The 53,580-nt window shown below is 43.2% G+C and carries 41 protein-coding genes; 27 read left to right on the top strand and 14 right to left on the bottom strand.

The features are described 5' to 3' along the window. Nucleotides 1-439: 439 nt before the first annotated feature. On the top strand, nucleotides 440-1,885 hold the full coding sequence (gene panF, locus ACVBIU_RS17640) for a sodium/pantothenate symporter (RefSeq protein ID WP_447164435.1): 1,446 nt from the start codon (nucleotides 440-442) through the stop codon (nucleotides 1,883-1,885). 135 nt (nucleotides 1,886-2,020) lie between these two features. Further along, nucleotides 2,021-3,601 (top strand): putative basic amino acid antiporter YfcC, encoded by a 1,581-nt coding sequence (gene yfcC / locus ACVBIU_RS17645; protein WP_447161712.1) that lies wholly within the window; start codon nucleotides 2,021-2,023, stop codon nucleotides 3,599-3,601. A gap of 104 nt (nucleotides 3,602-3,705) precedes the next feature. Here the strand turns inward: yfcC and ACVBIU_RS17650 are convergent, their stop codons facing one another. From ACVBIU_RS17650 to ACVBIU_RS17660, 3 genes are all read right to left on the bottom strand, one after another. Then, nucleotides 3,706-6,417, bottom strand: a complete 2,712-nt coding sequence (locus ACVBIU_RS17650; protein ID WP_447164436.1) for a TonB-dependent receptor plug domain-containing protein — start codon at nucleotides 6,415-6,417, stop codon at nucleotides 3,706-3,708. Between the two features lie 507 nt (nucleotides 6,418-6,924). Further along, nucleotides 6,925-7,911, bottom strand: a complete 987-nt coding sequence (locus ACVBIU_RS17655) for a TDT family transporter (RefSeq protein WP_447161710.1) — start codon at nucleotides 7,909-7,911, stop codon at nucleotides 6,925-6,927. Between the two features lie 150 nt (nucleotides 7,912-8,061). Then, the gene (locus ACVBIU_RS17660; protein WP_447161709.1) at nucleotides 8,062-9,135 is read right to left on the bottom strand and encodes a methyltransferase; all 1,074 of its coding nucleotides are present in this window, start codon (nucleotides 9,133-9,135) and stop codon (nucleotides 8,062-8,064) included. A 171-nt stretch (nucleotides 9,136-9,306) separates the two neighbouring features. On the opposite strand from ACVBIU_RS17660, the gene ACVBIU_RS17665 reads away from it, so the two are divergent. Further along, complete coding sequence (locus ACVBIU_RS17665) at nucleotides 9,307-9,999, top strand: TetR/AcrR family transcriptional regulator (protein WP_447161708.1); 693 nt, start codon at nucleotides 9,307-9,309, stop codon at nucleotides 9,997-9,999. Nucleotides 10,000-10,029: 30 nt separating this feature from the next. On the opposite strand, the gene cysK is transcribed toward ACVBIU_RS17665, so the two are convergent. After that, a complete protein-coding gene (gene cysK / locus ACVBIU_RS17670; RefSeq protein ID WP_447161707.1) occupies nucleotides 10,030-10,998 on the bottom strand; it encodes a cysteine synthase A in 969 nt (322 codons plus the stop codon). A gap of 228 nt (nucleotides 10,999-11,226) precedes the next feature. Between cysK and ACVBIU_RS17675 the strand changes: the two genes are divergently transcribed. Together ACVBIU_RS17675 and ACVBIU_RS17680 are read left to right on the top strand one after the other, a co-directional pair. After that, nucleotides 11,227-12,504 carry an RDD family protein gene (locus tag ACVBIU_RS17675; RefSeq protein WP_447164437.1) on the top strand — a complete coding sequence of 426 codons (1,278 nt, stop codon included), beginning with the start codon at nucleotides 11,227-11,229 and terminating at the stop codon, nucleotides 12,502-12,504. A 198-nt stretch (nucleotides 12,505-12,702) separates the two neighbouring features. Then, nucleotides 12,703-13,950 (top strand): GGDEF domain-containing response regulator, encoded by a 1,248-nt coding sequence (locus ACVBIU_RS17680; RefSeq protein ID WP_447164438.1) that lies wholly within the window; start codon nucleotides 12,703-12,705, stop codon nucleotides 13,948-13,950. A gap of 70 nt (nucleotides 13,951-14,020) precedes the next feature. Here the strand turns inward: ACVBIU_RS17680 and cysZ are convergent, their stop codons facing one another. Beyond that, entirely contained in the window at nucleotides 14,021-14,794 is a 774-nt protein-coding gene (gene cysZ / locus ACVBIU_RS17685) for a sulfate transporter CysZ (RefSeq protein ID WP_447161705.1), read from the bottom strand. A gap of 217 nt (nucleotides 14,795-15,011) precedes the next feature. Here cysZ and smc point away from each other — a divergent pair, with 217 nt between their 5' ends. The 15 genes from smc to ACVBIU_RS17760 all read left to right on the top strand — a co-directional run bounded on the left by smc (nucleotide 15,012) and on the right by ACVBIU_RS17760 (nucleotide 34,522). Next, nucleotides 15,012-18,467 carry a chromosome segregation protein SMC gene (gene smc, locus ACVBIU_RS17690; RefSeq protein ID WP_447164439.1) on the top strand — a complete coding sequence of 1,152 codons (3,456 nt, stop codon included), beginning with the start codon at nucleotides 15,012-15,014 and terminating at the stop codon, nucleotides 18,465-18,467. 23 nt (nucleotides 18,468-18,490) lie between these two features. Beyond that, on the top strand, nucleotides 18,491-19,399 hold the full coding sequence (gene zipA / locus ACVBIU_RS17695) for a cell division protein ZipA (RefSeq protein ID WP_447164440.1): 909 nt from the start codon (nucleotides 18,491-18,493) through the stop codon (nucleotides 19,397-19,399). Nucleotides 19,400-19,532: 133 nt separating this feature from the next. Next, on the top strand, nucleotides 19,533-21,536 hold the full coding sequence (ligA, locus tag ACVBIU_RS17700; protein WP_447164441.1) for an NAD-dependent DNA ligase LigA: 2,004 nt from the start codon (nucleotides 19,533-19,535) through the stop codon (nucleotides 21,534-21,536). A gap of 522 nt (nucleotides 21,537-22,058) precedes the next feature. Continuing rightward, nucleotides 22,059-22,541, top strand: a complete 483-nt coding sequence (locus tag ACVBIU_RS17705) for a DUF2919 domain-containing protein (RefSeq protein ID WP_447161701.1) — start codon at nucleotides 22,059-22,061, stop codon at nucleotides 22,539-22,541. 551 nt (nucleotides 22,542-23,092) lie between these two features. Next, entirely contained in the window at nucleotides 23,093-24,289 is a 1,197-nt protein-coding gene (locus tag ACVBIU_RS17710) for an HD-GYP domain-containing protein (RefSeq protein WP_447161700.1), read from the top strand. Nucleotides 24,290-24,385: 96 nt separating this feature from the next. Further along, a complete protein-coding gene (locus ACVBIU_RS17715; protein ID WP_447164442.1) occupies nucleotides 24,386-25,267 on the top strand; it encodes an SDR family NAD(P)-dependent oxidoreductase in 882 nt (293 codons plus the stop codon). Between the two features lie 209 nt (nucleotides 25,268-25,476). After that, on the top strand, nucleotides 25,477-26,115 hold the full coding sequence (locus ACVBIU_RS17720; protein WP_447164443.1) for a thiol:disulfide interchange protein DsbA/DsbL: 639 nt from the start codon (nucleotides 25,477-25,479) through the stop codon (nucleotides 26,113-26,115). Nucleotides 26,116-26,661: 546 nt separating this feature from the next. Further along, entirely contained in the window at nucleotides 26,662-27,069 is a 408-nt protein-coding gene (locus ACVBIU_RS17725) for a GNAT family N-acetyltransferase (RefSeq protein ID WP_447164444.1), read from the top strand. A 185-nt stretch (nucleotides 27,070-27,254) separates the two neighbouring features. After that, complete coding sequence (locus tag ACVBIU_RS17730) at nucleotides 27,255-28,148, top strand: PP2C family protein-serine/threonine phosphatase (protein ID WP_447164445.1); 894 nt, start codon at nucleotides 27,255-27,257, stop codon at nucleotides 28,146-28,148. A gap of 134 nt (nucleotides 28,149-28,282) precedes the next feature. After that, entirely contained in the window at nucleotides 28,283-28,693 is a 411-nt protein-coding gene (locus tag ACVBIU_RS17735; RefSeq protein WP_447161695.1) for a hypothetical protein, read from the top strand. 524 nt (nucleotides 28,694-29,217) lie between these two features. Next, a complete protein-coding gene (locus ACVBIU_RS17740) occupies nucleotides 29,218-29,439 on the top strand; it encodes a DUF5675 family protein (RefSeq protein WP_447164446.1) in 222 nt (73 codons plus the stop codon). Between the two features lie 354 nt (nucleotides 29,440-29,793). Then, a complete protein-coding gene (locus ACVBIU_RS17745; RefSeq protein ID WP_012277650.1) occupies nucleotides 29,794-30,060 on the top strand; it encodes a DUF4212 domain-containing protein in 267 nt (88 codons plus the stop codon). 39 nt (nucleotides 30,061-30,099) lie between these two features. After that, complete coding sequence (locus ACVBIU_RS17750; protein WP_447161693.1) at nucleotides 30,100-31,818, top strand: sodium:solute symporter family protein; 1,719 nt, start codon at nucleotides 30,100-30,102, stop codon at nucleotides 31,816-31,818. 141 nt (nucleotides 31,819-31,959) lie between these two features. Continuing rightward, on the top strand, nucleotides 31,960-33,807 hold the full coding sequence (locus ACVBIU_RS17755) for a DUF294 nucleotidyltransferase-like domain-containing protein (protein WP_447161692.1): 1,848 nt from the start codon (nucleotides 31,960-31,962) through the stop codon (nucleotides 33,805-33,807). 37 nt (nucleotides 33,808-33,844) lie between these two features. After that, nucleotides 33,845-34,522, top strand: coding sequence for an exonuclease domain-containing protein (locus ACVBIU_RS17760; protein WP_447161691.1), 678 nt, complete (start codon nucleotides 33,845-33,847; stop codon nucleotides 34,520-34,522). 160 nt (nucleotides 34,523-34,682) lie between these two features. Here ACVBIU_RS17760 and ACVBIU_RS17765 read toward each other — a convergent pair whose 3' ends face one another. Both ACVBIU_RS17765 and ACVBIU_RS17770 read right to left on the bottom strand, forming a co-directional pair. Continuing rightward, nucleotides 34,683-36,446 carry a hybrid sensor histidine kinase/response regulator gene (locus ACVBIU_RS17765; RefSeq protein WP_447164447.1) on the bottom strand — a complete coding sequence of 588 codons (1,764 nt, stop codon included), beginning with the start codon at nucleotides 36,444-36,446 and terminating at the stop codon, nucleotides 34,683-34,685. Between the two features lie 10 nt (nucleotides 36,447-36,456). Further along, on the bottom strand, nucleotides 36,457-36,990 hold the full coding sequence (locus tag ACVBIU_RS17770; RefSeq protein ID WP_447161689.1) for a heme NO-binding domain-containing protein: 534 nt from the start codon (nucleotides 36,988-36,990) through the stop codon (nucleotides 36,457-36,459). A gap of 324 nt (nucleotides 36,991-37,314) precedes the next feature. Between ACVBIU_RS17770 and ACVBIU_RS17775 the strand changes: the two genes are divergently transcribed. Beyond that, nucleotides 37,315-37,893, top strand: a complete 579-nt coding sequence (locus ACVBIU_RS17775; protein ID WP_447164448.1) for a lecithin retinol acyltransferase family protein — start codon at nucleotides 37,315-37,317, stop codon at nucleotides 37,891-37,893. Nucleotides 37,894-37,994: 101 nt separating this feature from the next. Here the strand turns inward: ACVBIU_RS17775 and ACVBIU_RS17780 are convergent, their stop codons facing one another. The 5 genes from ACVBIU_RS17780 to dapA form a co-directional block, all read right to left on the bottom strand. Further along, nucleotides 37,995-39,059 carry a beta-ketoacyl-ACP synthase 3 gene (locus ACVBIU_RS17780; RefSeq protein ID WP_447161687.1) on the bottom strand — a complete coding sequence of 355 codons (1,065 nt, stop codon included), beginning with the start codon at nucleotides 39,057-39,059 and terminating at the stop codon, nucleotides 37,995-37,997. Between the two features lie 97 nt (nucleotides 39,060-39,156). Further along, nucleotides 39,157-39,828, bottom strand: a complete 672-nt coding sequence (locus ACVBIU_RS17785; RefSeq protein ID WP_447164449.1) for a GntR family transcriptional regulator — start codon at nucleotides 39,826-39,828, stop codon at nucleotides 39,157-39,159. A gap of 109 nt (nucleotides 39,829-39,937) precedes the next feature. Continuing rightward, the gene (locus ACVBIU_RS17790) at nucleotides 39,938-41,503 is read right to left on the bottom strand and encodes an aldehyde dehydrogenase (NADP(+)) (protein ID WP_447164450.1); all 1,566 of its coding nucleotides are present in this window, start codon (nucleotides 41,501-41,503) and stop codon (nucleotides 39,938-39,940) included. 42 nt (nucleotides 41,504-41,545) lie between these two features. Next, entirely contained in the window at nucleotides 41,546-42,547 is a 1,002-nt protein-coding gene (locus ACVBIU_RS17795) for a 4-hydroxyproline epimerase (protein WP_447161684.1), read from the bottom strand. Between the two features lie 96 nt (nucleotides 42,548-42,643). Further along, the gene (gene dapA, locus ACVBIU_RS17800) at nucleotides 42,644-43,558 is read right to left on the bottom strand and encodes a 4-hydroxy-tetrahydrodipicolinate synthase (protein ID WP_447161683.1); all 915 of its coding nucleotides are present in this window, start codon (nucleotides 43,556-43,558) and stop codon (nucleotides 42,644-42,646) included. Nucleotides 43,559-43,735: 177 nt separating this feature from the next. Between dapA and ACVBIU_RS17805 the strand changes: the two genes are divergently transcribed. Then, a complete protein-coding gene (locus ACVBIU_RS17805) occupies nucleotides 43,736-44,776 on the top strand; it encodes a proline racemase family protein (protein WP_447164451.1) in 1,041 nt (346 codons plus the stop codon). A gap of 43 nt (nucleotides 44,777-44,819) precedes the next feature. Further along, complete coding sequence (locus ACVBIU_RS17810) at nucleotides 44,820-46,124, top strand: NAD(P)/FAD-dependent oxidoreductase (protein ID WP_447164452.1); 1,305 nt, start codon at nucleotides 44,820-44,822, stop codon at nucleotides 46,122-46,124. Between the two features lie 157 nt (nucleotides 46,125-46,281). Here the strand turns inward: ACVBIU_RS17810 and ACVBIU_RS17815 are convergent, their stop codons facing one another. Beyond that, nucleotides 46,282-46,533: a hypothetical protein gene (locus ACVBIU_RS17815; protein ID WP_447161680.1), complete on the bottom strand. Its 252-nt coding sequence runs from the start codon at nucleotides 46,531-46,533 to the stop codon at nucleotides 46,282-46,284. Between the two features lie 279 nt (nucleotides 46,534-46,812). Here ACVBIU_RS17815 and ACVBIU_RS17820 point away from each other — a divergent pair, with 279 nt between their 5' ends. From ACVBIU_RS17820 to ACVBIU_RS17830, 3 genes are all read left to right on the top strand, one after another. Further along, nucleotides 46,813-48,339: a phytoene desaturase family protein gene (locus ACVBIU_RS17820; RefSeq protein WP_447161679.1), complete on the top strand. Its 1,527-nt coding sequence runs from the start codon at nucleotides 46,813-46,815 to the stop codon at nucleotides 48,337-48,339. A gap of 63 nt (nucleotides 48,340-48,402) precedes the next feature. Then, the gene (locus ACVBIU_RS17825; protein ID WP_447164453.1) at nucleotides 48,403-49,626 is read left to right on the top strand and encodes an FAD-dependent oxidoreductase; all 1,224 of its coding nucleotides are present in this window, start codon (nucleotides 48,403-48,405) and stop codon (nucleotides 49,624-49,626) included. A 282-nt stretch (nucleotides 49,627-49,908) separates the two neighbouring features. After that, nucleotides 49,909-50,451 (top strand): DUF3016 domain-containing protein, encoded by a 543-nt coding sequence (locus tag ACVBIU_RS17830; RefSeq protein WP_447161677.1) that lies wholly within the window; start codon nucleotides 49,909-49,911, stop codon nucleotides 50,449-50,451. Between the two features lie 188 nt (nucleotides 50,452-50,639). Here ACVBIU_RS17830 and ACVBIU_RS17835 read toward each other — a convergent pair whose 3' ends face one another. After that, the gene (locus tag ACVBIU_RS17835) at nucleotides 50,640-51,944 is read right to left on the bottom strand and encodes an aminopeptidase P N-terminal domain-containing protein (RefSeq protein ID WP_447164454.1); all 1,305 of its coding nucleotides are present in this window, start codon (nucleotides 51,942-51,944) and stop codon (nucleotides 50,640-50,642) included. Nucleotides 51,945-52,118: 174 nt separating this feature from the next. Here ACVBIU_RS17835 and gmhB point away from each other — a divergent pair, with 174 nt between their 5' ends. After that, nucleotides 52,119-52,673 carry a D-glycero-beta-D-manno-heptose 1,7-bisphosphate 7-phosphatase gene (gene gmhB / locus ACVBIU_RS17840; protein ID WP_447161675.1) on the top strand — a complete coding sequence of 185 codons (555 nt, stop codon included), beginning with the start codon at nucleotides 52,119-52,121 and terminating at the stop codon, nucleotides 52,671-52,673. Nucleotides 52,674-53,580: the final 907 nt, after the last annotated feature.

The raw sequence follows: 53,580 nt of genomic DNA on the forward strand, positions 1-53,580 counted from the left end.
AGAGTTCAGAGCGAGTGACAAAATTGTGTTCTAGGGATTGGGCAAGTGTGACCAGTTAATTTTCCAGTTTGGTATAATACTGAAGTCGCAGCGATTAATTGTGACATTACGCAATAATTTAATGGTTAGTTTGTTTTCCCATCATGTTTCTAACGCTGTTTGTCAGCGGCTGCTGGTATCACTCATTAATATTGATTAAAATCCCGCGCCTAACTCTTCCATTGCGTGACTGCCTGCAATTATATGCGCTTGCTTACAAAAACCTCACTCGTGCTGACCTTTAGTTACTTTTTTCTCTGGTGCTTTGGCCCTTTATGGCTGAGAGAACTAGGAAGTTGGTTCGGTTTACCCCTATGGTTTTGGTTTTCCTGTATTGCAGCACCAATTTTATTGATAGTAAGTCTTAGCTTTTTACTGACCAATATGGCTGACAAACAAGATGACTAGTTTGCTTCCCGTGCTTATTTATCTCGCTTTGAGCCTGGTTGTCACCCGTGTATGGAGCGCACGTCAATCTAAACAATCTCAGGCACTGCATGAAGATAAAGCCAAGCGCTTCTTCATAGGCGGTCCGTTTTTGGGGGGGCCGTTACTGGCACTCACCTTAGTTGCAACTTATACCAGCGCAGGCTCTTTTATTGGGGGGCCAGGGGCGGCGTATAAGTTTGGTTTGGGCTGGGTTTGGTTAGCACTTATTCAAGTACCTGTGGTTATTCTTACTCTGGGGGTTTTAGGGCCTAAATTTCTTGCGCAAAAAAAGCAATACAGCACCATTATTGAATGGCTAGATATTCGCTATAAAAGCACAGGATTAAGCATTATTGCCATGTTGAGCTTAGTCGTCGGCTTTATTGCCATGATTTCGGTGCAATTTATAGGTGGTGCGCGGTTACTTTCTGGTGTGACAGGCATTAGCTACGAGTTAGGCCTAGCGGTATTTGTCATCACGGTAATGGCTTACACAATTACTGGTGGCTTTAGAGCTGTGGTGCTTACCGATGCACTGCAGGGTATGGTGATGTTAGTGGGACTGATGATATTACTACTGGTGATCCTTACGCAGCCAGAGCTCAGTGCGCAGCTTAGCGAGGAAACGGCAAAAGCACCTCAGTTACTTAGCCCTCACGGCATGGGTGACTATCTTGGTTGGCCAATGATGCTCTCATTTTGGGTATTGATCTGTTTTGGTACAATGGGCTTGCCACACACGATTGTCAGGTTACTCGCAGTTAAAGATAACCAATCATTAAAGCGCGGTATGATTTGGGGAACATTAATCTGTTTCTTGATGACATTACTGCCGCATCTTTGTGGGTTTTTAGGGCGTGCATTATTTCCAAATCTCTCGGTTCCCGATCAGATTATGCCCACCTTAATTGCAGAGTTAATGAGCCCATTTTGGGCGGGTATTTTATTAGCGGCGCCGATTGCTGCGGTCATGTCATCGGTTGATTCAATGTTGCTCCAATCAGCGGTAAGCATTGTGCGTGACGGCGTGGTGAAAACCCGACCGAAGATGAGTTCAACAGCTCAAGTTCGTTTGACTCAAGTAGTGATGGTACTGATCACTGCCTTAGCCTGCTTTTGGGCAATAAAACCGCCGGATATGATTGTTTGGATTAATCTTGCGGCTTTTGGTGCACTGCAAGCGGTATTTTTATGGCCGATTATAGCCGGGTTATTTTGGCCTAGTGTGAATGGGCAAAGCGCTTTAGTGGCGATGTGCAGTGGTATGGCAAGTTATCTCGCGCTGCAGTGGCAAGCACCACTGACATTCAATATTCATCCTATTGTCCCCGCGCTGCTATTCTCGCTATTGATGTTAGTGATTAGTCATGTCATACAGTTATCACGAGCAAAACGTTCACTGCAGAATGATTATTAAGCTGTATTGCAAGCCTGTTGTAAGCATATTGTAAGACTAGGGTAAGCAGTAAGCTGTCTAAGGTTAACCCATTGCTGGAAAAGGGTTGGCCATTGGTTTATATTTGCCGCCATATAATAATAAAATGGTGGCATAATGGACCCTGTTAGTACTTCAAATGACACAACTAATCAAACGGTTAGTCATGGTGTTGCTCAATCATCTGAGCAAGCCTCTCAACTGCGTAAATCATGGCAAATGCCTGATACCTTAGTCATTATCTTTTTTGTTGCAATCGCGGCTGCGATTTTGACCTACTTTGTTCCAATTGGCTCGTTTCAGACTCAAGATGTCAGCTATGTTGTTGATGGGGTAGAGAAGAGTCGAAGCGTTATTGATCCCAATTCTTTTACGTATGAAGTTGATGAACTGGGCGAGCCTATTCTACAGCCTGTTGCGTTATTTGAAGGCCATGGAGGCGTTGGCTTTTTTAATTTTGCCTTCGAAGGTCTCGTTTCAGGGTCTAAGTGGGGCAGCGCCATTGGCGTGATCATGTTTATGCTCGTGATTGGCGGCGCTTTTGGCATTGTGATGGCAACAGGTACCATAGATAACGGGATTTTGAAGCTAATAGATGCCACACGTGGCAAAGAAGGCTTGTTTATTCCGGTTATATTTATCCTGTTTTCACTTGGCGGTGCGGTATTTGGTATGGGGGAGGAGGCGATAGCCTTTGCCATTATTATCTGCCCGTTAATGATCCGTTTAGGCTATGACGGCATCACCACTGTAATGGTCACCTATGTGGCAACTCAAATTGGCTTTGCCGCATCTTGGATGAACCCGTTTAGCGTTGCTATTGCACAAGGCATTGCTGGCGTACCTGTGTTATCGGGCTCGGGCATGCGCTTTATTATGTGGACAGGTTTTACCTTGATGGGCGTAATCTTCACCATGCGTTATGGTGCAAAAGTAAAAGCCAAACCTGAGCACTCTTTCAGTTATCAAAGTGATAGTTATTTTAGAGAAAACCAAAAGCAGGCCAATTTAGAGAGCCGCTTTAATCTTGGTGATATCTTAGTGTTATCGACTATCGTTGTGACCGTTGCGTGGATCATCTGGGGGGTGATAGCAAAGGCTTGGTTTATCCCCGAAATAGCCAGTCAGTTTTTTACCATGGGTATTATCGTCGGTTTAATCGGTGTGCTGTTTAAGCTAAATAACATGAATATTAACACCGTTGCAGTGAGCTTTAAGCAGGGCGCTGCCACCATGCTTGAACCTGCTGTGTTAGTGGGTTGTGCATCTGGTATTTTGTTGTTACTAGGTGGTGGTGATGCTAAAACACCAAGTGTATTGAATACCATTTTAAGCGCCGCAGGTGAGTTTATCGGTCAGCTGCCAAGTGTGATGTCAGCTTGGTTTATGTTTGTGTTTCAATCGGTGTTTAATTTCTTTGTGACCTCTGGTTCAGGTCAGGCTGCACTCACCATGCCGCTCATGGCACCGCTGGCTGACCTTGTAGGTGTCACACGTCAAGTTGCCGTATTGGCTTTTCAGCTAGGTGATGGCTTTACTAACGTTCTAGTGCCAACGTCTGCAACCTTGATGGCAACTCTGGGTGTATGTCGAGTGGATTGGGGGCAGTGGCTTAAGTTTATTTGGCGCTTTATGTTGGCGTTATTTACTGTATCGAGCGTGATTGTTATCGCTGCGCACTATATGGGATTTAGTTAAGCGAGAATAGATTGAAACGTAAAATGAACTGATAAAAAACGGCATCTTAGGATGCCGTTTTTAGTGTGAGTAAAGCGATAGTTAGCTCTTAAGTAAGTGCTTGCTTAGAACTTCACTTCACCTTCAACAAACCACTCACGACCACGTGCATTGTATATGCTGCGTGGGTAGTGCGGCCATGATGTTGCAGTTGGGTCAAAGTTAGGGCCTGCATCAAACAAGTTAACAACACCCGCTTTAACTTTTATTGAATCAGAGATGGTGTAACCTGTCGTTAGGTTCCACTTAGTTTGCGAGGCAACTTCATGGTCCTCTTCAATAAATACATCGCCTGCGGCTTCTGCAGCTTCTTTGAAAGACTTATATTGTGAACCGTGCATGCGCGCAGTGTGGTAAGCGCCAAGTGTCGCCTCAAAGTCTTCAATGAAATAACCAAGTACTAAGTTGGCACGGTACTGTGGCAAACCACCGTTTTCGATATCATCTTCAATAGGGTCGCTCTGAGTTAGCTGATACTCTGAATTCAAGATATAGGTACCGCTAAAGTTAAGCTTTAGTTCACCAAAATTATTTAGATCCCAGTTATAGCCAGCAGTTAAATCAAAACCACGTACTTCTTGGTACGCCAAGTTTTGGGCTGTTGCATTGATATGAGTAATGGTGCCATTATCGTCACGGGTGATCATGTCTTCATACAGCTCATATTCACGAGCAGCTTGTGAAGCACTGATGTCACTTACCATGTCGTCAAGCTTCCACTCCCAAAGATCGAACGATGCGTTAAATGAATCTCCGCCCCATACCGCGCCAATGTTTGCTGTGTAACCTGTTTCAGCTTCTAAGTCTTGGTTAGCACCAGTTGTGGTATCGATGTGAAGTTCATTACAGATAGCATTGAGGTTTTCATCTGGGTAACTTGTACCTGGTGTTCCGCCCATCGCTTGGCACTGCTTAAAGTCAATAACGGTGTTAAAGCCGTTTGTAGGATCGCCATATACGCGGTGCATATCTGGAGCGCGGAAAACTGAGCTCCAAGAACCACGAACAAGTAGCTCTCTTAATGGACGATACTCAACTGCGATTTGTGGTGAAAGGTTACCACCAAAATTGTCATAGTGGTCATAACGAAGCGCCGCATCAATGGTTAAGTCATCCAGCACTGGAATACTCAATTCTGCATAGGTTGCCCAGTTTTTACGCTCACCAGCACCTGACGAACCACCTTTACCTAAGATGTTACCGTTTTTAGATTCAGAGTCTGAGTCTGTTGAGTAGTCTTGTATCGTGTATTCAGCACCGTATGCGAACATCACCTCGCCAGCGTCCATATCAAACAGTGCGCCTGTGATATTTGCTTGAATGTTCTTCTGTGTTGATTGAGCGCGCTCAAAAGAGCTGTAAGATGCTCTTTCTGCATCTTCTGCAGACATGTTTTCTAGTAGAGAGTTACCATTCTCACCGGCAGTTATGTAGTTAAACATACCAGCTACAGTCGCGTTACCGTTGCCAAATACATCAACACTGGTGCGGCCATAGTTAACTGATGCATCCCAGCTATATTCATCAGCAATCATGCCTTCAAGACCAGCGGTGAAGAAATAGTTGCGGGTCTTGGTTTCAGTTGTGCGGTTACCTAATTCATGTAAGCGACGAGCATAGTAGTAATCACCATCTTCAGCATTGGCAAAGTCACCGTTTAGTGCAGTTGACTTATCATCAAAGACCTTGCTGAGGTAGTTATCTGCGCCAACTTGGCCATAGCTAACCGTTAATTGATCGCCATCAACAGCAATATCGTAGTCATCGATTGCAGAAGGTTCGATATTAGTAACAGATTTAGCTTCTGCAAAATCTAAACGACCCACAAAAGTCACATCTTCAGCAAGTTCATAGTTAAAGATGGTTGAGCTGATAAAGCGTGTGCTTTCTGGTTGCAGATCGCGCCATGCAGAGCGGTCAAAACCACAAATGTTACGAGCTGAATCCCATAGGAAACCACCGGCAGTACATTCTTCTGCTGTTAGTTGGCGTGCACCATCACCGCTACCCGCGATTCTTGCGCCGTATGAGCTGTATTGAGAGTATGGGCTGTGAGGTACTTTATCCGTGTGTAAACCGAAGTTTTCTCTATCTGTTGCTTTTAGTGACTCATTGTCTGTAAATTCGATAAAGCTTGAAACGTTACCTTTGTCAGAAGAAGCACCTATCGATAGTGCAACGCGATCGTTGCCTCCGCCACCATTTGTTGTATCGCCGTGACGGTATTTAACCGCAACACCTTCGAAATCTTTTTTCAAGATGATATTGATGACACCACCAACGGCATCGGCACCATAAATAGCTGAACCGCCTGACTGCAAGATCTCAATACGTTGAACTGCTTCCATCGGCAGGTTTGCTGTATCAACGAAATTATCAGTACCGCCAGCGGGCTTTGGATATTGGTTTAATCTTTTGCCATTGATCAGTGTCAATGTACGGTTTGCACCTGCGCCGCGAAGGCTAATAGAAGAAGCGGCAGGTGTGAAGCCATGAACTGATTGCGTCGTCATAGCACCTGTAGATGAGGTTAAGCTTTCTAAGGCATCTTGAATGCTAGTGAAGCCCTGATTAGCCATTTCATCAGCACTTAACACTGTAACAGGTGTTGCTGTTTCCATATCGCTACGCTGAATACGAGAACCCGTCACCTGGATGCGTTCTACATTTTCATCATCAGTTGCTGCAAGTACTACTGGCGAGCTTAGTGCAGCAGCCGCTGCACCTGTTGCTAACGCAAAGCGGATCGCTTTGGCCAATCTTGAGTTACGCTTCATATTGTTTACTCCCTTGGAACTTATAATAGTTATATGTTTTGTTTAGGTTCTGCTTCTTAAGATGTTGCAAATGTATTTAAAAAGAGGTCCCGAGAGTGGATGTAAGCACAACTAAATAACTGGGGCAACATGCTATTTACAGGTGTTGTGTGCGCAAGTCTTTACGTTAATTTACGAGTGAGTAACATGCTCGTAACTGTGTTGTGACTTCGGTGTTTTTCGTGTAATTAAGCTGGTGTTGCTGTTGCCTGTTTTGTTGCGAAGGTTTACTTGGTGTGAGCGTTTTGTTTTTACTTGTGGCGCTTACTGTTACTGATGTTGGTGTGTTTCTGCTGAGTGTTAAGCTGTATACGCGTTAGTGTAGCATCCTATATAAAAAACCCTAAGTGTGAGAGTGGTCACACTTAGGGTTTCGGGGAGTAGGTGTTGATGGTAAATGTTACATTTAGTTTACCGGTTTTAAAGGCTAAATGAGGAACACCTAAGTGGCGTAATTAACATCATTTTTTAAGCTGTAACTCGACCAAGAATGCTTGCCTTATAATGGATTAAGTATTTTATCGCAACATAGGTAACAACGAGCGTTGCAACGATAAGCTCAAATTTTGCAGCGATGAGTAAGTCAAAAGAGAGCGCACTGCTACCGTATGTTGCAACGACCCAGTTAACGGTTTTAAATAAAGCTGTAGCACCAATAACCATAGGAAAGGTGAATGCGGCGTAACCTGGTGAGAAAGGCAATCGGAGTAAGTGAAAGAAAGCCAAATAAATTACGCTGGTCATTAGCAATGCAAGCGTGAGTAATACACCCACTATAATCAATGAAGGTTGAGCTGAAATTGTTAAGTAACCAGCCAAAGAAAGGCTAGCGGGTGCAGCTAAAATTGCGATGGTAGGTTTAGCGGCTTCAGCAATGGGTTCACAGAAGATCAAACGATAGAGCATGATAGGCAGCATCACTAGATAGCTCAGCATGCCAAAGGTAAGAATTGCATCTGCTAACCATTGATACTGCATTTCAGCACCATGAGGAAAAGAGACTGCGGCAACAATAATACCGATAGGTGGCACAAACCAACTTGGTACCATATGGTCGAGTTTAAAATCGATGGCACGGTAATAGACGAATAAGGTTAAAAATACCATATGAATGCCAATCGCTAATAACCATATTACTACAGCAATACTGTGATTAAAGTGCCCGATGGCAGCTGAAACCACCATGAGTCCCATCGCAAAAGTAGGGATGACACTACCCACGACAGGATGAGTTAATTCTTGCATCAGCACTTTGGGGTGAAGCACGAATTTGGCGACTAACATCAATAACATAACACTCGCGATTGAAGCGCCAGCTAATTGAGCCTGACCACCAAAACTCGGCATCATACTTTCCCATGCCCAACCTAAGCTACCAATAGCCAGTGCAAGGCCTGCCATAGGGCTAGGTAAACGTGATACTCGGTGTCTTAATTTTGTGTGTGATGTGGCCATAGTATTATCCTGGAATCAATCTTATAAGCTTATTTTAGAACCGTTACTTGGTAATTAAAATTGAAACTAAATTAATCTTAACTTCAATTTTATTGATTAAGTTGGCCCGATTCTTGGTTCTTGATTTTGACTGATGGTTTTATTAGGTGATTAAGGCTTGAGCTTACAACGGAGTAAGGTGTGGCCTAGACCAATGTTGTCAATATCTTCATCAACAAAGAGCCCTGCTTGGCTGATTAGCTTAAGTAAGGTTTTACTGTGATACATGCGGCTGTTGCCGTTGGCGATGGCGGTAAAGTATAAAGAGGTTGCGTTGACGCAATAAGCACCGGCCTCAAAGGGCTGACGATCCCAGAAGGTTTCTAAGATACAAAGTTCACTGCCTGGCTGCATGACCGATGCAGCACGTTTTAAAATACTCAGGATTTCAGCTTCGGAGAAACAATCTAAGAATTGGCTCATCCAATAAAGATCACCCTTTTCACAAAAGGGTTTATTTTCATCGAGCAGATCGGTGACATAGGCATTAACTCGGTCAGATACTCCGGCATTCACTGCGTTTTCCATTGCGACCTGTAATTGACCGGGCAGATCCATAATGGTGATCTGGACCTGGCTGTCATAGCCTGTGCAGGCCAATGCCCATTTGCCAGTATTACCGCCCACATCGACAATATGTTTGGGTTTAGCTTGAAAAATTAAAGGAAGCAGCGATTCAAACGCATGATCTGAGTAGTAGTGATCAAACTCAAACCAGCTTTTTTTTATCTCATCGGGAAGTTGACTCAAACCTGGGTAAATCGTTGGCCAGTCGCCAAGGGAGCTTAATCCTTTAGGCTTACCTTCTTTTAACGACGCTTCTAGTTCAAATAAACCTTGATAGCACACATCATGGGTAAAGTTTAAGTTGGTTTTTGCCATATCATCATGCAGCAAAAAATGGCCAATTTTATCTAATACATAAGCGTCTTCATTTAAATAGAGCAGACCCATACTGAGTCCCATATCGACCAATACTCCCACAGCATACGCTGATAACTCAGATTGCTGTGCCAAGCTATTTACGCAGCAGCCTTTATCGCCGCTTTCGGAGATGAATTGTAAAAGGTTAAATTTTAGAAGACAGCGTGCTACTTGAAAGCTAATTGGTGCAAAAGCAATTTTTTGTGCTTCAAACTTTGCATCAAAAGCACTAATAGAAAGGGGGGAGCGATAAAAAGACATAAGTTAAACCAAGTTAAGCTTCTAGAGTATTAGTGGAGCCAAATTTTACATGTTACAGTTTGTTTATTGTTTGAAGTTGATCTGACTTCAGACGCTTACCTGTGTGCCTCACAAGGTATGAAGCGAGATTAATGGTGAACCCTGCGTATTTTTAGTCTGAAGGAAGTTGATATGCTCGTACCTCTGACCTATGTCGGTCGACAATCAAGCCGCAGTGATGGCCAAGCTCGGCGTATAGAAATTTTAGAAGCCACCTTACGGTTAATCGTCAAAGAGGGGATCCGTGGTGTTCGTCATCGCGCAGTGGCCAGTGAGGCTAATGTACCGCTCTCTTCAACCACCTATTATTTCGATGACATTAAAGATCTGATCAGTGATTCGTTAACCTATTTTGCTGAAAAAACCTTGTGGATGAATAAGGCATTAGAACAAAATAGTTACGCGTTGGTAGAAAGTGTCATATTGGAGCAGCAAAGGGCTGATGAGCAACAGGTCAAAGCATTTATTATTGATCATTTAAGCCAATTCATTGGCGAGCATATAAAAGAGCAGTTATCACATCGAGACGATAGAATACTTGAGCTTGCATTCCATGAAGAAGCATTGCGTAATCCGCAGCTTGCTTTGGCCATCAGCTTATTAGATGAGACGTTTCAGACCAGCATTAAGACATTTTTTAGCACTATGGGTTCTTGTACCGCTCATGCGGATGCATATCAAATATTAGCGATTATTAAGTTGCTAGAATATCAATATCTTATTCGCGGCAGTATCGACGAAAAAGAGATGTTGGAAATTATTCGCTCGAGTGTGAACCACATAGTTAAAGCGATTACAGTCAAAGCAATAAAAAACCCAAGCTAATGCTTGGGTTTCTTGGCAATTGGCTACAGTTTACTGCACGTTTTCAGCGTCGCTAAACTGGCCTTGGAACAGGGCTGATGATAAGTAACGCTCTGCTGCTGAAGGTAGAATAACTACGATATTCTTGCCTTCAAATTCAGGTAATGCAGCGATACGGTTAGCGGCTACTACAGCTGCGCCCGAAGAAATACCCACTAAGATCCCTTCCTCTTTCATCAAACGTTGAGCCATTTCAATAGACTCTTCATTGGTTACCGCTTCAACGCGATCAATAAGGGTTAGATCTAAGTTTCCAGGGATGAAGCCAGCGCCAATACCTTGGATCTTGTGAGGTCCAGGTTGTACCGTTTGGCCAGCTAAAGTTTGTGCGATAACGGGTGAGTCAACAGGCTCAACAGCAACCGATGTAATCGCTTTACCTTGAGTGTTTTTAATATAGCGGCTCACGCCGGTAATTGTACCGCCCGTACCGACACCCGCAACAACAACATCGACTTCACCGTCGGTGTCATTCCAAATTTCTGGTCCAGTCGTTTTTTCGTGAATTTCTGGGTTAGCAGGGTTATTAAACTGCTGTAATAGGACATACTTTTCAGGATCTGATTGACGGATCTCTTCCGCTTTATCAATAGCGCCCTTCATGCCCTTAGCGCCTTCAGTCAAAACAAGGTTAGCGCCAAGTGCTTTAAGTAATTTTCTACGCTCTAAACTCATGGTGTTTGGCATAGTTAAAGTCAATTTGTATCCGCGAGCGGCAGCAACATATGCTAGAGCGATACCAGTATTGCCTGACGTTGGCTCAATAAGCTCTTGCTCTTGAGTCAGCAGACCTTTTTTCTCTGCATCCCAAATCATATTGGCACCGATACGGCACTTAACACTGAAACTTGGGTTACGCGCTTCTACTTTAGCAAGCACTCTACCATTGCTCACACGATTTAGACGGACAAGAGGGGTGTTACCAATTGTTTGTGAATTATCTTCAAAAATTTTGCTCATGGATTGCTTGCTCCTTTATATGCACAGCTAAATCATAATAGGCTTTCACAGCAATAGAAGTGATAGTTTGTTCTTCATTATGCTTTTTAGTTATTAAAGCGTTTGCTGTTATACATAAACGTCAGGTTTAAACAAAAAATATTATGTTAATGTTGTGTAAGTCAAGTAGATTACATTCAATAAAATTAACGGTTTATATGCCTATTGTAAAAGGTGATGAGGGTTTTGATGAACCAGCAGAAAATAACTAAGCAGGATGATCCTAAGACCTGGGTAACACCATTTGCCTTTGATGTGGCGCCCAATATTCTTTACTTGCCATTAGCAAGTCCGGTTAAGCGAGGCTTAGCTATGATGGTCGATGGACTGTTGGTAGCGGTATTAGCCGAAAGCGCAGGCTGGATTTTTGTTGTACTGGTACTGGGTACGTTAATTATCCAAAAACAGAGTAAAACCGTGGGCAGAGTGTTTAAGTGGGGCTTATACCTACTGATGTTGCTTGCGTTGGTCTCGGCGCTAGTGGGCTACTATGGCGATGTCACGGCTGACTTATCTGAACAAGGCAGTGACCTAACCAGCAATCGTCACCAACTGCAGCCAGAAAATAGTGACGCAGACTTAGCAACTTTCACTGAAATGATAGGCTACATCCCGGCCGTTTTTGTGGCGAGTCAATGTGAGGATTTAGCCTGTGCACAATCGAAGCTGGCCGAAGTGGAGCAGGCATTATCTCAATCAAGTTTACCAGCCGCAAAGCAGACAGAAATCATCAATGACTTAGTCGCAGGGTTACCGCTTTCGAGTATTGAGAAGCAACCGCTTTATCGACAGCAGGGGCTTGAACAAGTTGCGCCGCACGTTAATGATTCAGATCTTAATGACTCAGACTTACATGACGCTGCCGCCAATAAGCTAGACGTTAATCACTCAGATGCTAATGGCTTAGATGTTGATGATGTAGGCGTTAATGATTTAAACATCAATTCAAATACTGCGATGAGTACCAATCCCGCCATAAATAAAGATACCATTATTAAAGCAGCCAAAGACTTAGATCTTGAGATTGGAGCTGGTTTTCCTGAGTCAACAGTCATTGAAGATGAGGACTCGACAACCAGTCCACTGGCATGGATAAAAGGCCTGTTAAACGATCTGGGTCTAGGCTTTGGTTGGGCAGCTTTTTATTTTACAGTGTTCACTGCCTGGTTTGATGGTCAAACTTTAGGTAAAAAACTATTTGGTATTCGTGTTATTCAGCTCGATGGCACTAAAATTTCACTCTGGGATGCATTTGGTCGTTATGGTGGCTACGCAGCTGGCTTTACCACGGGTTTATTGGGTTTTTTCCAAATTTACTGGGATGCTAATAGACAAGCGATTCAAGATAAAATCTCGGCAACTGTGGTTATCGATGTGCGTAAAACAAAGCATGAAGTGGCACTGGAACATGCATCTATTGATAACAAGTTTGTTAACTCTGATATCGAAAATGGTGCAAACATTTGACATAAGGATACCGTTTTTTACCAACATTCGTTAAGCTTGCCGCCATAAGAAGCGCGTAGATGCATTATGCGACAGCGTAAATCTCCCATTTTATTATGTACAGTTAACACATCAGTCAAAAATATTGATTAATGTAGAGTCGGTTAAGAAGCTCGTTAACTGCACATAACAAGGAGTATGGGAAGAAGGAGAGCAAGTTTGCGGATATTAGTGGTTGAAGATAGCCAAGTGGTTTCTCGGGTAATGCGGCACTTACTGACTCAAGAGTTATGTTGTGAGGTCGATGTCGCCCCGGATATGGCCAGCGCTAAAGAGCTGTTGGCACAAAATGAGTACTTTGTGGCGATCACAGACTTAAACCTTCCTGATGCACAAGAAGGTGAGATAGTGAAGTTTGTGTTGGCAAAACAGATCCCTTGCATTGTATTAACCGGTAGCTGGGACGCCGAGCAGCGCGCTCGACTATTGCAGCTCGGCATTGTGGATTATGTATTTAAGGAAAACCGCTTTAGCTATGAATATACCGCTAAGCTGGTGAAACGTTTAAGCCGTAATCAAAGTGTCAAAGTGCTGGTTGCCGATGACTCGGTTGTTAGCCGTAAGTTTATTCGTAGCCTGTTGGAGCAGCATCTATTTCAGGTTATTGAAGCTGACGACGGAATTGCAGCACTAGAAACCCTTAATGATAACCCCGACATTACTTTACTCATCACTGATTATAATATGCCAAGGCTGGATGGTTTTGGGTTGATTATTAAGGTGCGGGAGCGACTGAGCCGCGAAGAACTCGCCATTATCGGCCTATCTAGCGACAGTGATGAAAGCTTATCAGCACGCTTTATTAAAAATGGTGCGAATGACTTCCTGCAAAAGCCGTTTGTGCATGAAGAGTTTCATTGCCGGGTGTTAACAACACTGGACTCGTTAGACATGGTCACAAAACTGTGGGAACAGGCGAATCTCGATTACCTTACCAACGTGTTTAACCGTCGCTATTTCTTTAATTTTTATCAAGAAAAGTTAACTTTGATTGCTCAAAAACAAGGTTCTTTAGCGTTGGCATTACTGGATGTCGACTTTTTTAAAAAGGTGAACGATACCTATGGTCATGATGTTGGTGATGAGGTGTTAATCGAGTTTTCTGCACGATTGAAGCAGTCATTTTCACAGCATTTTACGGTTGCACGAATTGGTGGTGAAGAGTTTGTGGTGGGATTTAAAGGCCTTAATGTAGAGAAAGCGTATGCCTTGCTCGACAGATTCCGTATGCAACTTGAGGTCACACCGATAGAAACCTCAAAAGGGACGTTAAATATTACGGTCAGTACCGGTGTAACAGAGTTTACCGCCAACGAAACCGTAGATGAGTTGCTAAACCGCGCTGATACGAGTTTGTATGAAGCTAAAAGTGCTGGACGTAACCTAGTTTGTATCGCGCAAAGCTAGCTTTTAAGCTTGATTGCAACCATGAAAAAGCAGCCCGATGGCTGCTTTTTCTCAAAGTATGGTTTTTAGGTTATTCAGGGGCAATAGCATCGTTTTTATAGGCGGTGCGATACTTATCGACCCACATGGCCGTCGCGCCACAAATTGCAACGGGCATGACCACAAAGTTTAAAATGGGGATCATCGAGAACAGGGTGACTGCGGCGCCAAAACTAAAGCTGCTGCCCTTGGTCTGATTGAGCGCAAACTTCATGTCCTGAAACGGCACTTTATGGTTATCAAATGGATAATCACAATACTGAATTGCCATCATCCAGGCACTAAACAGGAACCACAAAATAGGCGCAACGGTTTGCCCTACAAAAGGGATCCAAAATAGCAGTAAGAATACGATGGCTCTAGGGAGATAATATTTAAGCTTTATCCACTCTCGGCCCATGATCCGCGGCAGATCTTTAATCAGATCGATACCGCCACCGGTGTTAAGAGGCTTACCCGTAAGTTGCTGCTCTACCTTTTCGGCTAATAAACCATTAAAAGGGGCGGCAAGCCAGTTCATAACCGAGCTAAAAATAAACGACAGTACGACTAATAAAGTTAGTACAGCTAATGGCCACAAGATAAAGTTTAGCCAGCTTAAATAGTCGGGAAGTTGACCTGAAAGCCAGGCAAACACACTCTCTAATTGACCAATGGCAAAATAGACTAGACTACCAAATAACAATAAATTGATTGAAAGTGGAATAAAGACAAATCTTCTAAGGCCAGGCTGCTTGATTAGACGAAAGCCATCGAGAAAATAATTAACACCGCTTTTTTTTTGTACTTGATTGGTTTTATTCATAGAAGTATTACGTTGTTAAGAATGCATATTCGTACGATTGTGAGTCAGTCGGTATTTAATCACAAGTTAAAAGCGCTTAATCATCAATAAAAAGCGTTACAAAATGCAGTGAGCTTTGGTAAAGTTACACTCCATATAAATGCGATTGCTAGCTATCCAATGCTAGGCGTCGAACTTAATCGCTAACATGTTAGCGAGGAAATGACAAAACGGCACCATGAGACTTAAACTGATTAAACTTGCCGGATTCAAGTCATTTGTCGATCCAACCAAAATACCTCTACTGAGTCCACTAAGCGCCATTATTGGCCCGAACGGCTGCGGCAAATCCAATGTGATTGATGCGGTGCGTTGGGTATTGGGTGAAAGTTCTGCCAAACATCTGCGTGGCGACTCTATGGCAGACGTTATTTTTAATGGCTCTACCGCAAGACGCCCCGTGTCAGTTGCCAGCGTGGAATTGCTATTTGACAATCAAGATGGGCGCCTAGTTGGCCAGTATTCCAGTTATCAAGAAATTGCCGTTAAACGCCAAGTGAGCCGAGACGGTGATTCTAGCTATTTTCTCAATAACCAAAAGTGCCGCCGTAAAGATATTACCGATCTTTTTATGGGCACAGGTCTTGGGCCCCGAAGTTACGCCATTATTGAGCAGGGCACTATTTCACGGCTCATTGAGTCCAAGCCTCAAGACCTAAGGGTTTTCATTGAAGAAGCGGCGGGGATCTCTCGTTATAAAGAACGTCGTCGAGAAACTGAGAATCGCATTCGTCACACCCGAGAGAACTTGGCGAGGCTCGGTGATATTCGCTCTGAATTAGCTAAACAGTTAGATAAATTGGCCGAACAGGCTGAAACCGCTAAAAAGTATCGTGAGCTAAAGCAAGCTGAGCGCAAGTGCGATGCCGAATTATCGGTATCACGCTATCATGAGTTGTTGCAGCAAACCGCAAAAATTGATGAGCAACTGGGTAAGTTAGGGGTGCAGCAAGCACAGTTTTTGGCTGAAAATCAGACCATAGAGCTGAGATTAACAGAGCTCAATTTAACGCTAAGCGAGCTTGATACTAAAGAAGCACATCAGGTCGAAGACTTTTATTTGACCAAAACGCACATCGCGAAGTTAGAGCAGTCTCTCAAGCACCGTGAGCAACAGGATGAAAGCCTGAGTCTACGACTACAAGAGCTTTCGGCGCAGATGCTCACTTACCGTGCCCGTTTAGCCGACGATGAAGCAAAACAAACTCTGCTAACTGAGCAGCAAACCAGTGCTTTGCCCGAAGCCAGTCTATTGCGACAGCAATTGGCAGAACATGATGCCGATCTTTCTACCTTAGTTGAGCAGCTTGACTATCTGAGCGAGCAATTAACTCATTTAAATGAGGCTCATACTCAGGCAAACCTTGCCTTTGAGATGAATCGTAATCAGCTCAGCCATGCTGAAACGGATATTGCTAATAAACATCAACGGGTCGCGAGACTAGAAGAGCAAACACTGCAAACGGCAGCAGAGCTTGAACTGTTGACGTCGCAAGATATCACTGAGCAGGTGAGTGAGCTTAGTGGTGTTATTGAGCAAGAACAAGAAATTGTCGATGAACTCAATTTCCAGCTGGAAGCCAAACAACAAACTGAACAAACCTTGCTCGCCGAACAGGACGCTCTGAAAGTCAAACTTGCAGATGAGCAAGGGCGGCTATCGGTCGTGTCTCAGTTATTACCAGCCGATAAGGACGGTGATAGCCAAGAGCTATGGCAAGTGATCGATGTTACTCCCGGCTGGGAAAGCGCCGTTGATATTTTATTGTCAGGGTTATTGAGTGCACCAGTATTACCCCAAGACGACTCGCAACGTAATAGTCTAGGTGATGACCAAGATAAAGATACTAATCAAGCGCAGTTTGGTTTTGAAGCTGGAAGCACACAACTTGCGGCCATCAAGGCGCCGGTAAACCTAGCTCCCTGGTTAAAACATGTCACCTGGGTTGAGACAAAAAACCACGCCATATTGCAACGAAGTGCACTCAAGGATGACGAGTTAATTGCGACCGCCGACGGTTATCTTATCGGTGTCGATTTTATCATTGAGAAAACCCAGGCAGCAGGCTCGATTGTCGAGCTTAAAAATGAACAAATTGCCTTGCAGCAAAGTGTGGCTAATAGCCAAGCGAGCTTAGCAAGATTAAGCGAAAATCTCGCCGAGATAAAGTTATTGCTGGCGCCGCTTGTTAGCCAAGCTCAGCAAAAACAGCAGTGGATTCAAACCAAGCAGATAGAGCTTGCCAGTTTAAGTTCACAACTGCGTTCGCAGCAGCAATCGATAACGGATATCGCTTCTAGACTCGCAAAAATTGAGCAAGAATTAGTTGAAGCTAAGCAAGAGTTACAGGCCTTTGAACTCAGCGCTGAGCAGCGTAAGCTGCAACATCAGTTACTGAACGAGACGCTGGAACAGACGCTGCGGGCTAAAACTCATGGTCAGCAGCAAAAAGCACAAGCGGTTGAAAAAGTTGCACAGCTAAAACCACTACGGCAGCAGTTAGAAGCCAAAGTGACGCAAACCTCAATGAGTGAGCAGAGCTTACACACTCAGTTAGTGCTCATTGAACAGCAAGTAAATCAACACCAACAGCGTTTGCTAGAGCTTGAACAAAATGAGTTGCAACTACATAAGCAATTAGAGGCTAAAGACAACGAGCTTGAAGAGGGACAGTCACAATCCCTTAAAGAACAATTAGAGCAGGCTCTGCAAGCGCAACAAATTAAGCAAGAGGCGTTAACGGTTTTAAGACAGCAGCAGGCTGAGTTACAAGAACTGTGCGATAGTGCAGGAACGAATAAAAAACAACAGCTTGCAAAGTTAGAAGACTTGACTCAATCCTCCAGCACGTTAAAGTTACGTCGTGAAGGTATAAAAGGTCAAATTGACAGTCAGCAGCGATTGTTAAATGAACAAAACGTTGATGTTGAACTAATATTATCTACATTAGACGATAAGAAGACCATGTTGTGGCGTCAAAAAGAGCTAGAACGACTACGGGCACAGATAGCACATTTAGGGGCTATCAACTTAGCGGCTATTGAAGAGTACGATCAGCAAAATCAACGTAAGTTGTATTTAGACAGTCAAGATGGCGACCTTAATGCCGCGCTAACCAGTTTAGAAGAAGCGATTCGTAAGATTGATAAAGAGACCAAGAGTCGCTTTAAAGATACTTTTGATAAAGTGAATACTGACTTAGGGATCTTGTTTCCTAAGGTCTTCGGTGGCGGAAGCGCATATTTAGCGTTAACCGACGATGACCTATTAGAAACTGGCGTGACCATTATGGCTAGGCCACCGGGTAAGAAGAATAGTACTATTCACCTTCTTTCTGGTGGAGAAAAAGCGTTAACCGCTTTATCATTAGTTTTTGCTATTTTTAGATTGAATCCAGCACCATTTTGTATGTTGGATGAGGTTGATGCACCTTTGGATGACGCCAATGTCGAACGTTTTTGTCGTTTGGTGAAAGAGATGTCCCAAAGCGTACAATTTATATATATTAGTCACAACAAGATCACCATGGAATTGGCCGATCAACTTATCGGTGTGACTATGCATGAGCCCGGTGTTTCGCGCATCGTGGCTGTTGATATCGATGAAGCGGTGGCATTAGCCGACGCAGGATAAACATAAGAAATACAGGGTAATCAATGGAAAATTTGCAGCTGGTATTGCTTCTTATAGGTGCGATAGCCATTATCGCCGTACTTGTGCACGGCTTTTGGTCCATTAGAAAACAGCAACCTAAGGGATACAAGCAAAGCCCCATGGCGGATATCAACCGTGAGCGTCGCGATGCCGAAGGTTTTGATAACGATGGGATTGGTGAAGTTAGAGTGGTCAAGCCAACGTCAGTAGACACGGCAACGAGCGATGTTAACGAGCAAGAGCCGCTGTTCACAGAGCCGGTTGAAGAAGCGTTTGAGTTAAGCCAGGCTCCTGCGGCTAAAATGAATAAGGCTCGTGTAGAACCGTCTTTATCGGCAGAAAATCCGGCTTTTAGTGATGAAATGCCAGTGCAAGAGTCTTTGTTTGCAAGTGAAGAGCCTTTATCTGCAGCTGAACCTCAACCAGCGCCTTTAAAGCCGGCAGCACAAGAGCCAGCAACCGTAGAAGAGCCAAAGCAAGCCGCTACAGATGAGCTAGGTGAACCACAAGATGTGCTGGTCTTACATGTTGTGGCTAAAGAGGGCGAAGAGCTTAGTGGCGCAGAGTTATTGCCATGTTTGCTAACACTTAACTTCAAGTTCGGTGATATGAATATTTTCCATCGTCATGAAGATAATGCTGGTACTGGAAAGGTACTGTTTTCGATGGCGAATATGGTTAAGCCTGGCGTATTTGACCCGGATAATATGGAGCAATTTAGCACGCAAGGTGTAGTGCTGTTTATGACGCTACCTTGTTATGGCGATGCGTTAATGAATTTCTCTATTATGCTGAACTCGGCTCACCAAATTGCCGATGATTTAGGTGGTGTGGTGCTCGACGGTGGCCGTGATGAGTGGTTAGAGAGTACTAAGCAAAACTATATCCAGCGGATCAGAGCGCAGGCCTAAGCGCAAATTGAGCATAACCATAAAAGCGAAGTTTTGAGGAACAGGGCAAATTAGATCCCAAGCCTAGGCTTTTAACACTTATACATATTTGAAAGGCCGCATCAGCGGCCTTTGTTATTATTTGGACATTAAGATGCACGCTATTCAAACTGAAATTGCTCAGCTTACCGCTGAACTTAATCAACACAACTATCGCTACTATGTTGATGACAGCCCCTCGATCCCCGATGCTGAGTACGATCGCTTATTGAACAGACTGAAAGCGCTAGAGAATGAGCATCCACAATTTTGTTTAGCTGATTCGCCGACACAAAGGGTTGGCGGCGAGGCTTTGGCTAAGTTTGAGCAAATTAAACATTTAAAACCTATGCTCAGTCTAGATAACGTATTTGATGAACAAGAATTTACTGCGTTTAATCAACGTATAACCGATAAAACCGGCAGCTTAAGCTACTGTTGTGAACCTAAGCTAGATGGTCTTGCAGTGAGCATTATTTACCGTGATGGTGTGTTTGAGCGAGCGGCTACTCGCGGTGACGGCCAGACTGGCGAGAATATCACTGAAAACGTGCGCACAATTAAATCTATCCCATTGCGTTTACGTGGCGCTAACTTTCCGCCGCTACTTGAAGTGCGTGGAGAGGTGATTATGCCGCACAAGGCATTTGATGCACTTAATGAACGTGCTCGTGCTAAAGGTGAGAAATTGTTCGTTAACCCACGTAACGCAGCAGCGGGTAGTTTGCGCCAGTTAGACAGTAAGATCACCGCGAGCCGCGCTCTAGGCTTTTATGCTTATGCGTTAGGTGTGGTGGAGCCTGAGTCTTGGGAGCTTGCCGACAGTCATTATGGTCAGCTTGAACAATTGCGCTCATGGGGCGTGCCCGTTAGCCAAGAAGTTAAAGTGTGCGAGTCTGTGGCACAGGTGATGGAATATTATAATGATATTCAACTGCGCCGTAGCAGCCTAGAGTTCGAAATTGACGGTGTGGTGATCAAGGTTAACCAAATTGCTCACCAATTAAGTTTAGGTTATGTAGCTAAAGCACCGCGCTGGGCAACAGCATTTAAGTTCCCTGCACAAGAAGAGATGACCCTATTAGAGGGCGTCGACTTTCAGGTGGGGCGTACTGGTGCAGTCACGCCGGTTGCTCGTTTAAAGCCAGTGTTTGTCGGTGGCGTAACCGTATCAAATGCAACCTTACATAACGCCGATGAAATTGCCCGACTTGGCGTAAAAATCGGTGATACCATCATCATCCGCCGCGCGGGTGACGTGATCCCGCAAATTGTTGCCGTTGTGGCTGAAAAGCGTCCTGATGATGCCAAAGAGATCTGTTTCCCTGCGCATTGTCCAGTTTGTGGCAGCGAAGTTGAGCGCGTCGAAGGTGAAGCGGTTGCACGTTGCACCGGTGGACTCTTTTGTGAAGCGCAGCGCAAAGAAGCGATTAAACATTTTGCATCACGTAAGGCGTTAGATATCGATGGTATGGGCGATAAAGTTGTTGAGCAACTCATTGATAAAGAGTTAGTTGCAAGCCCTGCCGATCTATTTAAGTTGACCGCCTCTGCCATGACGATGTTAGAGCGCATGGGCATGAAGTCTGCGACTAAACTTGTTGCCGCTATCGATGTCGCTAAACAAACCACTTTTGCCCGTTTCCTCTATGCATTAGGAATACGCGAAGTGGGTGAGGCGACAGCCGCAAACTTGGCTGCCTATTTTAAAACCCTTGATGCACTTAAGTCGGCGAATGAAGAAGCCTTCATTAGGGTCGATGATGTTGGCACGATTGTGGCGGCCCATCTTGCTCACTTTTTTGCCCAGCCTCATAATCTTGACGTTATTGATAAGCTGATTGAAGCTGGCGTACATTGGCCTGCAATAGAAGAAGTGGCAGAAGAAGATCTATCACTTAAAGGCCAAACGTGGGTATTAACGGGAACGTTAACTCAATTAAACCGCAATGATGCTAAAGCCAAGCTACAGGCACTAGGTGCTAAGGTAGCTGGGAGTGTATCGAAAAATACCGATTGTTTAGTCGCGGGTGCCGCGGCAGGGTCAAAACTGACTAAGGCGCAAGAGCTAGGGGTTAAAGTTATCGATGAAGAAGCCTTGATTGCTATTTTGGCTTAAGGTCGATTTGCTCTAAAAGAGAGATAAATTTAACACGTGAGTTGGATTAATTTAAACGCTCCTATGCTGCTTTGGCTAGGAGCTTTTTTATTGTCTGTTAATACCAATTGGATTAAGGAATTGTTCATTCAGCGTGAATTCAAAGGGCTGAGGGCAAGTTGGGAATTTGATGCGAATCGTTATTCTCAGCTCTGGGCTCCTGCTTTGCTCTACCTCCTAAATATATGTAATCGTATATGAAGAGTTTCGGGCGTAGCATGCAGTGCTTTGCCATGTTTTAAATATCACCAGCCAGTGGGAAACGCTCAAGTGTTCCACTTCTGTTTTGCATTGACTCACTAGGGAATAACCATTCTGTCATCGATGCGTCTTGAATTGAAAAGCTCAAGCGCTTCTGAATTGATTAAATACCTAATGTAATTGGTATAAAGCTTGAAAATCATTTAATTGCCACCACATCTAACAGTAGGTTTAGCTTAAGCACTGACTTGTCGTCTTGAGTCATCAATCAAAGGAAATGGTTTGAATTTTAGTAATATCACATGGCTCGATGATAAAGGACATGTAAAACCGCCAATCATGCTCTATCTGTTACTGGTGTTTATTGCCCGTGGTTGGTGTGTGTTTATCGCATCACTGACTCAAGCCAGCGATAGAGCTGCCTTAGTTGAATTATTTTACCCGCACAAAAGTGACTTTTTGCTGGCTTTAGCCGCAGGTGCAGGAGCCCTCATTGTTTATGGCGCCGTGATAGCAGAAAGAAAACGTGCGCCTAACTGGGTACGACCTGTTTTTCCATATATGAAGTGGATGCTGGTATTGCTGCTATTTATTGATGGTGGCTTACTTATCCAGCGTGTGTTGCATACATACTATGTGTACAGCTGGAGTATAGGGCTAGATGCATTGTTCTTATTCTGGAGTGGTTTATATCTATATAAGTCAAAGCGTTTGAAGCTGTACTTTAGTGACTGGAAAGAAAATGATAGCAAGGAAAAAGAATAAAAAAAAAGACGCTGCAAGCAGCGTCTAAAGAATCTTGATTCAGAGAGTCACTCTGTACATATGATCCAAAGAGTTACAATAAAAAACCTTTAAAGATAAATAATAATCAAACTGCGACTATGACTTAGCAAGTTAAAGGACAATTGACAGTATTGCTTCTTAAACATCATCTTCGGGGCGACCGATCTTAAGAAACAGTTTCAGTATAGGGGCGTTGAATATTGTATGCAATATTCAATTTGTGGTTATTCTCGATAAAATGAGATAAATAAGGAATAACATATACTCAAACAGCGTATTTTTAACCAGACTCACTTGAATAAAACCCTCATATTGAATTTTAACGTGTCAATTTAGCTCTATTTGTCATAAAGTTGACACCAGTCTGCAGTCTAGTGAGTAAGATAATCATTATCGACTTGGCTCAGACCTAAAGCAGCATTGCCGTTAGGCTTTGGTATTAGCTGTGGGTTTAAAGAGTGCTTAAGCTTATGTACTCTGATTGGTTAGCAATAAAAATCGGCCTAAATGCCGATGCTGGAGTGACTTAAATGTCAAAGGCTGCCGAGATGCAAATTCCTTTGTCTGAGTTGAAAGTTGGTATGACCGTTAAGCTTCCTCTTTCATGGACGAACCATCCTTTTCTATTCAATCGTATCGAAATAGAGAAATTAGCACACATTGAGTTAATTAAAACGCTTAATGTATCATTCGTGTACCTGATTTCCGGTGTTGAGTTGCTGTCAAAAAAATCTGCACCAGTCAAAGTCAAAATCGCCCCAACCCCAGAAGAGATCGCTGCTGAGTATAGTGCGCTCGTTAGAAAGTCTATTCGAATGGGCCAACAAAGGTTTACCAAGGGCGCGAGTGATTGCAGAGCAACTTTTTCAAAGTTAGGCGCCGATCCTCAAGGCGCTTACCGAAGTGCCGCAACCTTAGTTGAAGAGCTAATGGATCACCTAAAGGAGATGGAAACTCCTTACCTAACGTTGGTGAATGCGGGCGACAATATATCGGTTAACCAGCACGGTGTATCGGTAGCGGTCTTATCTATGATCCTTGGCCAAGCACTGGATATGACTCACTCACAGTTGCGCGATATTGCCATGGGAGCGCTATTTCACGATATCGGTAAGCAGAAAGTACCGGACGTGATCCGACGCAAAAAAGGCCATCTATCAGAACATGAAGCCAATTTCTTAAATATGCACGCCCAGTTTGGCTATGACATGCTGAATAAGTCAGGTTTATTTCCAAGTGCCGTGTTAGATATTATTTTGCATCACCATGAATGGATTGATGGTAGCGGTTATCCTCATGGACTGAAGGGGCAGCAAATCGCCATTGAAACGCAAGTGGTGAGTTTAGCGAATGATTTCGAGCGCTTACTTAGGGCCGGTGAGGCTAGATCGCCACAAGTGGCGCTAGGTTACCTATTTAAGAACCGTGTCGATAAACATGACCCAAAGTTAATTTCGACTTTAGTTAAAGTGCTGGGGATCTACCCGCCAGGAACCTTAGTAACCCTGTCTTGCGGTGATGTAGCCAAAGTGATGGTAACCACATCTCAGGTTAAAAAGCCCATAGTCTGGAGTTGTAGCATTGATGGTAAAAATGGTCAGTTGCGATTTTTAACCGAAGAAGAGCAAGAGATTGTCGCTGTAATAAAACTTGAAGCGCTTTCATCTGCAGCGGTCAAAACACTCGATGCAACATCACCAGTAAGCTTTTACTTCAGCACCTTATAACAAGTTTCCTTATCTGTTAGCACAAAGCTAGCCTACCTCTTAGCTTGTGCTTTAAACTGATACGTATTAAGAGTTATAAATTCAGAGATAGAAAATATGATTAAATCAGTCTGTATTGTCGGCTGTGGTTGGTTTGGGCTTCCGCTCGCAAAGGCTTTGGTTGAACGCGGTGTGACTGTTTTTGGCAGTAAGCGGGAGTTAGCACAAGCGCAGGCATTAAAAGAGCAGGGCATTAATGGTTTTAAGCTTGATTTAGATGATGCACAGCTGCAACAGCAGAGTGCAGAGAAAAGTGCAGAGAAAAGTGCAGAGAAAAGTGCAGAGAAAAGTGCAGAGATAACCCGGGCACTGACTGTTGACTGTTTAGTGGTTAATATTCCTCCGGGGTTAAGAAAAGATCCCGATGCCTATTTGTCACGGCTAGCTAAGTTAAACCAACTCATAGATCATCACAGTTACAAAAGGCTTATTTTTGTGAGTACTACGGGCGTGTATCCGTCTATCGATGGCGAACTTACAGAGCAAGACGCTAAAGCTCACTCAGAGAACAGTGAAAAACTTTTACAAGCTGAGGCGCTCTTTGCCGCTAAAGACAATGCCTGTATTGTTCGATTTGCCGGGCTGGTTGGACCTAAGCGGCATCCCGGGCGTTTCCTTGCGGGTAAAACAGAACTTGCTGGTGGCAATAGTGCGGTGAACCTTGTTCATCTAAATGACTGCATTGTTGCCGTGACGACGCTATTGTTTAGTTCACCTGAGAATACAATTTATAATGTATGCGCACCGACTCATCCTACGCGCGAAGCATTTTACGCAAAAGCCGCCAGTGACTTAGGCTTAGTGATACCGCAATTTATAAAGGATGGCGCAGCAACTAAGCTTACTGGTAAGTCGATTAACAGTGATAGATTGATGACAGAATTTAGTTTCGAATATCAATTTAGTGATCCTATGGATATGCTGACCAGTTGCCACTAATGCAGAGATTAATCATTCAAGTTCGTTGAGCGCTATGCGACTCAAACTCTCAATAGACTCCTTAACGGCTGTTAATATAGAGTCCTTAACGGTTTTTAATATAGAGTCTTAAACTTGTTGCGATACAGAGTCTTTAACGGCTGTTAATATAGAATCCTTAACGGCTTTTGAAATAGAGATAAACGCCAAATTTGAAACTAGGGGTAAATATGAAGTCGTTTAAACAATCACTTGGTCGAATGTTTGTTATTTTCGCCATGCTATGGCTGCCTTTGCAAAGTGCATCGGCTGCTCCTTACCAAGAAGGTGTCGATTACGTCAAAATTGGCGGGATCCCAGAGACGACGACGCCAGTAGTACGTGAGTTCTTTTCATATAATTGCGGCCACTGTTATCGCCAAGATCCATTCTTTAAACAGACTGCAGATCTTCTCGGCGAAGAGGTTCAATTTGAGCGAACGCCTGTTGGCGCTGGTCGCACTAGCTGGATTTTAAGTCAGGAGGCTTACTATCTAGCGCAAAAGTTTAATGTGACCAAGCAAGTTCACGGTAATATCTTCACCCGTATACATGAGCAAGAGGGCGCTTTTACACGGCCTGATCAGTTAAGAGACTTTTTTGTAAGTCAGGGGCTTAATGCACAAGAGGTTGAAGCGGCGATGAATTCGACAGACGCTAAGCTCGCCTTGATGAATTATGATACTCAGGCTCAATTAGCTGAAATTCGCGGCGTACCCTCGCTTGTGGTTAACGGTAAGTACCTTGTAAAGAACCCAGGTAAGACACCAGAGGATTTAGCCAAACTGGTACGCTACTTGAGTACACTTGAGGAAGACAGCAAGCCATAACGGATTTTGCCTTATAGCCTTCTTGTTATTGATAAGCTCACTTAACCGTGGGCTTTTTGTTATTCAAACCCCAATAATCACAGCGTTCAAAATCACAGATGTTCAAACATCACAGCGCTCAAAATTACTGATATTCAAAAATCATATTGCTCAAAATTACAGGCCACCATAATCACTAATACCTCTTCCCAAAGGATAATCTCACCACATCACCAAGCGCGATGCTTTCACAAAGAATATGAAGGTAAAGAACACGCACGTTAAAGGCTTGAACTGTGCCTTTCTTCGTGCGAACAGTGTTCTTCGTACTGAGGCGCTTTTAGTTAATAATGAGCTCAGCTGAGGCGAAACATACCGCTATGAAAATTGTGAGGGATGTGATAAAACCAAATAAAACTAGAGTCTTATGCTCGATAGTTTACCGTGAAATTGATAAGTTATTGAAAATAAATTGTTTGAGGAAAGGATGTAGAGACCTCTACATCCTTTCCTCAAACCGCAAAAGTACTGTTAGGCGTAATACTGTTTGGCAATGATGGAGTATGAATGAACATTGAAGTTAATCTCGACAGGAATATAAATGAAGATGAAGTTATCGATTTATATAAGGCGAATGGATGGTCTTCTGCTGATAAACCCGTAGAACTGATGGCTGCATTAACAAACTCTCACTCTTTAGTAACCGCTAGGTTTAATGGCAAATTAGTCGGTTTAGCAAATGCCATATCTGATGGCCACTTAGTAGTTTATTATCCTCACATGCTGGTTCATCCGGATTATCAAGGGAAAGGTATTGGGCGAAAAATGATGGCAGCGTTCCAATCAATATACGGTCATTTGCATCAACAAATGCTAACGGCAGACGGCGAGGCTATAGATTTTTATAAAACCTTAGGTTTTGTGCGCGCGGGTAAAACTGAGCCTATGTGGATATACTCGGGAACGGAGCATTAACGGCATAACAAACACGGCTAGGCCGCTTTCTCATCGCGTATGTTGAACATGCCCTGACTCGTTGCAGTGATGTGTTACTGTGATTTGTTTTTGGGCGTTTTACTTGAGGGACATACCATAAAGCGGGTTGTTACGTTATATTGACACCATTGACTTAAGTACGGGCTTGCAACAAAGAAACTGCTATGGAACAAGACGCTATAAAAGAACACATCCAGCTATGGTTATCTCGGACAGTTGCAACAGGAGCTGTTAGAGACTTGTTCGATTCTTCAATCGCAATGGGTTGTGATATCGGCAATATTAGGCCAGAAAATCAAGATAGAGTTGCATGCGTACAAGTGCAAGTATCTGCTACTCACTCTTTCATCATTGGGATTTTATGTGATGGAATGGGGGGAATGGCCTCTGGTGCACAATGTGCTAGCCTAAGTATCGGTTCATTTATAAGCAGTTGTATAAGGAATCGACAGCGTTCCTTGGCTGAGCGATTAATAAAGGCTGTTGAAGATGCAAACACCGATGTTTATTCACTCTTTCAAAGTAACGGCGGCGCGACCTTATCGGCTTTTATTTACGATAGTCATGGCCAATTTGAAGCTATAAATGTGGGTGACAGCCGTATATACGCAAATTTTGCTCACGGTATTAAACAGTATTCTAAAGATGATACTTTTGCAGGGCAAAATGCAGATGCGGCAGGGGTACATTTAAGTAAAGGCTTGTTGCAATATGTCGGGGTTGGTCCTGAATTAAAAGCACAATTAGTGGGCTTGCCAAAGTACCGTAATATAAAACGGCTCATTTTGACGTCTGATGGCGCGCATTACATTGAAGCGAATACCTTTAAGCAAATTTTGAATCAGAAGTTGCCGGCCTGCGAGCTTTGTAACAGACTCATTCAAGTTTCAAAGTGGTGTGGTGGCTATGACAATACCTCAGTGTTAATTGTAAATGACGTGCTCAATCTTTTTGCGCAGCCAGAGCAAACATCTTTACCGCCTGGTACGGTTAAGCTTTGCGACCCGTTTGGGGAAATACAATTTATCGGTGCGATAGCACCAGTTGACAAGGTATAAAACTCTGTCGACTAGGCTAACCTTAATTAATATCTTACTGATTTATAATGGTTAGCCTTTTTATTGAGCCTAGTTTCAGTTTTGTACTTGCTAGTGGGTAAATAACACTGCTGTCTTTGATGTGAATGTTAATCATGAAGTTATTTTTGAAGCGGTTGTTGTTACTGTGGATCTGGATTCTCTTAAGTTTTAATCTTGGTGCGAATGCTGGAAATACCGCGGTATATGGCGTCTTAATGCCTTTGGGACCATCATTTATGGCTGGTGATTATGTTAGCTATGGCTTTTGGTCTAATGATATTGAACTTTATATGCTGCTTCTGTGGTTTATCGGATTAGTGACTTTTTTATTCAATCGTAAACTGATCGTTTTATATTTTTTAGTGTTAATTTTAGCTCAAGCCGTGTTCATTGAGATGGTTAATGACCAATTATTAACACTGACCGGTTATCTGTTGCTTATTCCCGTAGAGCTTTGTTATTTAATGGCATCATTCATAGTCCTCAAAAAACATCCTACTAAAAAAGCTCTAGGGCAGGCATAAGGCTATTGTGGCTTAAGTTTAATTGGGTCAGTCATACGCCTTACTGCCCAATCTTTCCCTGATCAGTCTTGGCCGCTTCACTGAATTTGTTACCGAGCTCTTTGCAATTTAAGTATGTAGTTGCTTTCGCATATTATTAGTCTGACCTTCTTAAATCCATTTCCAGAATAGGACCGTTTAACGTAGTTTTGTAATCAGTCACTAGGTATGAGACATGTTGTTTTTTTGTTCGCACGCGTTATTTTGTGGTTACATTTGATGTGGCTTAAATAAAGGAGTATGTAAAACTAGTTCTGATGTCATGTTTACTATATTTTTCAGCATATTCTAATGCAGGTAATATTAATCCCTACCCTTACCCTGTAATTGAGTGTAAGGCATGCAGCATAGAAGAGATAGAAGTTGTAGTTTCTACATTGGCAAAGCTTGATGAAGTTTTGGCTGTTGCATTAGTTGGCCCATACAAAGGGAAAGCATATGCGTATAGTGTAGAAAATATATAGATAAGCATAGCGTAGCTGAAGATGATAACGCACGGCACCTTTGGCGAACTCAAAGATGCTGGTGGCAATACTATTGCAGTTACCGCTGAATGCCCCTGGTTAAACAACCAACAGGGTAAAAGCTGCATCCCAGCGGGCACATATCAAATAAGCCGTCATCAAAGACCGAGCAAGGGAGTCAGCCTCGCTATTATAGGCCCTACACTAGGCGTCTTTCCTCGTCGAGGAGTGGCTTGGCTTTAAACTAAATTTTTATCTTAATCACTCTAAGCCAAAGCTTGTGACTCGACTTTTGTCAAACTTATCGACCAACAGAAGTACAGCTTTTTTGCCAAACCACCCGAACCGTTCTGCCAAACTTCGCGGCGCGCTACAATTTTTGGCTATTTTCGATTACTACCTTGGTCTAAGGTTTTGCTTGAAAAACACTCAGGCGTTACGTTGGCGTCAACTTGTAACTACTTGTTAATTAGTTGTTTTTTGGTTTGTGCCTCTAAGGTTTCCGTTAGCGTTAGACTAAGGTCGCGATTGTTGTTCCCTCAGTGCTTGTTAGATTAACTCATGACTTAATATAAAAATCAGCACATGGGAGTCACTATGAGTTTTGAAAGCAATGAGAAGGCAGAGGGATATTGGCGCGAGAATTTGCGTCTAGTACTTGGTTTACTGGCCATATGGGCTGCGGTGTCATTTGGCTGCGGTATTTTATTAGTAGATGTGCTCAATGAGATCCATTTCATGGGCTTTAAGCTAGGGTTCTGGTTTGCACAACAGGGTGCAATGTACGTGTTTGTGGCACTTATTTTTGTCTATGTCGCTAAGGCGAACGCATTAGACAAAAAATATGATGTACATGAAGACTAATTCTAACCCAGCCTAACCCATATAATAAGGAATCATGAGATGGACGTACAAACACTAACATATCTGATTGTAGGGTTTACATTTGCCCTGTACATCGGAATCGCGATCTGGTCTAGAGCCGGATCAACCAAAGAATTTTATGTTGCAGGCGGTGGTGTTCACCCTGTAATGAACGGAATGGCTACCGCTGCCGATTGGATGTCTGCAGCGTCATTTATCTCACTCGCGGGTATTGTTTCATTCGTCGGTTACGACGGTTCGGTATACCTCATGGGTTGGACTGGCGGCTATGTTCTATTAGCGCTTTGTATGGCGCCATACCTTCGCAAGTTTGGTAAGTTTACTGTGCCTGACTTTATTGGTGATCGTTATTATTCTCAAGCCGCGCGTACGGTTGCAGTCGTGTGCGCCATCTTCATCTGCTTTACTTATATCGCCGGACAAATGCGTGGCGTAGGTGTTGTATTCTCCAGATTCCTTGAAGTTGAAGTTGATACGGGGGTTTATATCGGTATGGCGGTGGTATTCTTTTATGCTGTGTTAGGTGGCATGAAGGGGATTACCTATACGCAGGTTGCACAATACTGTGTACTTATTTTTGCTTTCATGGTGCCAGCTATCTTCATTTCGGTGATGATGACAGGTCATGTTATTCCACAAATTGGTTTTGGTGCTGAATTAGTAGATGCTGCTGGTAATGGCACGGGTGAGTTCTTGCTTGATAAACTCGATGGATTGTCCACAGAGCTTGGCTTTTCCCAATATACTGAAGGTTCTAAGAGCATGATTGATGTGTTCTTTATTACTGGCGCATTGATGTTCGGTACAGCGGGTCTGCCCCATGTTATTGTGCGTTTCTTCACTGTACCTAGAGTGAAAGATGCACGTGTATCTGCGGGTTGGGCACTTGTCTTTATCGCTATCATGTACACCACTATTCCTGCGCTTGCGGCGTTCTCTCGTGTGAACATGATTGAAACCATTAATGGTCCTGAAATGGCGGGTACACCTTATGAAAACGCACCTGAATGGATTAAGAATTGGGAAAAGACAGGATTAATTCAGTGGGAAGATAAGGATGATAACGGCCTTCTTTATTACTCAAATGGTCCTGAAAATGAGATGAAGATTGACCGCGATATTATGGTTCTTGCAACACCTGAAATAGCTAACCTACCAGCATGGGTGATTGCACTGGTGGCTGCTGGTGGTCTAGCGGCAGCTCTATCTACCTCTGCGGGATTATTGCTTGTTATCTCTACATCGGTATCGCATGACTTATTGAAGAAAAACTTTATGCCGGATATCTCCGATAAGAAGGAGTTGTTGTATGCACGTATTGCCGCTGCTGCCGGTATTGTGATGGCAGGTTACTTTGGTATTAATCCACCTGGGTTTGTGGCTGCGGTGGTCGCGATTGCTTTCGGTCTGGCTGCATCGTCACTGTTTCCGGCAATCATTATGGGGATTTTCTCTAAGACAGTGAATAAAGAAGGTGCCATCTCAGGTATGGTTACGGGTCTATTGTTTACAGCGTCTTATATTGTTTACTTCAAGTTTATTAACCCAAGTGCTAACACTGCTGACAACTGGTTATTTGGTGTTTCACCAGAAGGTATCGGTCTATTAGGCATGTTGATTAACTTTGGTGTGGCATTTGCCGTCAGCAAAGTAACCTCAGCAGTTCCACAAGATGTAGTTGATATGGTTGAGTCAATTCGTTTCCCTAAAGGCTCAGGAGAAGCACAAGATCACTAATTGATGTGACCATTGTGAGACAAACACAAAGAGCGCTTCGGCGCTCTTTTTTATATTGGCTAACACTGGCCTTTAGTCGAATAGAGCTAATAAGGAAAAGCGCGATATAGTAAATGATCGTTTGTTTGCGGGAATAACTTAATGGATGCCAGCGAATTACAGCCCATCATGCAGTTTTTACAACAGAGAGTCCCATTTGATTCGTTAGATGAAGGTGCCTTATCTCGCTGCTGCCATGCCTTAACAATTGGTTATTACAGTAAAGCCTCTGCTTTTGTGCCGTTAGATCCTAATCACCTTCAGCTTTATATTGTGCGCAGTGGAGCGTTTGAAGTCCGTGATAAAAATGGTGAATTGCTCGATAGGCTAGCTGAAGGAGACTACTTTGGTTTTCCTTCGTTACTATCGGGTGAAGAAGCCAGTAACCGAGTCGCGATTTTAGAAGATGGTCTGGTTTATCACTTGCCTCCACAGATGTTTGACTATTTGAGAAAAGAGAGTCGTGAGTTTGACCGTTTTTTCAATCGAGCTTTTGCAAAACGGCTGCGACATCAAGGGCGGTTTAAAGCTAAAGAGCTGACGACGACTAGTCGCGTCACTACGTTAATGTCGACCTCTCCTTTGACGATAGACATGAAAGCGACAGTCTCTGAGGCGAGCAGATTGATGCGGGACTCACGTGTGTCGTCGGTTTTGGTTATTGATAATCATAAATTAGTCGGGATCTTAACCGATAAAGATCTGCGTAATCGGGTCTTGGCGGAAAACTTTGATGGTCACTTGCCTGTGCATCAAGCGATGACAACCACACCAGTGACGATAGAGTCTAACTCTTTAGTATTTGAGGCGATGCTGTTGATGAGTGAGCACAATATTCATCACCTTCCCGTTGTTGATCATGGTGTGGCAACTGGTGTGGTAACCAGTACCGATATATTGCGGGGGCAAAGTTCGCAACCACTGTTGCTTATCGGTGAAATTGAGCGGCAAAAAGACCTGCAAAGTTTAATTCAGGTGAGTAAACAAATTCCATTACTGCTGCAAAACCTGATCAGTGCCGATGCTAGAGCCGAGGAGATTGGTCGAGTGTTGACCTCGGTAACTGATGCTTTAACGCGGCGTTTGATTGTGCTCAATCAACAAATATTAGGCGAGGCACCAATGGCCTTTTGTTGGTTGGCTTTTGGGTCGCAGGGACGACAAGATCAAGCGGCATGTTCAGATCAAGATAATGGCTTATTGCTTGCCCATGAGCCGGATGAAGCTGCACAAGGTTATTTTGATGCTCTGTCTCATGCAGTATGCAAAGGTTTAGACGAATGTGGCTATATTTATTGTCCTGGCGATATTATGGCGCAAAACCCTAAGTGGCGAATGTCGCTCGAGAAGTGGCAGCACGTCTTCAACAGATGGGTGAATACACCTGAGCCTAAGGCGTTGATGCATGCGAGTATTTTTTTTGATATGCGCTCAGTTTATGGTCCCAAGACGTTATTTGATGGTTTGCAAGACACGGTACTTAATAATACGAAAGGTAACGATATCTTTCTCGCGAGCTTGACCGGTAACTCATTAACGAGCGCGCCACCGCTTGGTTTCTTCAGAAAGTTTGTTTTAGAGCGCGATGGCAGTGAAGTGAAGGGGATTGATTTAAAACATAAAGGTAATGCCTTGATTAATGATATTGCAAGGGTGTATGCGTTATCTGCTGGCATTAAAGAGGTTAATACCGCCAAGCGAATTCGTGCCTTGATGGATCAAAATATCATTAACCGCAAAGATGCACTCAACCTTGCCGACGCCCATGAGTTTATTGCGCATATGCGTTTGTCTAATCAGGGCTATCAGTACACGCATTCACTGCCTGTGACTAACTACTTAATGCCGCAAAACCTATCTTCCTTAGTGAGGCACCAGTTACGTGATGCATTTAAGGTGGTGCACGATGGGCAGGTTGGGCTCAAGCTTAAAATGATGCGAAGTTACTAGGTAGTCGATATTTAGGGCGCGATAAAAAGGCTAAATCTTGAGAAACTTATATTTAAAAACTCGGTTACAGTTAAATACATTGCTCAGTAAACAAGAGGTGATAGCTGACTATTATCGGGCGTTAACTCTGCAGTTATCTATGCCTTTACCTCAGGTTCCCTTGATGGCGTTTGATTTGGAGATGACAGGACTTGATAGCAAATTAGACCAAATTTTGAGTATTGGGCTTATTCCCATTGAAAACGGTTTGCTTCAAGTCGCAAAATCTAAGCATCTTTTGGTGAGTATCGAAGGGAGCGTAGGTGACAGTGCCGTTATTCATGGCATCGTTGACAGTCAACTGGCGCAAGCTGTCAGTGTTAAGCAAGCGATGGCGTGGTTTTTGGCTCAGACCCAGGGGCATGTATTAGTGGCTCACCATGCACCTTTAGATCTGTGCTTTTTAAAAGCCGCACTGCAACGTTGTTACGGCCAGAGCGTACAATTTGTCGCGATTGACACCATGGCTGTTGAGAAGAAACGTTTACTAAGGCAGCATGATGTGATTAAAGAGGGCACATTAAGACTTGATGCTTGTCGAAAGCGTTATGGTCTGCCTGTTTACGCAGCCCATAATGCAGCGGTTGATGCGTTATCTTGCGCAGAGTTACTCTTAGCTCAGATGGCAGGTATCGCGGGTAATGATGAACTGAGCCTGCATGATCTATTAACTTAAGTATCGGCTAATAAAGTGATGCTTAGTTTGTGGTTATCTAAAACTAGCTTTAGCTAAGCTCGTCTTAACTAAGTCTGTCTTAACTAAGTCAGCTTCAGTTAGCTTAGTTGTGTTAATTGGCTTTACCTAAATTAATATCGTTAATTCTGGGGGCGTTCGGTTAGTTGGGACTAAGGCGCTTTATTTTCTTTCCCCACTTGATAAGAACTTGGTAAATATCTTCTTTTTGGTAGGGCTTACTTATAATTTCATTCATGCCACATTGGAAACATTGCTGTGTTTCAATTGAGGTGGTACTTGCCGTTAGCGCAATGATCGGCTTTTGGTAGCCTTTTAGTCTGAGCCTTTTCGTGGCTTCAAATCCATCGACCACAGGCATACGACAATCCATAAATACGATGTCTACCTGGTGCTGCTCTAGATAGCTTATCGCTTCTAAGCCATTTTTGGCGATAGCTGGCTTGATGTTATATTTGGCTAAAATCATCTCAATCAGCATTTGGTTCACAGAGCTATCTTCTACCACGAGTACTGTGATGCTATCGATTTGAACATCGGTTGCGGTTGGCATCACCGCCTCTATTACCGCATCGGATCGCTTTAATGGCAAGCTGATATCAAATTGAGTGCCATGGCCTAACTGGGAGTCTAATTTGATTTTCCCGCCCATTTCACCGATTAAATATTTGCAGATTGCGAGTCCTAATCCAGTGCCTTCATAGGCACGATTACTGGAGTTATTGACCTGGGTGAATGGGTCGAACAAGGTATCAAGTTTATCTTGGGGGATCCCGCAACCCGTATCGGCTACCGAAAAACAGAACTCATCTTGCTGCCATTGGATTTTAACCGTAATTTTCCCTTGTTGAGTAAACTTGATGGAGTTACCAATTAGGTTGACCAGTATTTGTTTAATTCTGTCAGGGTCGCCGACTAAGGTTTCAGGTATATCTGTGTGATACTCAAACGCAAACTCTAGAGTGGACTCTTCAGCTCTGATTTTGAAAATATCGTAGACCATCTGGCAGAGCTTTTTAGGTGAAAAATCAACTTCTACTATCTGCAACATACCCGCATTCATTTTACTGAGATCGAGTAGGTCGTTAATGATCACCCGTAATAACTCACCGGATTGGTGCATAGTGCCAAGCAATTGATGCTGATGCGGCGTTAACTCAGTGTCACTCATAAGCTCTGCTGAGCCTAATAGACCATTGAGTGGGGTTCTGAGTTCATGGTTTATCATGGCAACGAAGTCTCTTGTCGACTGCTCAGAGAGTTCAGCTCGCTGCTTTTCTTTGATGGTTTTAGCCAGCAGTTCTTGTCGTTTATGAGCGGCGCTGATCATGTCACAAAAAAGCAGTAGCTGCTTTTCGATGGTGTGTTGCCAAGACCGAGGGGAGTCTAATACTAAGGTCAAGCTACCTAGTATCATTTCTTCAGCGTTAATAATGATTTTTATCTGACGGTAATCATCTGTCCAGATAAGCGGTGATAAGGCGTGGTTATCGGTGTTGATAAGCCCTTTATCACCAGCATAAAAAGAGTCGAATTTTAGCTCATCATTTATGGATTTAAATCTTATTTTACAGGATTTTATCTCATCAACCCCAATCAGATCGTCGAGTAAGCGTTGCAGCAAAATATTTGAGATCGGTTTTTGTAAAAATAGTTGATTAAAGTCCAAAAGGATTGATTCTAAATAGGTTTTAAAGTGCAGTAGAGCGATATCCTGCTCCGACTTTTCCTTTATGTTGATCAGTGAGTCTTCGACTCTTTGCTTGGCGATATAGAGCTCACGACTTTTTTCTTCCAATAGCTTTTCTGCAAGCTTTTTGGCTGCTTTTTCCCGTTCTATTTTCCTGGTCAGCAGTTCAACTCTTTTGCTTAACTCGTTTATTTCATCATTTGGCATAATAGACATGACCCTCAAATTAAATACAGGTCATGGTGAAGCGGACTTCAGATTGATCAGCGACAATCGGTTCCATTTTGATATCAATGTTTTCATTAAAGTGGTCGGCGCAGCCTTGGATAAGGCCAAAGCAAACATGGGCCATACAACGTGCAGATACATAGTCCATGATTAATTGGCTCTGTGTTGAGCTGATAAAGGTAAAGCTAGGAGGGTTCGAGTTGGGGTAGAGTTTTTTGACTTCGATATGTATATATTCTTCAACGCTTTTTATAAATTCAAACGTTGATGCCGATTGGCCTTCAAGCCCGGGCATGCTGTTATACAATATTTTGAAAATCGCTTTACCATAAATCTGTTGTAAGTCTTCCGCTGAGATCCCGGTAAGTTTACTTAAGGTGATGATCAGATTAACTAAGTCTTTGTGATCATAGGTCCCCACACTGGTATAAACGCCATCATTGTTGTTTTCATCTAACATCTGTTGGCAGATCTCTAAGCCAAAAGTGTTCTCAACAAGCTCAATAAACTCGGAAAAAATAATCCCTTTCATGTGCTGCTCCTTATCGGTTCCACACTATTTAAAGTAGTGTATTAACGGCAAGCATTCAATGCCTTAGATGACTTTGTATAGAGCTTTTTTATTTGTGTTAGACGGTCATCATCTTAAGCTCCAGCTTCTCTCTTGTGAGTGCGTGCCTTTTACAGCCAGTTATGTGCCTAGGAAACAGGATATAGCACCGAGCTTAAGTATGTATCGTCTTTAGTTACATTTTTTATGTTCACCCATAGTCGGCAGTTGGATAGATTATCTATAGTTATACCCATCAGTATAAAGGTGTGTTCGCTCAGCGAGACTCATTAACAGGAAGAATAAATGGCATTACCGCTAATATGGTTAGGCGCTGCTGCAGTGGGCGCGGCAATTGTGGCTGAAGAGCGAGAAAAGCAAAAGACGATTGCACTAAAGCGGCAGCAAGGCCAGGCAAGTGCTAAACATGTTAGTGGTCAGTCTGCCATACTGGCACCGAGCCTTTGGAAGACTGGGGCTAAAAAAGTCGAACCTATGCCTGGGGCGATAGTTTGTTGTTTTGTGTTTGGTGTGATCGAGCATACTGGAATTTGGCTAGGTGATAATACGCTGGTAGAACTACACGGCAGTGGTTTAGTGCGGGCGGTCTCAACCCAACGTTTTTTGGCGGGGCGCAGTGGCAGTCGTATCTATCAGGCCTGTAATCACTTGCACCAGCCGTTGATTGGCACTGAGGTGCTGCAAAGAGCGAAGCAGTCCATCTTTAGTTATCGAGAGTATGATTTGTTTGATAATAATTGCCACCGCTTTGTATGGCATTGTTTAAGTGGCGAGGAGCGGGCTTTATCGAGCTTTGGTAAACTAAATAATCAGATTGGTCGTTACTTTTCTGAAGCTGTCTATTGGGATGAGCTGAAATTGTAAAATCCGCTTTAAATCTGATATAAAAAAACACCGATATAAATCGGTGTTTTTATGTTTGCGAGAGTCAGTTTTTAACTCACCGTTTTAGCATTGAAAATGCTTTATCCGCAGAAATGTTTTACCGCTTTTGCAACAAGCTCGATACCTGTTTTATCGCAAGGTGGTAACTCTGCGTCGCTAGTATTAATTGGTGTGACTCTATCACCCCACTTAATTAATGCCGCAGCAGATGTTAGGCCAGCGCCAAATGCACAAGACAAAATGGTTTGGTTAGGCTGGATCTTGCCTTGCTCTAGCGCATCACAAATAGCAATTGGAATCGTCGCAGCAGATGTATTACCGTAGTTAGCAATATTCACAATCGCTTTTTCTTTCGGGATCTTCATACGGTTAATTAACGTATCAATAATACGCTCGTTGGCCTGATGAGGAATAACCCAGTCGATCTCTTCTTTATCGATACCACATTTTTCGATAACTTTAGCGCTTAGCTTACCCATACCGGCAATCGCGCGCTTAAAGATCTCTTGACCATTAAACTCGATATAGAAATCTAAAGAAGAGGCTTCAAATCTATCCATTGCAGTGCCGAAGCCTGCTTTAAGGATATCGCGACCATCTGGATCGTTATTAAGCTCGTAGCCTAAAACACCAATAGCTTCATCTGTGGCTTCAACTACAACTGCACCTGCGCCATCACCAAATAATACAGCGGTATCACGACGAGACCAGTCAAGGAAGAAAGATAAGCGCTCTGCACCAATCACTAAGACCTTCTTACACTGGCCACTTTTGATCTGTGAGCTAGCTAGACCTAAGCCATACAAAAAGCCACTACATGCAGCGTTGATGTCAAAAGCTGCGCAAGTAGCGCCGACATCAGCTTGCACTGTTGAAGCGATATTTGGGATCAGAGTGTCTGGTGTTGCAGTGGCTAGAATAATCATATCTAGTTCACTACCATCGATACCCGCTGCGGCGAGTGCTCGTTTAGCGGCAACAGAGGCCAGTTCAGAGGTGTTAACGTGACTTATATGTCTTTGGCTGATCCCAGTGCGCGGCTTAATCCACTCATCTGAGGTTTCGATAAATGTTGCAAGATCATGATTTGTTAGGGTTGCAGGCGGAACACACTTTCCCCAACCTGTAATAGTAGCGTACTGCATCTAGGTATTCTCTTAACTTAAAAGGCAGAACCTGAGCTCTGCCTTATGGGATCTGTATAAGTGAAGCTTAGCAATAAAATTGCTAACCAACAGTGAGCTAGCCCTCTTGTTGGCTAACTAATACGCGGATTGCTTCGGCAGCGTGTAGGATGTGAGCGCGTAATAGTTGGACAGCTTTTTCGATATCTTTCTTCTTACAATACTCAAGTAACTCACGGTGATCTTGTTGAGCTTTAGGTACACCGCTTGCTAAAAATAGCTGTAATCGAACGTAACGGTCACAGTTAGTATTTAATCCTTGAACCACTTCAAGAGTGTGTGGACGATTTGCCGCACTGTAGAGACAAGTATGGAATTGTGAGTTTAGACCACTCCAATTTTCAATTTGCTCTTCATCTTGGAAAGCCGCGTCCATTTCTTGCAGAATACTTTCGGCTTGGTTGAGATCTTCTTCACTTAAATTCGGTATTGACTTAGCAAGTAAGTCGCCTTCAATCAGTGCTCGTAAATCAAAAAGTTCGGTGACATGTTCTGCAGAAAGCAATGTTGCTGTAGCCCCTTTATGGGCTTCAAACTTAACTAAGCCTTCGGCTTCAAGTTGCAACAAGGCTTCTCTTACCGGAATTCGGCTAACATTCAATTCATCTGCTAAGGCGCTTTGACGTAAGGGTTTGCCTGCCGCGATTTCACCGGAAAGGATTTTTTCCCTAAGCACCTCGACCACAATTTGTGTGCGAGTTTTATGGACGATAGGTGTTGTTCTGCTCATAGTTCCCGATTTTTTTGTTATTAATACAAGTTGATCCGTCCTAGGTTACCGCTAATGCCATTATAATGAAAGGGGAACCGATGGTTTCCCTTTCATATTTTTGACATATTTAAAAAGTGATGACGCCTTTTTCACCTGCAATGACGCGGGTCGGCAACAAGCTTTCTGGCATATTTTGATAACATATTGGTCGTTCAAAACGCGCCATAGCCGCTGAACCTACAGAGGTTGTACGGCTATCTGTGCTAGCAGGATAAGGGCCACCATGGTTCATTGAGTGACAAACCTCTACACCCGTAGGCATTTGATTGAATATTAGGCGGCCAACATTAAAGGCAATCGCTTCAATCAAAGTTTTATTCTCTGCAAATTCAGTCGCTAAGCCGTGTACAGATGCAGTAAGTTGACCTTCAAGCTGCTCAGCGATGTCTTGCATTTGTGCGCTATCGTCACATTCAACCAGCACTGCACATGGGCCAAATACTTCCTGTTGAATAGCGTTTGATGCAAGAAAGTCAGTTGCAGTCACTTTTAACGCCGTAGGGCGTGTAAAGTGATTTGCAGGTGAAGACTCACCTTGAGCAATTAGTTCAACTTTAGGGTTGGCTAGCAACGCTTCAATCTGTGATTGGTATGCGCTAGCAATACCAGCAGTTAGCATGCTCGCAGCGCTTTGTGAAGCAACATCTTGTGCTAGCGTCGCTTTATAGCGATTTAACGCCTCACCTTTAACTGCCACAATGACGCCTGGGCTAGTACAAAACTGGCCGTGGCCCATAAGCATTGACTGCACTTGAGTCGAAGCCAGGCTTTCAGCTTGTTCTTCTAAAATATTAGCCAAAATAAACTGTGGGTTAGTTGAACCTAGCTCGCCATAAAATGGTATTGGCTCAGGGCGCGCAGCACAAAGATCCGATAAAATTCGACCGACTTTGAGTGAACCTGTAAAGCCAACAGCTTTGATCGCTGGCGAGGTGACCAGTTGCGTTGACACTTCTGGTGCAACGCCTTGTACTAAGTTAAATACACCGTTTGGCATGTCACATTTAACTGCAGCACGCTCGATTGCACGGCTAACCAATTCACTGGTTGCAGCGTGAGCGGGATGGCCTTTAACGACAATGGTACAACCTGCTGCAAGCGCCGATGCAGTATCGCCACCGGCGGTTGAGAACGCTAGCGGAAAGTTCGATGCGCCAAATACTGCTACCGGGCCAAGAGGCAAGGTGGTAAGTCTAGTATCGGGCTTAGGCAGTGGCTGTCTTTCTGGGTTAGCTAAATCGACATAGCGGCTATCGATTGGGTTTCTTAGGTTGCCCGCAAATAGTCGTAATTGGCCACAAGTACGGCCAGTTTCGCCCTGAAGGCGAGCCATTGGTAAACCTGTTTCTAAATGAGCTGCCTCTGTAATCGCTGCGATATCGGCTTGAATTTCATCGGCAATGGCTTCTAAAAACTCAGCGCGGCGCGTCGGCGCTAGGCTGCGGTATTGAGCAAATGCTTGCTTAGCCGCAGTTGTTGCACTTTCTACGATGCTTTTGTTTGCGTTAGCAAAGCGCCACACAAGTGCTTCATTGGTGACGGGATTGGTACTGTTAAATTCAGTGGCTTCGTTAGTCCAGGCACCGTTTACAAAATGCTGGCCAGAAATGTTAACTTTGTTTAAATCTGTCATGTTTACTCCTGAGTTTTAAAGCTCATTAAGAAATTCGTGCGGTTAGATGACTTGGAAGCCAAACGCGTACGGGTCGCTGTCATCAACCGTGATGGCATTTTGACCGATTATTCGTGCCCAACCTTTGATGCTTGGCATAATCGCTTTATGTTCGCCTACTGATGTTGCAGCTTCGATTCGACCGACAAATTGACTGCCGATAATACTTTCGTGGGTGTATTCATCTCCCACGTTTAATAAACCTTTGGTATAAAGTTGTGCAAGACGTGCACTGGTGCCGGTACCACAAGGCGAACGGTCGATGGCTTTATCACCATAAAAAACAGCATTGGCGCCATCTGAACCATCACTGATGGTATCGCCTGTCCAAAGCACATGGCTTATGCCGCTTACAGTAGGGTCGTCTGGATGAATACAAGTGAGTTGCTCTTGCGCGACTTTACGTACGATTGGGCTCCACTTTAAAATGTCACCGGCGCTCCAGTGGCGCAGCCCAGGGAAGTTTGTTTGTGGGTCGACGATAACGTAATAATTACCGCCGTAGGACACATCGACCTTAAGTGTACCCAGTCCTGGGATATCTAAAATTTGGTCTTGATGAGCTAAATAGGCGGCGACATTATAAATCTTTACCCAGTCCACTTTTTCGCCAGTTTGTTGATAATCGATTTTTATCTGTCCAGCGGGCACATCAATAATCAGTTGACCAGGCGTCTTTGCGGTTAATAGACCAGACTCAATGGCGGCGGTGATGGTGCCGATTGTGCCGTGGCCGCACATAGGTAAGCAGCCACTGGTTTCGATAAATAGGATTGAAGCATCAGCATTGTCAGAACAGGGAGGATAAAGAAAGGCGCCTGACATCATATCGTGGCCACGTGGCTCAAACATCAATGCTTTGCGGATCCAGTCATACTCTCGAAGAAAGTGTTGGCGTTTATCACTCATGGTGTCGCCAAGCAGGTGAGGGTGTCCGCTTGTTACTAATCTGACTGGGTTGCCACAGGTATGAGCATCAACACAAAAAAACGTGCCTTTTAGCATGTAAAACACTCCATTGTTATCGTTATTGATAAAGTGATTAAAGCCAGTCTTTTAATTTGCATTAAACTGCTGGCTATATAAACATCAAACTTTCAATTAGTCGATGTTGTACTTGTTTAAATCGATGCGAGTCTCAAGTGCTTGAGCAATAACCTGCTCAACGTATGCACGCTCTTCACCGATAAGTGTTAGGCGAGGTAGACGTACATTTTCGTTACCACGGCCAACGATTTGCTCTGCAAACTTGATACATTGAACTAGCGTCGGGATAGTGTCCAAACGCAGTAGTGGCATAAACCAGCGGTAGATTTCACGCGCCTCTTCAATACGACCAGCGCGAGCTAGCTTAAAAAGGGTTACTGACTCACGCGGGAATACGTTAGTTAGACCAGAAATCCAGCCTGTTGCGCCAAGGAAAAGGCTTTCAAGAGCGATATCATCAACGCCACATAAGATGTTGAAACGATCACCGAAACGAGATTGCAGTTCAGTTAGACGGCGAGTGTCTGTTGTTGATTCTTTAATCGCCACGATGTTTTCTTCTTCTGCAAGAATCGCTGTCATTTCTAGGTTGATATCTACACCGTAACTTACAGGGTTGTTGTAGATCATGATTGGTAGGTTAGTTGAACGAGCAACAGTTTGATAATGAGTGACTACTTCACGGTTGGTACCACGATAAACCATTGCAGGTAGAAGCATAAGACCGTCAACGCCAAGCTTCTCTACATCTTGTGCATAAAGAGATGCAGCTTCAGCAGTATTTTCAGTACAACCAGATAGTACAAGAATACGGCCATTTACGGTTTCAACTGTGTGCTTGATGAATTCGCGCTTTTCTTCAGGGGTCAAAGAGGCATTTTCACCGATCGTGCCTAAAGCAATAATTCCGTTAATACCATCTCTTATTAGGTCTTCTAACATACGAGAATTTGATTCGTAGTTAATTGAACCATCTTCATTAAACTGTGTTGAGATTGCTGGAAAAACACCTTGCCAATTCACTTTCATATTAAGCCTTTATTACTGCGGTGTAGCGTTTGGAGTTAGGTGTAGATTGGTATATTGTATACGCATGTATTTAAATTGAAACCCTTTTGTTTAGAGAATGTATCTAAATAAATGATACTAAAACCACAGGAATTATTGTATACAATATCCAAGTATTAACGATGGAGCAATAAAAATATGCAGTCGATCACAATAAGCTCTGAATTAGCGAGCAATTTTAAAGATTTTGTCACTATAGATGCACACACAGAAGGCGAGCCGTTAAGGATAGTGATCTCGGGTTATCCAGAGATTAAAGGTGAGACCATTTTAGCAAAGCGCCAATACGTGCAAAAAAATTTGGATACCTACCGTAAATTACTGATGCACGAGCCACGCGGGCATGCCGATATGTATGGGGCGCTGATTACAGAGCCTGTGACAGCAGATGCCGATTTTGGCGTACTATTTTTGCATAACGAAGGTTATAGCAGCATGTGTGGTCATGGGATTTTGGCCTTGGTTAAGGTGATGTGCCAAACCGGCACAATACAATTAACGGATTCTCCTCGCATTATTAAAATCGATGCGCCAGCAGGCCTGATTACAGCAAAAGCTTATCGTGACCAAGTGGGAAAAATTCACGCTAGCTTTAAAAATGTAGATTCTTGGGCGGATGCGCTAGATTGCAGTGTGAATGTCGAAGGTTTTGGCGAGGTTAAATACGATATTGGTTTTGGCGGGGCTTACTATGCTTATGTTGATGCTGACGAGCACGGAATAAGTTGTGGTCAGGATAATGCACCGCAGTTGATTGATATTGGCCGCCGGATAAAGCATGCCGTTATGGCGACTCACCCGTTAGTGCATCCATTAGAAGAAGACTTAAGTTTTCTTTATGGCACCATCTTCACCTCTAAAAAGGTGACAAACCCAGAGGCGCATTCTCGCCATGTGTGTATTTTTGCTGACGGGGAAGTAGACCGTTCACCAACGGGGACTGGCGTTGCGGGGCGTATTGCCTTGTTATATGCCAAAGGCGAGGTTGAGCTAAATACTCCACTGATGATTGAGAGTATTGTTGATGGCAGAATGATTGTTAGTGCCTCCGCTAAATCAACTTTTCATGGTAAAACGGCGGTGATCCCAGAAGTATCAGGCCGTTCGTACATTACTGGAAAGCATCAGTTCTTTATTGATCCTGATGATGTATTTCAAGATGGTTTTATCTTGCGCTAGCCTAGTGGTTAATCAAGTGGGGAATGAGATTGGAGAAATATATATGAACGCCACGAGTCAGAGTCAGGTTCAAAGCCAAGGCTTAAGCCAAAGTCATGCCGGTAAACTCACCATTGTTGGCGCAGGGATTGTGGGGCTATCGGCAGCGATTGAGCTACAACGAGAAGGGTTTAATGTCACTGTTATCGACAAAGAGGGCGCCGGAGCCGGAGCTTCTAAAGGTAATGCGGGTCACTTTGCGACTGAGCAAGTATTTCCTTTAGCGGATCCTGCAATGTTACCAAAGCTGCCGGGTATGCTATTGGATCCTTTAGGACCATTTCGCATTCAGCCGCAATATTTTTTTAAAGCATTACCCTGGTTTATGCGCTTCTTACACAATATGTTGCCATCGCGTAGAGCGAAAAACAGCCGTGCAATCAAGGCGCTGAATCAAGATTCTATCGCGGCAATGAAGTCACTCGCTGCATTTTGTGGCTGCGAAGACCTATTGGTTTTGAACGGGAGTTTATTGGTATTTGAAGGTACAGCAATAGAGGTCGTTCAAAAGGAGTTCCGCGCTTACGCTGATGCTGGCGTCGAGGTTCAATTGCTTAATGGGGAGCAAGTTAGGGCGCTTGAGCCTTCACTGAGTAACAATATTACCCATGGCTTATATTTTACTCATGTAGGCCACACTGGCGATCCGTATCGTTTATGCCAAGCGTTCGAGACAAAGTTTAAAGCCTTAGGTGGTCAGCTTATTACTGAAGAGGTTGTTAAGATAAACACGGCTAGAACCAGTTCAAGTATTCAGCTTGAGCTAGGCTCAGGTAATAGCGAACAGACTGATCGCTTGGTTATAGCCTCGGGTGCTTGGTCTAAGCCTTTTGCAAAACAATTAGGTTATTCTGTGCCGCTGGAAACCGAGCGTGGGTATCATTTGATGATGCCGCAAAAAAGCAGCCTGTCTCGTCCCGTCGCTTCATATAATCGCAAATTTATTATCACCCCTATGATTGACGGCACTCGCTTAGCGGGTACGGTGGAGTTTGGTGGTTTAAAAGCCCCCTTAGTTAATGCTAGAGCCGATTGTTTGTTCCCTCATGGTAAAGCCTTGTTGCCTGAGCTTTTTGCTGATGCTTCCGTCAGTGACGGCGAGCGTTGGATGGGCTTTAGACCGTCGATGCCCGATAGCTTGCCTGTGCTCGGGCGGAGTCAAAAACAAGCGAATGTATTTTTCTCTTTTGGGCATCAACATTTAGGGCTTACATGGTCGGCGCTAACAGCAAAACTGTTAACTCAAGAAGTACTAGGTCAGCAAGCTAATATCGACTTAAGCCCCTATAGGATTGATAGGTTTAACTAGTCTTGATTACTTTCAACCAGAATACAGGCTGATTATTTAAATGTCGGCGTCAGCGATTGTAAATGGAGTAGAAGCTTACTCTATTTACAATTCGCTTTAGGTGAATTTTATAGCTTACCCGACTATAGACTCGCTTAGGTGACAAATGATTGGGCTCTTAAAAGTTTGCGCTAGCCCAATCACTGAGTTTGTCTAAGGGTTTTGGAAACCCCAGCGAGTAAACAAAGCGATTTTCACTGTCTTCAAATACATTGCTATTTATACCCAGTAACACAAATCCCTCCTCGAGTAGTGCGCAGGCATCTTGATGACACTCAGTTTCGACGACTTTTGTAATTTTGAGCAAGATTGCTTGGGAGTTTTCGATTTCCAAGTTATCCAGGTTCTCCATGCTTTCTGTGTTCTCCATGGTCATCCTTATGCATAAGCTTCTTAGGGTATTGATATGATTAACCTAGCACATCTACGCCGATGTGACACAAACCTGAGTAAGTGAATGCATAGCAGGAATCGCTGTTCTCAACATGATTACCACTTTTGCTAATATGAGCTTATCGCGGGTGGCTTATTTGCTGGCGAGTCTGCAGCGCACTACAATGAATAGGGCTGTTGGTATATTTAGAGGCTATACCTTCACCTACGCGTTAAAAAGCGGACTGGACCCTCGCGACAAAAAGTGGAGTGGATAATGGATGCGGATTACTTAATCGTTGGTAGTGGTTTATCTGCGTTAGTTTTTGGTGCTCTCAGTGCAAAGTCTGGTAGTAAAGTACTGATGTTGGAGGCACATCAATATCCCGGCGGTTTCGGGCATACTTTCCCAATGGGTAAACACTATCGATTTAATGCACAACTGCATTATGTCTGGAATTGTGGCGAAGGGGAGACAGTTAACAAGGTACTAAAAAAGCTTCAACTGGATAAACAGGTTACCTTCGAATCGTTTGATCCTGAAGGCTTCGATCATATGAGAATGCCGGGATACCAGCTGGATATTCCCTATGATACAGAGCTACTGCTTAAAAGACTTAAATCCATTTTTCCTGCCCATGGGACACAATGCACGGCTTTTATCGATGAAGTAAGGCGAACGGCCGATGGTTTAGCAGTGCTATCAGGCGACGAACGCTATAAGAATATATTCACAAATTTAAGAGAAACGGTAACCGCGTGTAGAAACATAAGGTTTACTCTGCAGCAGGCCTTTGATAAACACCATTTACCGCAAGAAGCGCAAACACTACTGGCTCTTCAGTGGCCTGATTTTTTACTGCCTCCTAATCAGCTTTCATTTTGTGCCTGGGTTCTACTATTTACCGGATATCAGAGGGGGGCCTACTACCCGACACATCATTTCGATCATGTCATCAATTCGTTGGTCGATACGATTACTGCTAATGGTGGGCAGATCATCTATCAGACTCAAGTTGATAAATTTATCGTCGACAATAATCGGGTTATAGGGGTTGAAGCAAGAAACCTTGTCAACGAGGAGGTGAGCCGCTATCAAGGTAAGCGCACTATTTGTAATATGGATCCTAAAAAAGCGGCTCATTTAATCGGTATAGAAAAGTTCTCTTTGAGGCTCAGAAAACAATTGGATTATGCCTACTCCCCTTCAAATTTTATGGCCTACTGTGTGGTCAAAGATATCAAGTTAGAGGACTATGGTTTTGGTAAGTGGAATATCTTCCACACCAGTCATCAAGATCTTAATACCGCTTTTGATACCATGTATTACCAGCATGATTATTCGGCTCCCAGTTTTGCAATTTCTACCCCAGGTTTTTTAACCCATGACTGTTCTGACAGGCCTGAAGGGCAGCAGGTAATAGAGTTTTTAACTGTTGCTGACTACCAATACTTTAAAGCGTTAAAACAAAGTGATCCCAGAGCATATCGAAACAAAAAACGAGAGATATTTGACGCAATAATCGATACGGTTGAAAAACATTATATTGCAGATTTCAGAGAGTACTTGGCATATAAAAATACCGGTAGTCCGACGACTAATGAAAACTTTTGCTGGTGTCCGCAGGGGAACTCCTATGGTTCGGCGATGACTCCAGCTTATTTTAACTTGTGGAGATTAACCGAGAACAGTTCATTGAAAGATTTCTATTTCTGTAACGCTTCATCTGGTTATGCAGGGTTTGCAGGGACATTCTGGACTGGTGCAAAGCTGTATCAGAAGCTGAGCGGAGAACGTATTTAATCTCCGATTGAATGATGAATTGAGCCCAACATCTTTTCGGTAATATGAGAGGAGAGAGGAAGCATGAAGTTTGCGATTATCGGTGGCGGTGCTAGTGGCATGGTGACGGCATACTACCTGAGTAAGCTTGGGCACAGTGTCACCGTATTTGAGAAGCAGTCTATGCTTGGTGGTCATATTCGTACGGTTAATAAAAATGTTAAAATGGCGGGTATCGATCCTAGCCTCACCCTCGAAGGCGGCGTCGTTGAGTTTTCAAGTAACTTTAAGCATTTTATCGCTCTAATGGAAGAGCTCGGTGTTGAGCTTAAGCCTTTAGAAGTGGGCTCTGCTTTATTTAAGCGTAATAAGAAACGTTTTCTTTCTCCTACTGTGATCACCAGAAACATTAAGGGTGTTGGCCTTTTAGTCGAATTTGTTAAGCTGGCATTTGTTTATCTCTCAGCCAATTGGATATTACTGCAGGTATATCTTAAACCTATGTCATCGTTTAGAGGTAAGCCTTTGGCGGATTATGTGAGTAGGCATCAGGTGAAAGATACCTGGTTAAAGCTTTTTGTTATGTATTGTTTTTCTATTCCCTATAAAGGGATCATTAAGGTTCCAGCTGAGTTGGCATTTACTATTTTTAGACGCTACTTTTGGGCTGATTGGAAACGAATTGATGGAGGGGTTTACAGCTATATAGAGAAAATTGAAAGGCAATTAAATGGCAGGGTGTTCTTAAATGCCAATATAACTGCAATTAGGCGCTCTAATATGGGGGTCATGCTTAAATGGGATCATGATACAAAGGAACACTTCGATAAGCTGGTCTTAGCCGTGCCGCCTGATCAGGTTTTAACGCTAATATCCGATCCAACCGCATTTGAAATTGAATGCTTTTCTCCTTGGCAAAAGAATATGGCTACTACGGTCCTGCACACTGACTCTTTGGTTTACCAAAGTTATGGTATATCTCAACCCTCAGAATTTGATTTTTTTCAGACTCAAGCCGGTTGGGGCTATAACGCTAACTTAAACCGTATCTGTGCTTTGCCTACAGAGCAGCGATATAGTTTGGCTTATAATATTGATAATTTAATCACCAAAGATAATATCATTCAAACTTTTGAACATCACACGCCACTTTATAGTGTCGAAGCACTTCATTACCGGCACAACATTATCGTCAATAATGGTAAAAACAATACTTTTTATGTGGGAGCTTACCTTTATGATGGTCTACACGAGGGCGCGGTTGTCTCTGCAAAGAAGGTAGCTGAACTTGTTAGACTGCAGTCATAAAAGATGCAACAGCTCTGTGATAGTGCGCTAAAATTAGACTATTCGTTGTTTATTTACCCGTATACCTGCAAAAGAGATCTTTTCATTGGATTGTTAAGGTTTAGATTGAATTTTGACCTTCGAGCTGCCTGTCAACTAGCATCTAAGTGTAGCAATCATCCTAAACTGACTACGATGTTTAAAGCTGTTAGGTATCAATTGATTAATTGATTTGAAAAAAAATCATGCAATGTCAAAAATTTGAGTTATACATAAGATGACTTGATAATAAATGGAGCCCATATGAAAAAATTACTTTTACTTATAACTATTACTACAACATTAATCATGAGTGGTTGTGCCAAAACAGATGAGCCGACCGTTCCTCTAAATATTATGACTAATGATGGTAACCTTAATATTTTATGGCAAGATATTAATCAATACAGTGATATTGAAGCAACCATTGGCTTGCAGTCAAAATTTGAGCAATACCTCTTCACTGAGTTAACTGATGAACTTGGTCAACTTGCCAACAAACACTTGGCAAAAGATCAACAGCTTGATTTAACCGTTACCAATGTAGATTTAGCCGGTGATGTACAACCTACTTTTGGTGCTACAGCTGCAGATGATATTCGGGTCGTGACCGAACTATATCCACCTAAAATCAGTTTTGACTACACCCTTAGCCAAAATGGGAAGGTAATCAAATCAGGAACTGAAAAATTGGATAATATGGGTTTCCTATTTGGGATCCAGCCTATCACGAATGATCCATTCCCATATGAAAGAGACTTGCTAACGAATTGGTTTAAAGAAAAATTGGAACCAATGTTAAAGTAATACGCAAAAAACGTCTTATAGGCTCATGTTACAGTGGCTCGTTAAGTAATAGAGGCTCTTAGGAGTGATCTATTGTAGGAGTGCTGTTTTGCGAATACTCTTGTGGAAAAAGCACTGATGGCTGCATTTATATGGCAGCCATCATTTTTATGTGAGATTTTTATTTTAAAGTTTGAGTTAGCTAATTGCTAATTAGCCATATAGTTTTCTATCTCTTCAACAGTTCTTGGGACGTTAGCTGATAAGTTTTCATAACCGTTTACGGTAACTAATATATCATCTTCGATGCGGATCCCTATGCCACGGTAGGCTTCGGGAACATCAAGTGTATCTTGGGGGATATAAATACCGGGCTCTATCGTAAACACCATACCCATTTCTAATGTTCGCCATTCACCATTATCATCATGGTAAGGTCCTACATCATGTACATCCATCCCGAGCCAATGCCCAGTTTTGTGAACAGTAAAGCGTTTATAGCTTTCAGTTGCCATAATCTCATCAATCGAACCCGATAAAAATCCAAGTTCCTTAAGTCCCTCTGCCATTACTCGCATGCACGTTTCGTAAAGACTGTTCCATGCAGCTCCTGGTTGCACTTTCGCTATGGCCTGATCCAGCGCGTTAAGAACCAATTGATAGATGACTTTTTGTTCTGCTGAAAAGCTGCCATTTACTGGGTAACTACGGGTAATATCAGCTGCGTAATGCTCAAATTCACCGCCAGCGTCGATGAGTAACACCTGGCCATTGCTAAGTTCACAGCAGTTTTCTTCGTAATGTAGGCAGCAGGCGTTATTACCGCCAGCGACGATACTCGGGTAGGAAACAGCATTACAGCCATGTTTAGCGATAGTAAAATCAAATAACGATGCTAACTCACGTTCGTTGATCCCAGGGCGACATGCTTGCATCACAGCCTTATGGCCAGCAGTAGATGCAGCAACCGCTGAACGGATTTTAGTCAACTCATCATCTGTTTTAATGACACGCTTAGCATGCAACACTTCGGCTAACGGTTTAATTGTGGTGAATTGTTTAGGCGTATCAAATGAGCAATGATGTCTGTGGTAGTTTGCCCAGTGAACAAGATCAGATGAGAATCGTCCTAGCTCATCACTCACATAGATAGTTTGTATACCTTGCAATAGTGGTAGTAGGGTTTGCTCGAAATCAGCAACATCATAGCCTTGATCTGCGCCGTGTAGGGTAACAGCACCTTGTGCACCTGCTCGAGTGCCAAAACTGACTTCTTGTGCTGGGTCTTTCGGGCGACAGAATAAGAAATATTGATTAACTTCGCGCTTAATAAGTAAGGCAATCGCATCAGGTTCGTTAAACCCTGTTAGGTAGAGGAAATCATTGTCCTGCCTAAAATGATATTTGATATTCTTACTGCGCACTTTTTGCTGATAGCCAGCGACAATGACTAAACTGTTATTAGGTAACTGTTCAAGCAGATCATTGCGTCTTTGTTGATAGATAGTAGACATCTTAGTATTTCCATCGCTATTCATTGACTAATGCCGGATTGGCTATCGGCATTAAAATGTAAAGTGTATATTTTATCCATTACACGTTATTACGTGCTTTATAGCAAGTTCACGGTGCAATTTGTTGTAATGAGTGAAATAATAATAGCTATTGCATATTAGAGAGAATGTATTGTGAATCGAGCGGTATTTTTAGACAGAGATGGCGTTATCAATCTAGATCATGGGTATGTACACCAGGTTGACGATTTTGAATATGTAGACGGTGTGTTTGATGCGTGCGCTGCACTTAAAAACATGGGTTATCTACTTGCAGTTGTTACTAATCAGTCTGGTATTGCTCGAGGAATGTATACAGAAGATCAGTTTCATTCATTAACTGAATGGATGGATTGGAACTTTGTTGATAAAGGTGTTGAGCTTGATGGCATTTATTACTGCCCCCATCATGCTGAAAAAGGTATTGGCGAATACAAAGTTGATTGTGATTGCCGTAAACCAAAACCTGGAATGCTGAACTCTGCGGCGCAATTCTTAAACATTGATCTGTCTCAGTCAGTTATGGTCGGTGATAAGCGCGACGACATGCTAGCAGCAGAGGCGGCTGGCGTGCCGACTCGAATACTGGTGAGAACCGGTAAGTCAGTAACTGATGATGCAATTGCCGCAGCAACGGTTGTGCTTGACTCAATTGCAGATGTGCCAGCTTATTTGGCAAGTCAGGCTTAAAGCAGGCTTAGTTTTATGTAACGCAAGCCCAAATCAGGCTAAGGTTGCACTAGGCTCAGTTATAAGGTCAAACATCCTGCTTAGTCCAGCTAAGTTTAAGTAGGCCTAACTAGCTCCAGATTAATAAGACAGAATATCGACTTAATATAAGTATCTGTCGTAAACGAAATGCCTCATTATGATCACTAACCTAATAAGATCATTATGAGGCATTTATGTATTTAGCATCAGTTACCAGTAATCAGTTGCGAGTAAGTTGAATGCTAGCGCTTCAGATTCAATGAATGTAGAACTTAGAACTTAGACTTTAGTTAAGCCGATTGGTGAGTCTATGCGTTATATTAAAGCATGGCGGTATATAAAATCATCGTCAGCGCTGTTTATAACAGCAGAAAGGCTGATAACTGCTCGCTTGATTCGATTATTATAATTTAATTGAAAAACCCCCTTGCGCTGAACTCAAATTTCCCTATAATGCGCATCCACTGACACGGCACAGCAGGCCAACTAGACTAACGCTTGAGATTAGAAATACTCGTAAACGCTAGATAGAACGGGACTTGCAGCGGTATCGGTTAGCTCTTTTTATAAAGGGTTAGAGTTAAAAATCTTAGGAGATTTGATTCAGGTGACAAACGCTTTAAGAGCTTCATTAGATGGTTGTTAACACGAGAGTGTACAAAGAATCATCGCTTGAAAAACTTCTTAAAATAAGCGCTTGACGCCGACACTGGAGAGTGTAGAATACGCCTCCTCAGCCAAACGACCTAAGCGTCTAAGGCGCTAGTTTGAAAGACTTCTCCTAACGGATTGGGGCTTAATAGAACTAGCACGCTCTTTAACAATATGACAAGCAAATCTGTGTGGACACTCACAGAGATTAAGTTATTCGAAATTGCCTACTTCT

This window comes from Shewanella sp. 30m-14 (assembly GCF_052977125.1).

Bases quoted from the DNA above. Each gene is read 5' to 3' on its own strand.
- panF (WP_447164435.1), top strand. From the start codon at position 440: ATGACTAGTTTGCTTCCCGTGCTTATTTATCTCGCTTTGAGCCTGGTT.
- yfcC (WP_447161712.1), top strand. From the start codon at position 2,021: ATGGACCCTGTTAGTACTTCAAATGACACAACTAATCAAACGGTTAGT.
- ACVBIU_RS17650 (WP_447164436.1), bottom strand. From the start codon at position 6,417: ATGAAGCGTAACTCAAGATTGGCCAAAGCGATCCGCTTTGCGTTAGCA.
- ACVBIU_RS17655 (WP_447161710.1), bottom strand. From the start codon at position 7,911: ATGGCCACATCACACACAAAATTAAGACACCGAGTATCACGTTTACCT.
- ACVBIU_RS17660 (WP_447161709.1), bottom strand. From the start codon at position 9,135: ATGTCTTTTTATCGCTCCCCCCTTTCTATTAGTGCTTTTGATGCAAAG.
- ACVBIU_RS17665 (WP_447161708.1), top strand. From the start codon at position 9,307: ATGCTCGTACCTCTGACCTATGTCGGTCGACAATCAAGCCGCAGTGAT.
- cysK (WP_447161707.1), bottom strand. From the start codon at position 10,998: ATGAGCAAAATTTTTGAAGATAATTCACAAACAATTGGTAACACCCCT.
- ACVBIU_RS17675 (WP_447164437.1), top strand. From the start codon at position 11,227: ATGAACCAGCAGAAAATAACTAAGCAGGATGATCCTAAGACCTGGGTA.
- cysZ (WP_447161705.1), bottom strand. From the start codon at position 14,794: ATGAATAAAACCAATCAAGTACAAAAAAAAAGCGGTGTTAATTATTTT.
- smc (WP_447164439.1), top strand. From the start codon at position 15,012: ATGAGACTTAAACTGATTAAACTTGCCGGATTCAAGTCATTTGTCGAT.
- zipA (WP_447164440.1), top strand. From the start codon at position 18,491: ATGGAAAATTTGCAGCTGGTATTGCTTCTTATAGGTGCGATAGCCATT.
- ligA (WP_447164441.1), top strand. From the start codon at position 19,533: ATGCACGCTATTCAAACTGAAATTGCTCAGCTTACCGCTGAACTTAAT.
- ACVBIU_RS17710 (WP_447161700.1), top strand. From the start codon at position 23,093: ATGTCAAAGGCTGCCGAGATGCAAATTCCTTTGTCTGAGTTGAAAGTT.
- ACVBIU_RS17715 (WP_447164442.1), top strand. From the start codon at position 24,386: ATGATTAAATCAGTCTGTATTGTCGGCTGTGGTTGGTTTGGGCTTCCG.
- ACVBIU_RS17720 (WP_447164443.1), top strand. From the start codon at position 25,477: ATGAAGTCGTTTAAACAATCACTTGGTCGAATGTTTGTTATTTTCGCC.
- ACVBIU_RS17725 (WP_447164444.1), top strand. From the start codon at position 26,662: ATGAACATTGAAGTTAATCTCGACAGGAATATAAATGAAGATGAAGTT.
- ACVBIU_RS17730 (WP_447164445.1), top strand. From the start codon at position 27,255: ATGGAACAAGACGCTATAAAAGAACACATCCAGCTATGGTTATCTCGG.
- ACVBIU_RS17735 (WP_447161695.1), top strand. From the start codon at position 28,283: ATGAAGTTATTTTTGAAGCGGTTGTTGTTACTGTGGATCTGGATTCTC.
- ACVBIU_RS17740 (WP_447164446.1), top strand. From the start codon at position 29,218: ATGATAACGCACGGCACCTTTGGCGAACTCAAAGATGCTGGTGGCAAT.
- ACVBIU_RS17745 (WP_012277650.1), top strand. From the start codon at position 29,794: ATGAGTTTTGAAAGCAATGAGAAGGCAGAGGGATATTGGCGCGAGAAT.
- ACVBIU_RS17750 (WP_447161693.1), top strand. From the start codon at position 30,100: ATGGACGTACAAACACTAACATATCTGATTGTAGGGTTTACATTTGCC.
- ACVBIU_RS17755 (WP_447161692.1), top strand. From the start codon at position 31,960: ATGGATGCCAGCGAATTACAGCCCATCATGCAGTTTTTACAACAGAGA.
- ACVBIU_RS17765 (WP_447164447.1), bottom strand. From the start codon at position 36,446: ATGTCTATTATGCCAAATGATGAAATAAACGAGTTAAGCAAAAGAGTT.
- ACVBIU_RS17770 (WP_447161689.1), bottom strand. From the start codon at position 36,990: ATGAAAGGGATTATTTTTTCCGAGTTTATTGAGCTTGTTGAGAACACT.
- ACVBIU_RS17775 (WP_447164448.1), top strand. From the start codon at position 37,315: ATGGCATTACCGCTAATATGGTTAGGCGCTGCTGCAGTGGGCGCGGCA.
- ACVBIU_RS17780 (WP_447161687.1), bottom strand. From the start codon at position 39,059: ATGCAGTACGCTACTATTACAGGTTGGGGAAAGTGTGTTCCGCCTGCA.
- ACVBIU_RS17785 (WP_447164449.1), bottom strand. From the start codon at position 39,828: ATGAGCAGAACAACACCTATCGTCCATAAAACTCGCACACAAATTGTG.
- ACVBIU_RS17790 (WP_447164450.1), bottom strand. From the start codon at position 41,503: ATGACAGATTTAAACAAAGTTAACATTTCTGGCCAGCATTTTGTAAAC.
- ACVBIU_RS17795 (WP_447161684.1), bottom strand. From the start codon at position 42,547: ATGCTAAAAGGCACGTTTTTTTGTGTTGATGCTCATACCTGTGGCAAC.
- dapA (WP_447161683.1), bottom strand. From the start codon at position 43,558: ATGAAAGTGAATTGGCAAGGTGTTTTTCCAGCAATCTCAACACAGTTT.
- ACVBIU_RS17805 (WP_447164451.1), top strand. From the start codon at position 43,736: ATGCAGTCGATCACAATAAGCTCTGAATTAGCGAGCAATTTTAAAGAT.
- ACVBIU_RS17810 (WP_447164452.1), top strand. From the start codon at position 44,820: ATGAACGCCACGAGTCAGAGTCAGGTTCAAAGCCAAGGCTTAAGCCAA.
- ACVBIU_RS17815 (WP_447161680.1), bottom strand. From the start codon at position 46,533: ATGGAGAACACAGAAAGCATGGAGAACCTGGATAACTTGGAAATCGAA.
- ACVBIU_RS17820 (WP_447161679.1), top strand. From the start codon at position 46,813: ATGGATGCGGATTACTTAATCGTTGGTAGTGGTTTATCTGCGTTAGTT.
- ACVBIU_RS17825 (WP_447164453.1), top strand. From the start codon at position 48,403: ATGAAGTTTGCGATTATCGGTGGCGGTGCTAGTGGCATGGTGACGGCA.
- ACVBIU_RS17830 (WP_447161677.1), top strand. From the start codon at position 49,909: ATGAAAAAATTACTTTTACTTATAACTATTACTACAACATTAATCATG.
- ACVBIU_RS17835 (WP_447164454.1), bottom strand. From the start codon at position 51,944: ATGTCTACTATCTATCAACAAAGACGCAATGATCTGCTTGAACAGTTA.